Consider the following 57,671-nt stretch of genomic DNA (forward strand, 5'->3'; position numbering starts at 1 on the left):
GGTCTTGTGAGTGCCCACACAGATTGTCTGATTAATTGTTAAAGAGCAGGCTGAATTAAAATTTCATATTCTCGTTCAGCCGGGCTGCGTATACTACGCTTTTCGCCCGCAGAGTCAAGCGCTTATTGCCGCTTTCCCTGCCTGACCTCACAATGTTTATCAGCGTTGTGTCGGTCAGTGGTGGCGCATTATAGGGAGTTCTTTGACGCTGGCAATAATTATTTTGAAAAAAGTTAACGACCGATGATTATTCCATCAAATTTAACTTAAGTTATCAGTTTTTCCAGTTTTGAGAATCCATATTCCTGCAAAACGGGGATTAATGCATCAGTATCAGTATTCACTTTCATACAATAAGCAAGACTATCTGCTGAAGTACAAACAAAATTATTCTGATGTTTAACCAACCAAGCTGTTCTTCGAGCAATAGCGGCACCAGAATCAATTAAGTGTGTGCCATTAGGTAGTATCTGAACTAATTCTTCTGCTAATAGTGGAAAATGAGTACAACCCAATACTACTGTGTCAGGTGGTTCTTTCATTCCGAGCCACGGTTTCAGTATCTTTTTTAAAATGTCGGAAGAGACCTTACCACCATGCAGTTTAGCTTCAGCTAATTCTACCAATTCAGCAGAGCCTATAGATTCAATCCTGCAACCTGTAGCAAACTTTTCGATAAGTTCTTTTGTATAGGAACGATTAACTGTTGCTCTAGTCGCTAATAATCCAACGACACCATTACGAGTTAACTTTGCTGCGGGTTTTATCGCTGGAACCACACCAACAACCGGAAAGCTGAACCGTTTACGCAGGGCTGGCAAACTGACTGTACTTGCCGTGTTACATGCAATAACCACTATTGTCAGAGGGTGTTTTTGCTGAACAGCATCGACAATTCGCACAACTCGTTCAACAATAAATTCTTCCGATTTTTCACCATAAGGAAATGCTTCGTTATCAAAAACATATATATAGTGGAGATCTGGCAATAACTGCCGGATCTCTTGGTAAATAGATAAGCCGCCTACCCCAGAATCAAACACTAAAACTGTCGGGCGTTCGACTTTATTTAAATCAGAAGTTATAGCTCCCAGTGAGGTAGTATTCACGTCCTGGAATGCGATAGCCATAAACTGTCTCATAATCTTTATCAAGCAGGTTGGCTATTCTAGCACGGATTGTCAGATAAGAAGTGATTGGATATGAAACCGTTAAGTCCCAAAAGCTGACGCCACCTAATTTTACACGCTTAGCCGGGAATGTACTGAAATCGTTGTCATAACGCCGTCCTAGATATTGATAAGTTAACCCCCAATCAAAATCATATATCTGCCAGTCAAGTTGATATTTGACTTGCTGCTTCGCACGACGAACTAAAATTTCATTAGTTTCACTATTACGAGGGTCGATATATTGTACCGTCAATTGATGCTGAAATATGCCTGTGTCCACTGAGCCAGTCCACTCAACACCTTTAATTTTTGCTTTACCAATATTGTAGTAACGACTATTTGCATAATCGATCAATTGCTCAATCTCATTGCGATATACAGTCAGACGCCAATTTAACTGGCCTGTGACGCCTTCAATACCACCTTCCCATTGTTTACTTTCTTCTGGTTTCAAATCATGATTACCACCAAAACCATACATCTGGCTAAGCGTCGGAGCCTTAAATGCCGTACCATAAGAAGTGATCAAACGATAATTTTTAATAAACTCCCAACCTAAACTAGCTTGCCATGTAGTATTCCAGCCAGCTTCTGAATGTTTATCCGAACGAATTGCACCTTCTAAAATAAAATCTTTCAGTTGTTGCTGTGCTGTCAGATACATTCCTGTATTACGTACCGTTTCACTCTTCGGAATATAACTGGTTCCAGCTTCTATCGATTGTTTTTGGAAATCCACACCTGTACTGACCATACCCTGATATAGCTGAAACGTATTTCCCCATTGCAGGTTATATTGTTCAGAATCATTAAGGCTAGCAGACTTGTCATAGCGCCCATATTTAGGGTCAAAGTTATAGTCTTTTATATGACTATAACTTGCAACTAATTGGGATGAGTAGATCCCTTGGTTAAATCTGATCCCCATGTCATAGTGGCGGCTATAAAGTTCTCGGGTATCCGGTCTGGCATATGGATAACTCCAATTAATATCCGCATCATAAGATGTTCTATTGCTATAGCCATAAGCTCGAACAAATCCACTGACTTGCTCACTAAATTTTTGATCAACTCCCAACCAAAGCATTTTGCTCATAAAACCGTCACGGTCAGGCTGTCTAAAACCACCGGTATTACCATCAGCAACAACATCGTATCCTTTAGTATAGGTATAGTTAGCTGCCGCTGTCAGGACTGTATTTTCAGCTAATTTTTGTTGAGTTGCACCATCATAAGTCTGATAACCATGTGAGCCGATACCTACATTAAGGTTAGTTCCTAGTTTCTCTCTGGTAGTAATGATATTAATAACACCACCAATAGCATCAGAACCATAAACAGCGGAACGTGGTCCACGGATATATTCAATTTTTTGAACCAATGATACAGGTATCTGGCTTAAATCAGAGGAGCCACTGATACCCGATTGATTCAAACGTATTCCATCCATCAACACCAATACATGACGAGGATGAGTTCCGCGAATAAATAGAGAACTTAACTGCCCAATACCACCATGATGAGCAATATCAACACCGGGTAGACGACGTAAAATATCGGCAACACTATTTGACTGCCAACGCTCAATTTCATCTCGTGTTACAACAGTATAAGGAGCCAGTATGCTTGACACTGGCTGTTTAAAACGACTCGCCGTCACAACCAATGTATCCTGTGACTCCACTATAGCGGAAGCTTGATTCCAACTAGAAATCGCCACGATTGAAACAATAGATAATAAAAACCGATTTTTATTTATCATGAGAAAACATCCCACAATTTATTGTCAGAAGGACACGCTACGATGGAGCGTGAAACTTACTCATAATAGTAAGCATAGACAGGATTGAGTAATAAGAAAACTGGACATCCTTTGCTCTTTCTCTACAATTTCGCACGAAAATTTTTCTTACTACAGATACAGATATAAGAGAACAAACATAATGCAAAATCCCCTGCCAACGGAAAGCTACGAGCAGCAACTGACGGAGAAAGTCAGCCGCTTAAAAAACATGATGGCATCTTTCCAGCCCCCGGAGCCAGAGGTTTTCCGCTCACCACAATCTCATTACAGAATGCGAGCAGAATTTCGAATCTGGCATGAGCAGGATGATTTGTACCATATTATGTTCGATCAACAGACGAAACAGCGTATTCGTCTTGTTCAATTCCCTGTCGCTAGTAAGTTAATCAACAAAATGATGGTAGAATTAATTGACTCCATTAGATCTGAACAGATCTTGCGTCATAAGCTATTTCAAATTGATTATCTGTCCACTTGCAGTAATAAAATCCTTGTTTCTCTGCTTTATCACAAAAAATTGAGTGATGAATGGACACAACAGGCACTAAAACTGCGTGAAGTGTTAAGAAATAAAGGGTTTGACGTTGAGTTAATTGGCAGAGCCGCTAAAACCAAAATCACATTGAATCATGATTATATTGATGAGGTTTTACCTGTTGCAGGCCGAAAAATGATTTATCGCCAGGTGGAAAACAGCTTTACCCAACCAAATGCTAGCATCAATATTCATATGCTTGAATGGGCAATTAATATTACCAAGGATTCAAAAGGTGATTTACTTGAGCTTTATTGCGGTAATGGCAATTTCTCTCTGGCATTAGCTCAAAACTTTGAACGAGTATTGGCAACAGAAATTGCCAAGCCATCCGTTGCTGCCGCTCAATATAATATTGCAGCCAACGGGATTGATAATGTACAAATTATTCGCATGTCAGCTGAGGAATTCACCCAAGCAATGAATGGTGAACGCGAATTTAATCGCCTTCAAGGAATCAATTTAAAAAGCTATCAATGTGAAACTATTTTTGTCGATCCGCCACGTAGCGGCCTTGATGAAAAAACGCTTGAGATGGTCCAGACATATCCACGGATTCTTTATATTTCCTGTAACCCGGAAACCCTTTGTCATAATCTGGAAACATTAACCCAAACGCATCAAATCAGCCATCTGGCTCTATTTGATCAGTTTCCTTATACACACCATATGGAATGTGGCGTACTTCTGGAAAAATCAAACTGATACTTAACGAACATATAAAACAGAAACGCCGGCAGATAGTTATCTCGCCGGCGTTTTTCATCAATTAATGACCATTTTCTGTAATTGCCTGGTTTTTACGAATTTTTACCTTCCTGTAAATCCAGAATACCAATACGGTACCTATTACTGCGGGTAGAAAATTAGAGCCAATTTCAGGGTATTCAACCCGGATAATCGCACTATAACTAAATAATCCTAAGAGAAAACAAGCAACAACTAACTTAGGCATCCCATCTGGCATTGAGTAATTCAAATAGCGCTGATGGATACAATAAATTGACAAAATCAGTGTTATCAATGGGAAGACTGAAAAAGAAACAACTGAACTAAAAACTGCTGAAAACGTTCCATTCGTTGCTAGTCCGACAATAAAAGCGAGTAACAATGTACTTTTATCCTGGCGATATTGTTCCATCATTTCGTTCTCCTCCTTCATAGTTATTTAAGTTTAGGGTTCGGTGGATTCATTTCTTTGCGATACCAATAATATGCACCTTTAGCAATCATCCGTAGCTGCAAGACTAAACGCTCTTCTAAACGCTGTCTTTTCTCCAAATCAATATCCAGCGCTTCTGCACCTGCACTGAATACTATTGTCACCATTGCCTCTGCCTGCACTTCAGTAAAATGCCTCGGCATACAGCTTTCCTGTTCTAAATAGTCTGCCAGCTCAGCAATAAAATGTTGGATTTCCCGTGCGACAGCAGCACGAAATTCAGCAGAGGTCCCTGAACGTTCACGTAATAATAATCGGAATGCATTTGGATTATTACCGATAAATTCCATAAAAGTTGAAACAGACGTGCGGATGACGCTGCCACCTTTAGCAATACGTTGCCGTGCTTGCCTCATTAACTGACGTAACATCAAACCACTTTCATCCACCATAGTCAGCCCAAGCTCATCAACATCGCGGAAATGACGATAAAATGAAGTGGGTGCAATACCTGCTTCGCGGGCGACTTCACGCAAGCTAAGGCTGGTAAAACTCCTTTCGGCACTCAACTGGCTGAAAGCAGCTTCAATCAGTGAACGACGAGTTTTTTCTTTCTGTTTCGCTCTGATGCCGATAACGTTACTCACACGAATCCTGACTCTTTATCTGAACTACATGTTAGGAAATATACCAAATTTTAACGCGTTTGCCGTAATGATGTGCTTATCATGTCATTTATAATGATCAATGTCATTTTCTCAGCACATTTTCTTATTAGATATTAGGATGATAAAGGTGACGACACGTAGTTAGAAAATCATCAAGGAGAGCACCTTTCCTGTGTTAATTCAATTCAGTCGTTAGATAATTATTTATTTTCCAAAAGCTTCATGGTCTTGCGCCAGATTAACGTAACGGGTAAAACTATGTTCAGTTTACCCTACACGATGACATAAAATCCTTATGACGATTGGGTTATTAAGTCAACCAATGTTAATATAGCGTTGTAATTTTGTGTAAAAACAGGTCTTTCCTCATATGCAACATATTCATTTTGACGCCATTGTCATTGGTTCTGGTCCCGGTGGAGAAGGAGCAGCAATGGGATTGGTGAAGCAGGGTAAAAGCGTTGCTGTTATCGAACGCTATAATAATGTTGGCGGTGGTTGTACTCATTGGGGCACCATCCCGTCCAAAGCCCTCCGCCACGCCGTCAGCCGTATTATCGAATTTAACCAAAACCCTCTGTACAGTGATAATTCCCGCATTCTTCGCTCTTCATTTGCTGAAATCTTACGTCGTGCTGAAATGGTGATTAATCAGCAAACTAGAATGCGTCAAGGATTTTACGAACGTAATGGGTGTCGTATGTTTTCCGGGGAAGCCACATTCATCGATGATCACCGGGTGAGTGTGCGCTATGCCGACGATAACTACGATATTTTAAGCGCAGATAAAATTATTATCGCAACCGGTTCTCGCCCATATTGTCCACCAGATGTTGATTTCACCCATTCCCGTATTTATAACAGCGATTCCATTCTGAAACTGGATCATGAACCACGGCATGTCATTATTTATGGCGCCGGAGTGATTGGTTGCGAATATGCTTCAATTTTCCGTGGATTAGGCGTAAAAGTTGATTTGATCAACACGCGTAATCACTTATTGGCTTTCCTTGATCAAGAGATGTCAGACGCACTTTCTTACCATTTCTGGAATAGCGGTATAGTTATCCGCCACAATGAAGAATATTCTAAAATTGAAGGTGTCGATGATGGCGTTATCGTTCATCTCAAATCCGGTAAAAAAGTCAAAGCTGACTGCCTGCTTTATGCTAATGGTCGAACAGGTAATACCGATACTTTAGGGTTGAAAAACGTTGGTCTGGAAGCAGATAGCCGCGGCTTACTGAAAGTTAATAAGATCTATCAAACCAGCAATGAAAACATCTACGCTGTAGGAGATGTTATCGGCTATCCAAGCCTAGCCTCTGCTGCTTATGATCAAGGCCGAATTGCCGCCCAAGCGATGGCGAAAGGAAACGCCGAAGTTCATCTGATTGAAGATATTCCAACAGGTATCTATACCATTCCTGAAATCAGCTCTGTAGGTAAAACCGAACAACAATTGACAGCAATGAAAGTGCCTTATGAAGTTGGGCGTGCACAATTTAAACATCTTGCACGCGCACAAATCGCAGGGATGAACGTAGGAAGCCTGAAGATACTGTTCCATAGAGAAACAAAAGAGATTCTTGGTATTCATTGTTTCGGAGAACGTGCGGCTGAAATCATTCATATCGGCCAGGCGATTATGGAACAGAAAGGTGAAAGTAATACCATCGAATATTTCGTCAATACTACTTTCAATTATCCGACTATGGCTGAAGCTTATCGTGTCGCAGCTCTAAATGGCCTGAACCGACTATTTTGATTGCCCATAATAAGCGCCCATTTTAGCTCTAATAGCCTCTGCCAGTTGCTCATAGCGGCCACGCAGAGGTGAACCAGGGCGATAAATCAAAATAACCGATCGCTTAGGTTCAGGGTTGCTACACTCAAGATAACAGACACCATCACGTTTTTTCTCCTGTGGCACTGCCAGATCAGGTAATAAGGTTATTCCACTACCGGCAGCCACCATATTACGCAGAGTTTCCAAACTAGTTGCGCGAAAATGGGTATCTTCCTTTGCGCCAGCCTGAAAACAGAATCCCATAGCCTGATCTCGCAAGCAATGACCATCTTCTAGCATCAGTAATTTTTCACCTGCTAATTCATCCATAGCAATTTTTTCTCGCTCTGCCCAAGGATGACCGTCATAGATAGCGAGTTTCATGGGTTCTTCAAACAATGGCACTTCAATGAAGGCTCTTGTCTCCTTAACCATTGCCAGAATCGCACAGTCCAATTTGCCACTATCCAACTGGGCTAGCAGACTTTGCGTCTGGGCTTCATACAGATACATTTCCAACTTAGGAAACAAGCTATGAAGCCCAGGAATAATATGAGGCAACAGATATGGCCCAATCGTAGGAATCAAACCAATATGCAGAGGACCAGACATGTTTTCCCCTTGAAGTGACGCCATCTCCTGCAAAATTCTAACCTCACGGAGAACCGTTCTGGCCTGTTCTACTAATAGCATCCCTTGTTGAGTGAACAAAACTTTACGGCTGGTGCGTTCCAATAACATTACACCCAGATCATCCTCAAGCTTACGAATTTGCCCGCTCAATGTGGGCTGGCTGACATGGCAAGAATCCGCAGCATGGCGAAAGTGCCGATGCTCCGCAAGCGCCACAAGATATTCCAGATCGCGGATATTCATTCCCACCTCAACATATTTAATATAAATGATAGAAACTACCAATAGATAATTATATCAATGTGAGGAAAAGGCTATCAGATAATCATTAAAAACTTATATATAAAGATCGCATTTATTTTACAGGGGATAGATTAATCCCCTCTGTTGATAATGACTAACTTAATTTTAGCCTCTGTTTAGCCTCTGCAATCGCTTTCATGACCTGTTTTTGCGATACGCCACCCCTTGCAAGGCGTTTGTCCAGACAAGATTGCAGAGACAAAATATCATATACATCTTCAGTAATTGCCCTGCTGAACTTCTGCAACTCTGCCAATGACAACGCTTCCAGAGCCTTACCCTGGGCAAGCGCCATAATCACAATTTCCCCAACAATATGGTGAGCCTCTCGGAATGGAACACCTTTTGCAACCAAATAATCAGCTAATTCGGTCGCGTTAGCATAACCCTGTTTAGCTGCTTCCGCACAACGTGAACGCCTGACCTGAATACCATCTAACACCAACGCGGACATATGCAAACAGTCTAGCCAAGTGTCCAGCGCATCAAACAACCCTTCTTTATCCTCCTGCATGTCTTTATTATAGGCCAACGGCAGACCTTTTAAGGTTATCATCATGCCGGTCAATGCCCCCTGCACCCGGCCACATTTCCCACGAATTAACTCCAGCGCATCCGGGTTTTTTTTCTGTGGCATCAGAGAAGAACCGGAAGTGACTCGATCTGACAGTTCAATAAACCCTGCTTCACCGCTATTAAAGAAAATGAGGTCTTCCGCAAAACGGGAAAGATGGATCATACTGATGCTGGCATTAGATAGCAGTTCCAATACATGGTCACGATCTGAAACGCTATCCAAGCTGTTACGCGTCGCTGAAGCAAAACCTAGCCATGATGCTAGTTGTTCGCGGTCAATATCATAAGCGGTTCCAGCCAATGCGCCACACCCAAGCGGGCTGGTATCCAGCCGTTTTAAAGTATCCTGTAACCGACTTTCATCACGGACCAACATTTCTACATATGCCAAGCACCAGTGAGCAAATGTAATAGGCTGCGCTCTTTGCAAATGGGTATAGCCCGGCATCACTGCATCCTGATTATTCTCCGCAGTAATCACCAATGCCTGCTGTAGCTCCACAATTGCCTGATGGAGATGTGAAATGTATTCTTTACACCACAGTTTAAGATCTGTTGCCACCTGATCGTTACGGCTACGGCCAGTATGGAGCTTCTTACCTAGATCGCCAACTTTACTGATTAGCTGCCCCTCTACCCAACTATGGATATCTTCTGCATCACTTTGCAAGATGACTTGTGAATTAGCCTGAACCTCATTCAGCAATTCATTTAATGCCAACTCCAGTTTTTGTTGTTCCTCAACGGTCAACACACCAACCGTTACCAGCGCCTTCGACCATGCAACTGAACCGGTAATATCCTGTTCCGCCAACCGATAATCAAAGCGAAGTGAATCGTTAAATTGTTTGAACCGTTGATCTGCTTTCTGACTGAAACGCCCGCCCCAGAGTGCCATATTTTCGTTCCTGATTATCTGATGTCTGAGTGATTGATGACCCTTCATAAACAGCAATTTCATTTGCAATATGGAGATAATAGACAAGAGAAATCAAATACAAGGATGAATTTACGATCTGGTCATTATCTCCATAACTACGAACAATGAAATTACTCTTTACTATTTAACGCCCGAATACGCGAAGAGAGAGAATACAGACGGATAAATCCTGCTGCATGGCTGTGATCGTAAACCTCATCTTCACCAAACGTTGCAAACGCTTCAGAATAAAGGCTATTTGTTGATCTCTTCTGGATCGCTGTCACCTGGCCTTTATAGAGTTTGAGCACGACTTCACCGCTGACATCCGCAGCCAGTATCTCAGCGGCTGCCTGAATAGACTGACGTAACGGGGCAAACCAGCGTCCGTCATAAACGACATAAGACATTTCCAGGCCAAGCTGCTGACGCCATTTAAAGCTATCGCGGTCCAGAACCAGTTGCTCAACACCACGCAACGCGGCCATCATAATGGTTCCTCCCGGTGTTTCGTAACAACCACGAGATTTCATTCCCACCAGCCGGTTTTCCACGATATCGATCCGACCGATACCATGTTTTGCTCCCAGAACATTCAGCACTTCAAGGCACTGATATGGCGACATCACCTTGCCGTTAACCCCAACAACCTCGCCTTGCTCAATGGTGACACTGACCAATTCAGCTTCATCTGGCGCCTCTTCTAGGGAGGCTGTCCACACCCAACAATCTTTATTGGATGCATTCCAAGTGCTTTCGAGTACACCGCCTTCGGTAGAGATATGCCACGCATTCTCATCACGGCTGTAAATTTTCTCCAATGTTGCAGTAGTTGGAATATCCCGCGCTTTCAGATAATCCAACAACGCTTCACGGGAACGCAAATCCCATTCTCTCCACGGCGCGACAACTTTTAGCTGAGGCGCTAATGCGGTATAAGTGCTTTCAAACCGAACCTGATCGTTACCCTTACCTGTTGCACCATGAGCAAGTGCATCTGCCCCTACTTTCAGTGCCAATTCAACCTGTGCTTTAGCAATAATTGGTCGTGCCATTGAAGTTCCCAACAAATAGCTACCTTCATACAGAGCACCGGTTTTCAGTACCGGATAAACATAATCTTTAATGAATTCCTCACGTAGATCCACAACGTGACATTCTGATGCTCCAGATCGTAAAGCTTTCTGCTCTATTCCCTCCAGATCTTCACGGCTTTGCCCCACATCGGCGACAAACGCAACAACTTCACAATTGTCATAATGCTCTTTCAGCCAAGGAATAATGGCAGAAGTATCCAGACCACCAGAATAGGCAAGAACGATCTTTTTAATATCTTTAGTATGCATGAAGTTACCCTTTAAAATTCCGTTGTTATTTATCAGCAAAACTTTGCCGAAAATTAATCAAACTTAATTTAAGCCAGAATACGAGTACCGACGGGAACACCGTTAAACAAGTCGGTTAGTTGATCTGCATGACGCCAACTAGCAATATCTACCGGGCGACCTAATGTCCTAGCTGCATCTAGAGCTGCATCCACCTTCACAATCATGCCGTCAGTAATGATGCCATGTGCAATAAGTTGTTCTGCTTTCTCCGCATTTATGTCAGGGATTTTCTGGCCTTTACCATCCAAAATACCGCTAACATCAGAGAGCAATACCAAATCAGCGCCTAGTGTCTGAGCTATCGCTGTTGCCGCCTGATCAGCATTCACATTCATCAACTCTCCTTTATCTGTTACCCCAATCGAGCTGATAATGGGTATGTAACCTGCATCCAGTAGTGTTTTCAGCAACTTAGCATCGCCCGGCATCGCTTTCCCCACATGCCCCAACTCTTCATCCAGTTGGGAAACCCTGACCACATTACCATCTCCTAAATATAATCCAACTGATGCAAGTTGATATTTAGTCGCCCACGACAACAAGGTTTTATTGGCTATACCCGCTAATGCTCCTGTGATAATCCCAATTTGATCAGCGGGTGTTACCCGCAATCCTTGTTTCTTCTCTATCGGTAGCTGCAACTTCTGCATCAACTCATCCACCAGGCAGCCACCACCATGAACAATAACCAACTGGCGTTCGTGTGTTTGCCGATATTCCTGCAATGTAGTAAACAAGCGTTCCAATGCTTCTTCATTGTCCAGTAACACGCCACCTAGCTTTATGACTAAAGGTTCCATCTGCTCTACTCCTTCACGTCAATAATTAAAGTAATGCCTGAGTTTCTTCAAACCCAAAACGTATATTCATACACTGAACCGCCTGAGCTGCCGCGCCTTTCAAAAGGTTATCCTCCGTACCTACAACAATCAGGTGGTCCCCCTGTACAACAAAACCGATATCACAGAACGGCAACCCAACAACGGATTTCAATGCCGGCACTCCTTTGCTGTAGAGCCTCACCAATGGTTTATCTTTGTATGCTTGCTGATAAACTTCATTTATCTGTTCTGCGGTAACACCCGGCTTCAATTTACAGGTAATTGTGGCAAGAATACCCCGTGAGAAATTGCCAAGATGTGGAGTAAAAATCACTCTGGTTCCCAGATGTTCCTCAATTTCCGGTTGATGGCGATGGGTAAATATTCCATAAGGTTGTAAACTGATTTCGCAGAAACTGTTGGTCATACTGGCTTTCCGACCTGCACCACTCACGCCACTGATAGCATTAATCACTGGCCGATGGCTGGTATCTAGCAAATTATTTTCCAACAGTGGCTTCAGAGAGAGTTGAGAAACTGTTGGGTAACATCCCGGTACAGCAACCAATTGAGCCTGTTTGATCTTTTCAGCCTGCCATTCGGCAAGTCCATATACTGCTTGTGATAACCATTCAGTATGCTTATGTTTGAATCCGTAGTATTGTTGATAAATCTGAGCGTTTTGTACGCGATAGGCACCGGAAAGATCGAATACCGTGCAACCTGCCGCCAGAAATAGCGGCACAATGTCATGACTGACTTCATGGGCGGTAGCGAGGAAAACCACATCAATCCCTTTGGCAACGTTAATAATATCTGTCATTGGTTGCAGCGGTAGATCAACAATGCCTTTATACTGTGGATGTAAGTCTGAGAAGCATTTATCTGCATCAACGCTCTGAGCAGAAACCATGAGTCTAATCAGATTCGTATATGGATGACGATGCAGATATGCTGCCAGTTCTGCTCCAGTGTAACCACTTGCACCAACAACCAGCGTATTCAACATAGGATATCTTACCTTGTGCTCAGTATTTAAACAGGATAATGTATTTTTATTCAAAAAAAATGCATGAATATTGATACTATCATGAATAAAGGCTGTCAACAGTGAATATTAAATTACCTCCATTTATTGAGTTATTTCGGCAACTAATCGCGACGCCATCTATCAGCGCCACCGATGCTAGTATTGACCAGAGTAATGAATCTCTTATCAACCTATTGGCAAGTTGGTTAAAGGAAATTGGTTTCGAGATTGAGATACAACCCGTCCCCGAAGCCCACAGAAAATACAATCTACTGGCGACGCTGGGGAGTGGCCCAGGTGGATTACTCTTATGTGGACACACTGATACTGTCCCCTTTGATGAAGGGCTCTGGACTAAAAATCCCTTTACCCTGACAGAACGAGATAACAAACTCTACGGTTTAGGTACAGCAGATATGAAAGGCTTTTTCGCCTTTATTATTGATGCGTTGCGGGACATTGATGTCAGTAAAATAACCCATCCGCTGTACATCCTGGCAACCGCAGATGAAGAGACAACAATGGCGGGAGCTCGCTATTTTGCCGCAAGTACTACTCTCCGACCAGATTTCGCTATTATCGGCGAACCAACTTCATTGCATCCCATCTGCGCACATAAAGGGCATTTATCAAATGCTATCCGCATTGTTGGCCAATCCGGGCATTCCAGTGATCCAGACCGTGGTATAAACGCCATTGATTTGATGCACGAATCTACTGGTCACTTGATTGAACTACGCAATACGCTAAAAGAGCGTTATAACAACCCGGCATTTGCTATTCCATATCCAACTATGAATTTCGGCTATATTCACGGAGGTGACGCAGTAAACCGTATTTGTGCCCATTGTGAATTGCATATGGATATTCGCCCATTACCAGGACTAACGTTACAGGATCTAAACGGGCTGCTAAATGAAGCACTGGAACCAGTGAAGCAACGTTGGCCTGGCCGCTTAACTATCGATGAATTACATGCCCCCATTCCTGGTTATGCATGTCCAACCGATCACAAGATGGTTGATGTGATAGAGAAACTGCTAGGCCGCAAGGCTGAAACGGTCAACTACTGTACCGAAGCTCCATTCATTCAGGAATTATGCCCAACATTAGTCCTTGGCCCAGGTTCTATTGAACAGGCACATCAACCGAATGAGTTCATTGATATGTCATTTATTGAACCCACCAGAAAGATAATTTCCCAGTTAATAGATCATTTTTGTCTAAGCAATAGTTAATCTTTTCATTCGTCCCCCAGAAATCAAGGGGGACTCAAACATCATAACAAACCACAAAAGTACCTTCCCCAAGCCTTATGCGTATAAGTAATACTTATGGAACGTAACCTGCCATTAAATTTTAGAAATTTCGCCAAAACTGATGATTTTCTGATATGAATATGAAAGTTTAGGGTAAATGCAACACTGTGGCGACACAAAAAAACAACTTTCCATCACTTAAATGAAATTTTTCTACAGGAACAGAATCAACATTCTGCCAGCAATAAAGGCTAAGAGTCATATGAACCAACAATATTCCGCAATGCGTAGTAATGTCAGCATGCTAGGTAAGCTGCTCGGAGACACAATCAAAGAAGCATTAGGAGAAGATATTCTCGATAAAGTCGAGACTATCCGCAAATTATCCAAATCATCCCGCGCTGGCAATGAAACACATCGCCAACAACTATTATCTACCTTGCAAAACCTATCTAATGATGAATTATTGCCAGTTGCCCGCGCTTTCAATCAATTTCTCAACCTGACAAACGTCGCCGAACAGTATCACAGTATCTCCCCACATGGTGAAGCCGCCAGTAACCCCGTTGCATTAGCAAAATTATTCACCCGCTTAAAAGAAGAAAATTTCAGTAACGACGATCTAAAAAAAGCAGTGAATGAGCTGTCTATTGAACTGGTTCTCACCGCTCACCCCACTGAAATCGCTCGTCGTACATTGATTCACAAATTGGTAGCAGTTAACACCTGTCTATCGCAACTCGATCACGATGATCTGGCAGATTATGAGCGTAACAACATTATGCGCCGTCTGCGTCAGTTAGTTGCCCAGTCATGGCATACCGATGAAATCCGCAAAATCCGTCCGACCCCAATTGATGAAGCTAAATGGGGGTTTGCTATGGTGGAAAACAGCTTATGGGAAGGTGTGCCGGCATTCCTGCGTGAATTTAATGAACAACTGGAAGAGTCCATCGATTACAGCCTGCCGGTCGAAGCGGTGCCCATCCGTTTTACTTCCTGGATGGGCGGAGACCGAGACGGTAATCCAAATGTAACGGCTGAAGTGACTCGTCATGTATTACTGCTTAGTCGCTGGAAAGCAGCCGATCTATTCCTGAAAGATATTCAAGTTCTGGTTTCTGAACTATCCATGTCTGAATGTACACCAGAAGTTCGTAAACTAGCAGGCGGTGATGAAATTCTGGAACCTTATCGAGAAATTGCTAAAAAATTGCGGGCACAACTCAGCAACACATTGACCTATTTGGAGAAACAACTGAAAGGGGAGCAAGTTCTGCCACCAACTGATCTGCTGATGGATAATGAACAGCTCTGGCAGCCACTTTACGCCTGTTATCAATCACTAAAAACTTGCGGGATGGAAATTATTGCCAATGGTCAACTATTAGATATCTTACGCCGTATCCGCTGCTTTGGCCTGTCGCTGGTACGTATTGATGTACGCCAAGAAAGTACCCGCCATACAACCGCCATTTCTGAATTAACGCAATATCTGGAATTAGGTAACTACGCCAGTTGGTCAGAAGAAGAAAAACAGGCTTTCCTACTGCATGAACTACATTCAAAACGTCCATTGATCCCACATAACTGGCAACCAAGCGCTGAAACGCAAGAAGTTTTCACAACCTGTAAAGTCATTGCAGAGTCACCGCAAGACGCTATCGCCGCTTACGTTATCTCAATGGCTAAAGTACCTTCTGATGTATTAGCGGTTCACTTACTACTGAAAGAAGCGGGTTGTCCGTTCACCTTACCCGTTGCCCCGCTATTCGAAACCCTTGATGACCTGAATAATGCTGAAAATGTCATTCAGCAATTAATGAATATTAAATGGTATCGCACTCTGATTCAGGACAAACAGATGGTGATGATTGGCTACTCTGACTCGGCAAAAGATGCCGGAGTGATGGCTGCGGGATGGGCGCAATACCGCGCACAAGATGCACTAATCAAAGCTTGTGAAAAAGAAGGCGTCACGCTGACCTTGTTCCACGGTCGCGGCGGTACTATCGGCCGTGGCGGCGCACCAGCACATGCTGCTCTGCTTTCACAACCACCGGGAAGTCTGAAAGGTGGTCTGCGCGTGACTGAGCAGGGTGAAATGATCCGCTTTAAATTCGGTCTGCCACAGGTCACTATCAGTAGCTTAGCCTTGTATACCAGTGCAATTCTGGAAGCAAACCTACTACCACCGCCGGAGCCTAAACTGGAATGGCATCAGGTGATGGATACCCTGTCTGATGCCTCCTGCAAGATGTATCGCGATTATGTACGTGAACAACCCGATTTTGTACCTTATTTCCGCGCTGCAACACCAGAACAGGAATTAGCTAAACTGCCTTTAGGTTCTCGTCCAGCCAAACGCCATCCAGCGGGTGGAGTGGAAAGTTTACGCGCTATCCCGTGGATTTTCGCCTGGACACAAAATCGTCTAATGTTGCCAGCCTGGTTAGGTGCAGGCGCTGCGCTACAAAAAGTTATCAATGATGGGAAACAGGATTTACTAGCAGAAATGTGCCGTGATTGGCCTTTCTTTACCACTCGCATTGGGATGTTAGAAATGGTTTTCGCTAAAGCCGACTTGTGGCTGGCGGAATATTATGACCATCGTCTAGTAGATAAGAACTTATGGCCGTTAGGCCAGAAACTACGCGAGCAACTTTCCGCAGATATTAAGACGGTATTAACCATTTCTAAAGATGAACACCTGATGGCAGATCTACCGTGGATCGCAGAATCAATCGCCCTACGTAATGTTTACACTGATCCACTAAACGTCTTACAGGCAGAACTATTACTGCGTTCCCGTCAGCAGCAACATCCCGATCCTCAGGTTGAACAAGCGTTGATGGTAACAATTGCCGGTATCGCAGCAGGAATGCGAAATACAGGTTAATTGCTGTCAAGAGGAGACAACCTCCGCGCGATTATAGTGATATTATTGAGCACAGTACTGGAATCTTTCCCAAACAACCCAGCACAAAATGTGCTCAATAGACAACGAAAAAGAGGTTATCTCCCACCAAGTGAAGCTTAATTAAAGAAAAATTCCTTATCATTTATCCACCTTTGTTCTGAAGTGAGATAAGCAAGCAAACAATCACCCCCGCAAAAATTTCGATCATTACATAAATAAAATTTAATAATGTGATTTTCGCTCACTTCCCTAGAATTGGATTTTTCGATTTCTAAGAGGATTCAATCATGAAGAAAAATAAACTTGCTATGCTGCTATCTCTTGCTTCCTTATTTGGCGTTAATGCCTATGCCCAAACAGAACAACCGAAGGAGGTCTCTACTGCTCAAAATGCTCTGGCAGCGCAATCCCAGCTACTGCCTAACCCTGAGAGCCCCATCCGAGCTGAAGAGAAGGAGCTCAACACTAAGTCTGAGGTAGCTTACGTCGCCGCGCCTCCGCTAACCAATATGTGGGTCTATGCCGTTGGCTCAACGAATTGCGGATGGGAATACACTTCCAACTTGCCAGTGACAAACTGCAATCACGGAGGATACCAGCTCCGCGCCGCCGTTCTGGAAATAGGCTACGGGTACAATTCCTTTGCTTGGATGAACGGCAGTATACTGCCATACTCACTGTACTCTTCTACACCAGTTTGCATTACAAACGGGCAATACAATTGGCCATGTGCTGCGGGCCAAATTGTGGTTGGCTTCCTGAAAGAATACAGCCTCGATGGCTACCAGAATGGTATCTTCAGCTACCAGAACACTTCTGCTAATTGGCCTCGAAATACCATGTCAACGCAGATCAGCATTCTTTGACCTGCTGAAACCCATTTAAGAGTCTATTAAGAGGGGCGGGAAACTGCCCTTGTTCATTTTTACGCACAGGTATCGACGCCGATGGTTTAGCCTCGTAATTAGGCAATTATATAAAATTAATTTAAAAGTTTACCTTGGTGAATTTCTCACAAATTATTTCCGTTAGGCTCTCCCTGTAGGAGAGCCTTTACCCAGTAATAAAATCATTAATCAACGAATGCACAAAATAATATCGCTCGTGGCTTGCAATAACACACCTGATTAATCTCTTAAAGTTTTTCGCCTAAACTTTGTGCCACGAACTCCCTTGAATACTGAACGTCGGCCATTCTTGGCTTTCAGTGATAGGGGCCGTAACTGTAAGGTTCCTGGCTTGTTGTAACATCCGCTCGACCAAGTTGACCAACAGCTCAGCATCCAGTCTCTCCAACCATTCACGGCTCCAGAGCAGAGTCTCACCCTCACCGCTACGGCTCAGTTGCAATGATGGCCAATCGGCCAGTGTGGCCAACGAACAAGGTTCGATATCACCTAGCGGAATAAACAAAGTTACCAACTCATCGCGCTGGCGGATATGCAAACTAAAAGGGCCGAGCGGCAGATCGAGTCCCTCCGAATGTAGAGATTCTTCGGTCTGCCCAAGGCGTCGGCACAGTTCTGATAATAAGGAATTGAACATGGTTACTCTTTATGGTTGTCAAACACAGATTCAGTCGGCGGCCACAGGTTAGCGATCGGAGGATTACTCGGCGTACCTTGCAGTTCACCACCTATGGTCGCAGCCCAAGGATCGATGACGTGTGCTTGCTTACCCCAAGTTTCGGGTTTGCTGAGTTCACTGTTGGGATCGCGACCGACCACTACAAAGCAGTGGGTCTCGCTATGCCCCTTGGAGCCACGATGAGCGACTACCTCAATGCGCTGCTGGTTATCTTGATTGTGCTTCATCAGTTCGGCTGCAGCGGAGTAGGCAAAAGTCGTGCAGCAACCAGCCTGGGCTTGAGCGACACGGGCGGCGATAGATTGTAGTTGGTTGAGACTAACGTTGCCTTGTCTAGCGGCGATAGCCGCCATGTTGGACATCATGTTGGCTTGGCTGTTACTCCTCAGACGATCTGGGTTATTCTCGTATAAACTCAATCTTCCCATGATTTGTTGATAATGGGGATTCTGCTCTCTGACGAAAGTGCGGGCATCAGTACATGCATAGGTTCCCATCTCCTTTAAGGCTGGCATAGCCTGCTTTAATATGGCCTGAGAACCAGTCGTCGTCACCTTTGGCTGGAGGGTGCGCACCACCGCGCCTTGTTCTGCCAGAGCCTGTTTAAGCTCGGCAAGACGGGAACTACGAGCCGCCACCTCTTTAGGGTGATGGCTCTCCCAATGCTGGATAGCATCCTGCACCCGTTGGGCTTGCGCACTGTTGGGAGCACTCTGCAACTGGCGCAATTCGGTGATCAAATGCTTGAGATCCGAGCTCTGGAAGTGCAGAGGGCCACGTCGGACAGACTGTTCAAACAAGCGGTTGCCCTGTTCAAGTAGGGGAGAAGCTGCTGCGCGCTGAGGAACTTGCGTTTGGCTAAACAGCGTATGGCCGCTGATGGATGAAATTGGCATAACCTTTTCCAACATAAATTGAATTAATTAAGGTCATCTTAGTATTTTTCCTACCCTACTTATGTAAAAAAGTGACCCGATTTTTATCTGTTTTAGGTGTCAGAAAAGAAGGATTATCTTGGGATAGGTGCCCAGGATTATTGAAGCATAACAGTTTATACTGGACGAAGGCTTATAGTGGGCTTTACTTATTAAACCAAGATGATCTAACAATGGCAATGTAGTGCGGGAATACAAACTCAATATTAAAACTTGCTTACTCAATTTTTATGCAGCAAAATGCCGTATACGTTAATTTTCCGTATTTAAAGAGGAATGATAATGACTGCTATCGCTCGATTTGATTTAAAGATGGACACAGATGAAAAGGAAGTTATTTCTCGCGCCGCGGCTTTAATGGGCACAACAATGGCTGCATTCGTGCGCACAGCAGCTAAAGAGAAAGCTCGTGAGCTATTAGATAGAGACTCTCGCATAACAATGACAGTCCAGGATTTTCAGGCATTCACAACCGCTTTGAATGATGCTTTCACTCCCAATGCTGCTTTACAAAACGCAATAAATGCTGCACGCAAGGTGAAACGTGTTTGAAGAGCAATTCCTAGATCCAAGCTACCATCAACGCAAGGCTTTCACCTCTGGTGTGAACGAACTTGACGATTACCTTCAGCGCTTTGCCGTCCAACAAAGCAAAAAAGACATTGCCGTTGTGCGGGTACTGGTCGATACCGACGCCCCTAGTACCATACTAGGTTATTATAGCTTAAGCGCTGCGCAGATCGATATTGTCCAGTTAGATGAACGTATCCAGCATAAATTACCACGCTATCCGGTACCTTGTTTTCGAATGGGACGGTTAGCGGTGCATTCGGATCACCACGGACGAGGGCTAGGGCGACTCCTGATAGGATGCGCAGTTGAGCGTTGCTTTGAGGCCAAGAAACATGTCGCCGCGTATGCCCTCATGGTCGATGCAAAGGGAGAAAAGGCCAAAAGTTTCTACGAACATTACGGATTTATTTCATGTCGCGATAACCCAATGACACTCTACCTACCATTTGGTACATAACCGATGATTGAGAAGGCCTACCCAGTCCCCCGGATAGTTCCCTCTTAAAAACTAGGCTTATGGAACTACATTATCCAACCCCTGATAATTTGGCACTCCATACTTATTAAGCAAATAAGCAAATAAGCAAATAAGCAAATAAGCAAATAAGCAAATAAGCAAATAAGCAAATAAGCAAATAAGCAAATAAGTAAATAAGTAAATAAGTAAATAAGTAAATAAGTAAATAAGTAAATAAGTAAATAAGTAAATAAGTAAATAAGTAAATAAGTAAATAAGTAAATAAGTAAATAAGTAAATAAGTAAATAAGTAAATAAGTAAATAAGTAAATAAGTAAATAAGTAAATAAGTAAATATAAACCAAAAATCATGTAAATTAAACTTAAATAATATAGAAAAACTCAGATTAATTTAAAAATTCACCTTCTATAAATATCTCATAAATTGCTTCTATCAAGCTCTCCTAAAGGAGAGCCTGTATTATATAATCGCTAAATTAATTAGCGAATTGTATAACGAATATGCAAAATAATATCGCTCATGGTTTGCAATATTACTTTCTGCTTGTCAGTAGCATTCGGGAATTGAATATTCAGTGTACCTTGATCATCAAGAGCAATACCTTCAAATGGCAGGTATTTGCCGTCATTGAAATCCAACTGGAACTGACCGCTATCATTAGTACCATGAGATACAGCCAATGCTGAGCAGCCTTTCGGCAACTGAGTACTGCCACCATAACTGAGCATAGCCTGAACATCCTGATAAGGCCCTACCAATGCAGGTAGCGAAACACTGATTTGCTTGATACGACGAACCTTATTGCTACCAACGATACTGTCTGGATAATCTGTTCCCAGTTTCAAGTCGGACAATTTGACCGAAGCTGATAGAATAGCGTCAATCAATGACAACCCATTATCTTTGGTTCCTGCTGTTCCATTCCCCTTATCCAGTAATGCAGGTATTTGTTCTGCCAGATTAAAACGATCACTCCCCGCCAGTGAATCATAAACGGCCGCCAATGAAACAGTGCGTTCCACTTCTAAAGCACGAGATTCCCATTTCAGATATGCCTCTTCCATCTGTGCCAGATTTTGGATCAAAGCTTCTCCACACAATAAGCCAGCGTAAGTTCCTTGCCATACCCCCGGTTTAACAAAGCTAATGGAATTATCATTCGCTTCCCATTGATAGGATTGCTCTGCCATCAGGCAACGTGATACGGCCAAGTCATAGAACTGGAAATAAATACCTGATAAACGCCCTCGTAACCAACTATATAACGCTTGATTACTGAATTTGCTTTGCAAGAAGGTGAGTTGTGCCTGTGCCTGAGTTTGTTGGGTTTTCAGGTACTCTTTTTGCATTTCAGCGGCCTCACGACGAATAGACAGTGACTCCAGCTGCGCGTTTAACTGATTAATCTCCGCCTGTGAGTTGTCACGCTGAATTTTCCATTCTTGACGGCGACGGCGATATATCTCCGACTGAGCAACTTTCTCCGCATCAACCATCTTGGCAGAAGCACTCAACTCAATACCGTCAGCGATAGCATAGGCAATAGCGCCATAATGCATGCCGCCATCAGCCAAGCCGAAGATATTCGGCGCCATATCGACACCCGCGCCAGCCATACGGGAAATCTGCGCTCCCTGAGATTCAATAGCAGATTCTGAACGTAACACCAGCGCCCGTTGCTCACCTGCGTTGATGTTTTCCTCGTACAATTGGTTATAGCTGTCAAACCGTTGTTGTGCTCCAACTAAAGAGACTTGCAAAGCGGTTTTTTCCGAATCCAATTCTGCCAATTGGTTGTCCTGCATACGAATACTGGTCAGTATCAATTCACTGGCCTGGGTTTGCAGTAGTTGGCTCATGGCTTCCGCATCCTGGCGCTCACTATACCCCAGTAGTGAACTACCAAACTGCATAAGCTGGTTAACCAAGCTCCGTGCCCCTTCTAGCATTTGTGGGAAACGGTGAATAGTCAGCGGCGCCTTCGGTAAGTCAGCTCCCCCTTGAGAAGCAGAAACCGCTGCACTCAGTAAAGCTTTTGGATCAGCCGGTTTAGCATACAGCGGCAAAGAGAGCGGCTGGCCGTCAATTGACAGATTATGACGTAAATTAAACATGCGCTGCGCCAGTGTTCGCCAGTAACCTTTGAGCTTGCTATTTTCCTGCGGCAGGAACAAGGCAGTCAGTGTGTTGGCTGTTCCCAACAACGGGGTTTTTACCGTGCTATTCAGACGCAATTTAGTAAGTACTTGATGACGAATCTGCTGTGTGGTTTTTGAAGCAGCATTGCCCAATGTTGGATTAAACCAAGTCGTACTCAATGCCACTTGTGGCTCGTCACCCAACAAGTTAAGAGCCTGTATATACCACATTTTAGCCTCAGCTAACGTATCACGTTCTAACTGACGATAAGCCGCATCACCACGGGCTATTAGCAGATCCAAAGTCGCCATAAAGGTAGCCACTTTGTAGTGCATCGGATCATCCTGAGCAACAGCATCCGGATCGGTGGAATCCAGTTGTTGTGCATTCCAACTGGTGTCTTCTTCCAACGGTCGCACGTTCCAGTAGTAAGGAGCAATTTTACCATTAACGATATAACCGGACGGACTCCAGACATAACGGAACCAGTGGTTCGCTGCATCAAAATTCTGTTCCTGCAACAAACGATGAGCCATCATCATCGGCGTGTAATAGAACAGTTCCCAGAAGTAGAGAGCATTAGCGCCAGAGAAATCCATCGGCTCGCTATCGTTCTTTAATGCCTGTGCGGAAGAGAGGCCACTAAAGGTCTTATGATCGTTGCTGAGAGACCAACCGTGTGGATCTTTCTCATTAGTACGATCAAATAAGATCTTATCAGTCGTTCCCTTTTGGTATCTGGCACGTACCCACAAGTGGTTCTTATTTCCATACGCTTCTATAAAATAGGGGAGAAAAACTTCCACAGTGGTTTGGCTAGTTTCACTTAATTCTCCCTGATAAATAACAAAATTATCGCCATCTTTAAATATATCAGTGTATTCGATAGCGAAGCTTTTATTAGTACCATGAATGGCCTCATCATATTTATCCAGAACAAGCTTCACATATGTGCCAGCCCCTAATTGCGGTTCCTGAATATTCTGAGTGTCTATACTGAGTACTGCATCAATGCCACGATTAGCACGGCTAACCAACTGTTGAGCGAATAAGGTATTCAAACGGGTACGATATGCGCCAATTTGCATATATTGAACACCGTTATTTTCGCTATATAACGTAATCACATTCTCAATACCGAGAACTTTTTTAGTTACCGGGATAATAAAAGTTTCTGAACCCAAAGATCGACCATCTTGTGCCGTAGCGGTGAAATCAATTTCAATATGAGCCTGATTATCGATGAAATTTAAATTCTTACAATCTATTGTGAGATTATTAAACTGATAAATCATCTCTTCAAAACTGGGTGCCGGCTGCTGAGGAACATAAGTACCATTATCAGCAGTAAAAATTTGATCGTCACCACCCGCTTTTACGGTGATTTTTACTTTAGCACTGTCAATACCCGTATTTATCTTAATCGGATTGGATATTTTATAACTTGACCAATATCCACCAGTAGAAGCACTAATTACATCAATCTCCTGGAGATTATAATAAAAATCTTTGTTACTGGTTCCTGCATCTATACATTGAGTTCCACCATTATAATCCGCTGTTTTATTGTCATCTTTTGAAGAAAAATACCATTTCTTATCTTCGGAGGAAGAGTTTTCATTATATATACAAATACTGTCATCTGAATTCTCGTCTTTTCCAAATTTAAACAATGGCACCAAATTAAAACGATTTGCATAATTAAATGATGAATCATAAATTATAAATTTATCACCTAATACAGCGTATTGCTTCATAAGATTACATTGTATTCGACGAGTTCCCTCATATCCATTATGAATAATACTCAATGCCATATTGGTAGATAATTTTAAATCCTCCGCGGCAGATTTAAAGGTAATATTAGGAACACTACCACCATAGAGCATAGTCAAACTGTAATCTCCCCACGAATAACTGCTATTACTTGTCACAGAGGAAGGAATGTCATAATCCTCAGCATAACGGTTATTAACTCTTCTGGTTATAATTTTCTTATTGTCGCTATCAGAATCTACCATCACAGTATCAAATTGCGGATAACTGTTATTCCAATAGTTAGTTGCTTGTGCATTCGTCATATTGTCTGATGACATATCAGCGAAAATATATAGTCCAGTGACCGGCGCATTATTATCGGTATAGGAACTATAACTATTCTGCACTGAATAAAACATAACCAACAGAGTGTCTTCTCCCTGATAACCAGTACAATACAACCCTAAAGATTCAGCAGCATCAGTACTCGATGTGTAATTTTTTACCTTTTCTGTCACATCAAAGGTAAATGGTGTATTCCAACTACCGTCGTAACGAATATGAGCCAGTTTTAAGTTATATTGATAAATCGTGTCTTTACCATCATCACTTTTCTTTGCTTGCTGCTCTAGCCATAGTAAATACAGACGAGACATATAAACGACCGGCCGGATAATATTTTTCCAGGGATTGACAGCACAGGTAATTTTATTCCACTCACCCCAAGCATTAGCGGCAAACTTGCCATTTTCACATTTGCTGTGATCGACACTACGCCAGTAATACGTACCCGGAGCGGCTTGGTCAATACCGATAAAATAAGTTAATCCTTGATCCACATTCACATTATCGTGGTAAGCACTAATTACTTTTAGATTTGCCACCTGCTCAAAGCTGGTCAAATAAGTTTTGAAAGCATCTTCCACCGTATCCGCATTTAGCTGGCTCTGATTGATAGATTGCAACAACATATCCATCATTTTGGTTTGCCCAATACGCTGAGTGGGATCAACATAGTTTTCTGGATAATAAACTAGTTCAGAGACACCAGCCCAGGTGCTGTAACGTTTATTGTAGCGCTCCCAGTCGGTGAAGAATTGGCGGGTACTAACGTCCGATGCAAGCTGGCCTTCATCCCGATTTAAAGCTCGATTAACGTACAGTTGAATACCGGCGATAGCCTCAGCGATACGTGAGGTCATCACATCGGCAGAAACCTGATTATCAATCAACAAATAAGTATATAACCCGTCACGGTCGCGTACTCCAGCAGCACTATCTATAACAGCGTTAATATAATAGTTACATAGTGCCTTACTGAACGTCTCATCCAGTCTTTTCTGCGCCTGATTAGCATGATCAGCCATCAGTGCAGCCGCCGCAGCTTGCCAGACAGCATAGTTATGATCTATTCCATATTTCAGGGCCATCATCCCTGCCAGATCCAGTGGCGAAACAGCTAAGACCGAAGACATCTGTAGCCATTGCAGAATCGCGCCAATCTGTGTCCAACTGGTCAGTTTTGTTAGCCCCTCCTCCACCTGATTAGCTGCCATTTGCAGGAGAGATGCCTCCTTATTCATGGCTTGTGCTACATCAGCAACCGTCAAGGTTCCATCTTTCAACGCCGCCAATATCAAAGAGGCATGTTGCCCTAACCCATTCACCCAGGTATGAAAACCTTCCAGCGCCATCATGGTTAACAGGCCGTGATCCAGTACGCTTTTGCCTGCTACTAGCAAGGAAGATTGAGTCACGATCAATGACAGTTCCGTTTCACTTAACCCAATACGACGATAGATCAGGCTCAATTGTGCTAACGCCTGAGCAAAAGTAATCACCTTCGAGCTGGTTGGTGCTGTTTGCACTTCTTTCCAAAACCCATCAACAGTTATTTGTGCCGGTTGAATCTGGTCTATCCACAACAGCAGGTCATACGCAACTTCCTGAGAAGTCAAATGCAAAGCCGAAGTGAAGCAAGGCGCCATTGCTCTTTTCAACCCCTCCCCAGTCAAGCCCTCTTTGCCATGTAGGGTTGAAGACAAGGTAGCCGTCAGGTTGCTAATTTCTGGCGTTAAAGTAGTGCTGTAAGTGGCCGTGGTCATTAGAAACAGGTCGGTAACTGTCCATTTTTGGACCTGTAACCATTGCGTGATCCACGACAATGTTTCTACTATTTTGGCCAGATTATCGTCGGTAATCTGATAAATGTTGGTGTCGCCATAGCCACAAATCACCAACAGAGTATTCAACTCGTCAATAGTCAGGTTATGAATCTCTGCCAACAAACTAACCAAATACAGATCAGACAAATTCTCCAAGTTATTTTTGATAACACCATTTTCTTTACGATCAGTGATCAACAACATCTGATACAACTCACTGGCGTTAACCTGAAACGCGCGTTTTAAAACAGCCTTGCGCTGATCATCACCTGTACTGTCTGGTTTAAGATTCAGATCAGGATTAGGAAGATGTTTGGAGTTGTCTTCACTGATTTCATAACGAATACCATTGAGCGGAGGGTTATTAAATAGTTGCTCAAATTGGCTAAGCTGATTAACAACAGCTTGCTGAGAGATATTAATATTAGCCAAAATAGCGGCAATATCTTCACTGATGCCATAACGATCAATGTAGAATTTTACCCGATAAACCTTGTTTAATACCTCAACCGTGATTGATTTGGTGTTATTAACACTATCAACAATACGCTCCAGAGTAGCAAAAGAGAGGCCGGTAGCTTTGAGCAACCGAATAGCCTTATTCATCTTAAGCAGGAAAGCTTTCGGAGAGTATTGGTCAATTTTAAAATTGGCGGCGGCAAAATGATAACCATCTGTAGGACCTCTTTGCAGTCCTATACTGAGTATATTACCAGAGTCGCTACGTTTGATTGTCGCTTGTGATTCATACTCCTGATTTATGACCATATCAGGGTGGGGATTATGGACAATCTCTGTCCAACCAGCGGAGCCATCTTTATATTGCAGATAAAAATCATCTAAACCAAAACTATCGCTGAGATTATATTTAATCAGATAATTGTCACCACCCTGTGGATACAGCTCAATATAATTCGTCTGACTGGTATAATTATCCGATGGTGTTCGGGTAACACGAACCACTTCCATCTTACCCGCACCATCGACCAATGGAATAACCAGAATATCACTGCTATATCCAACATGTGATAATGAAGTAGTAACATAGGCAATATCTTCCGGTGAGACGCCATAATACCGGGCCAGATAACTTGGGAACATTAACTGAGCAGTGGTAATATCGCCAAAGTTTGTTTTATAAAGCGCATCAAGCTTGGCTTCATCTTTTTCCGGGATCTCCTCAATCAGCAAGTTATACAGTTCTGGCGAAATATGGGAGCTGATACCCAATAAAGTCACTGAATCAAGCTTCGCAGCAACAATGGGTGCCTGTGATAAATGACGAAATCCTGGATCACGTTCATGAACGATTTCACGAACAGTTTCATAAGCGTGATGATAAGGTGTCTCTCCACTTAAACGATAAGTTGACAACATATCCATCACTTCATCTTGTGATTTTCCTGTTTTTGTTTCGATCCCGGCAAGGCACAATTCATTAGAGAGAGCCAGCGTTGAAATTTCTTCATCCATATTTTTCTGGCTGAGCATTAAGCTTGCTAAATCCGGGCGACGTTTATCCAGGTAGTAAATTGAACTGCTGTCATGCAAATTTTTAGCTTCACGGTATAATTCCGTCAAATAAGCCGCCGGTGAGAACATCGATGCAACCGAGCCTGGCGCAGCATAGTTATCAGCACGATTACCAAACAGATCACTATAACCTTGTGTAAAACCCAATGTTTGCCGAGCACCCAACCGAATAGCATTTTTCAGCAGCGGATTAGCATAGGCAAAAATACGTTTTTCATAAAGTAGGTTTCTATCCTGTTCCGCTTGCGCAGTTTCATAAACCCGTTTTGCTTCGCCCCAATTAACCATTCCCCGAGTTTTTTCCCGGAAAGTCTCAAAAGGATACAAAGCAATTTCCGCCGGACAAGTTAATTGCAGTTTCTGACAAATAGTATCGATAGTGCTTGATAGTGAGTTTTGCATAATTGTTTCTCATTGATAGTGTTATTGCAGCAGGCAAACAGAGCCGACTGCAAATGTGCAGTATGAACAGGTTAGGGATCAAAAACACAGACGAATATTATTGAAATAATATCGCCAGAAAACACCCATAGGGCTGATTCATCCTCTAATTTGGTTGGTATGAAATAGTGAATACGACAAAATGCCACATAATGATATCAGGCATAGGAAATATATTTATCAGCCCAGAAGGTAAAGCCACAAACATATTTTTTTACGTTGGAATGTTAAAAAATGATATGGTAATTGTTGATTTTTACCAAGATGCAGTATTTTATACGAGATGATAAATCTGACGGTTATAATTAGTTAATTTTATTTCTAATAAAGAAATTGAGAAAGTGATAATCATGTAAAAGATATTATAAAGACGTTATGACCAGAGTCATTATTTACTACAATTTATATTTAATAGTTTAATTAATAACAAAGTTTTATTTATTGCTATTCTAATCCCTCCATTCCTTCAACTTTATAAAATAAAATATCAAAAATAAATTAACCTCAATTATCCAGATGGAAAATAAAAATTTATACTTTGTAAGAATGCAACAGATAAAAAAACACGCTCTTACCAAGGCATTTCCTTAGTAAGAGCCAACGATTAAGGACGAACACCCAAAGTATGACAAATTGCATAACTCAGTTCCGCGCGATTTAAGGTATAAAAATGAAAATCCTTCACACCTTCGCGGCTTAAAATCTTCACCATATCCATTGCAATAGAAGCACCAACCAAATTAGCGCTTTCAGGATCATCATCCAACCCATCAAACATTCTGGTCATCCAGCTAGGAATACGCACATTGGTCATTACAGCAAAACGTTTAAGCTGACGGAAATTGGATACCGGCAAAATTCCCGGTACGATTTCTACATCAATCCCAGCAGCCACACAGCGGTCACGAAAACGCAGGTAACTTTCCACATCAAAGAAGAATTGGGTAATAGCCCGGTTCGCACCCGCATCAATTTTTCGTTTTAAACTAATCAGATCAGCCTGAGAACTTTTTGCTTCTGGATGAACCTCAGGGTAAGCAGCAACGGAAATATCAAAATCAGCTTCTTTCTTAAGTAATTCAACCAGATCAGCCCCATACATTTTGGGTTTTTCACCGTTTTCCGGTAAATCACCCCGCAAAGCCACAATATGGCGAATACCATTTTTCCAATAATCACGGGCAATTTCGCATAACTCATCACGGCTAGCATCAATACAGGTAAGGTGCGGAGCCGCTTCAAGGCCAGTTTTCTCTTTTATTCCCTTGATTATGCTATGGGTACGATCACGCTCGCCAGAGTTAGCGCCATAAGTAACGGAAACAAATTTAGGCTTGAGGGTGCTCAGGCGATTAATGGATTTCCACAAGGTTTTTTCCATCTCGGCTGTACGCGGTGGAAAGAATTCAAATGAAACCCGGATCTGTCCTTCCAGTTCAGCCAGATTCTGATTCAGCGCCTCTCGCTGATTTGCGTGAAAAAAACTCATACCCTGCACCTCGTTAACAAGCGGAATAATTTCCCATCTCAATAATTTGCCAGTTATTCTTTTTTACACTTCTAAACACCTATACGTTTAGACGTCTAAATAAGATGAGGGATCGGCATTTTTTAGTCAACAACAAAGTTGAGTTAAATCGGTGAGGAATATTCACCCTGAATCGGAAAAAAATTCATCGAGCAATCTTTGGCTTTGTTCATATCGGCTTAGCCGCTCGATACCTAAAGCAGCAATGAGGAAAGATGCCCTGTTCAGGACATCAACCCTCTCGTACCTCAAATATCAAGCGAAGGAAATTACATTTGATCAATCAGTGAAGGTTAGAAAAATCCGCTGTAAACCCCGCCAAATGCGAGGCTGTCGCAAAGTTTAAAGCCGTTGTGACAAACGGTTAAGATCAGACTGAATCGCTCCTGCTGTCACATCACGACCCGCCCCCGGCCCGCGGATCACCAACGGATTATCGCGATACCAACGGCTCTCAATCGCAAACACGTTGTCGCATGGTAGCAAAGAAGCCAATGGGTGATCAGGACGTACCGCCTCAACACCCACTTTCGCCTTACCATTCGCATTAAAACGAGCAACATAACGCAACACCATGCCCATTTCCTGCGCTGCGGCTAATCGTTGCACCATTTGCTCATTGATCGCACCGCTATTATCAAAGAACTGTTCAATAGTACCTGATGCTGCTTCTTTCGGGACCAGTGACTCAACACGCACCTGCTCTGGCTCAATCTCATACCCTGCTTCACGGGCAAGGATAATCAATTTACGCATCACATCCTGACCAGACAGATCAATACGCGGATCAGGTTCTGTCAATCCCTGTTGCCATGCCTGTTCGACTAAATCACTAAATGGTACTGAACCATCAAATTGCAGAAACAACCAAGATAATGTACCGGAGAAAATGCCGCTAATAGACAAAATGGTATCACCACTCTCCCGTAAGTCCCTCACGGTATGATTGATAGGTAAGCCAGCGCCGACTGTTGCATTGTAAAACCAATGGCGACCTGTTTTGGCAAATGCGTCGCGAATGAGACGATAGTCACTGCTACTGGAAGCACCCGCAATTTTATTGGCACTGATAACATGGAAACCATAGCTGGCGAAATCTCTGTAACATCGAGCAAGTTCTTCACTGGCGGTCACATCCAAGATCACCAGATCGTCATAAGGGTGCGCTCGCATCCACAGAAATAATGCATCAACATCATATTCTATCGCTTCATCATCAAAAAAAGCTAATGCTCGACTAGCATCAATCCCTTGATAGTCAAGTAAGCTCCGACGACTATCCACCACACCAGCTAGAATAAATTCAAAATCACTGCGAGCCGAAATATTTTTCTGCTCACGAGCGAATAATTCCAACCAACGGGAGCCGATATTCCCTTTACCAAACAAAATCAGGCCAATCCGCTTTTCAGCACGGAACAAACTCTGATGCAGCCCCTGAATCACATGTTCAGTCTGATTGGTTCTCAGCACAGCGACAAGGCTAATACCATCCTCCGCATGCCAGATAAACTCTACCGGCTGATCTTTAAGTTGCTGATAAAAACGGTGGCAATGTAATGGGTTCTTGCATACACCAGCCCCAACCAATGCCACCAGCGCCAGACCTTCTTTCAGGGAAAGTCTCCCCGGAAGCGCAGCATCTTCTAACACACCCAGCGCACTATTCACCACTTCGGAAGTGTAACAGAGCTGAATCAAATTACAGTCTAGATGGATACCTGTTGCCAACGGACGAATTTGTTCTCGTTTTAACAACAGATCAATGTCTTTGTATATCTGTTTAAAATCATGATGAGCGGCTACATACAACTCAATCAAGCAAACATCATCATGGCTAGTAACAATTTTTGCGCCAGTTCCAGAAGCTAAAACTCTTTCAATACGCGTTGAACCCTGCTCCGGCTGGTAACTGCAACGTAATAGCAAATCAATATCACTGATGGAAACAGGCTGTAAGGTACGGGCATGCAGCACAGGTGCGGCAAGACGGGCAAGTTCGCTGGCTTCATCCAAACGCAATAGCGGTAACAAACAGGCATCTTTAACTTTTCTCGGATCAGCACTGTAAACACCAGCAACATCACTCCAGATAGTTACCCGTCTCGCCCCTGCCAAAGCCCCGACTTGAGTTGCAGAATAGTCACTACCATTCCGCCCCAATAAAACCGTTTCTCCATCATGATTACTGGAAATAAAACCGGTCACAACCAGTCGCTTATTTGGGTTTTGCGCTATTAATTGATTTAGTAATGGTTGAGAAAGTGCAACATCAATTTGCGGTTGAGCCGCTCGCTCTGCGCGTAAAAACTGGCGAGCATCCACCCAAGAGCTAGGAATACCCTGATCTTCAAGCACGGCTGACATCAAACGTGCGGACCAGATCTCTCCGTGTCCCACCACTTCTGCGTAAGTCACATCACTAACCGGTTTATCCAGTAATGCGCTTAATTTTTCAAGATCGGCAATAAAACGCTTCACCAACTCTTCAGCAACAGTTTCAGGTAGCAAACCTCTAATCAAATCCTGCTGATAACGGCGCAGAACCTGCTGTACCTGGTGGGCAGAAATACGGTCGTTCTGGCTAAGTTTAAGCCAGTTAATTAACTGGTTAGTCGTGCTGCCTGCCGCGGATACCACCATTAAATCACCGGGTTGGCTGTAATTAGCCATAATCTTGGCTACCCGTTGATAACACTTCACATCCGCGAGACTGCTTCCACCAAACTTATGTAATTGGCGGCCATTTTCCGCCGTTGCAACTGCCAGTGCACTCATGGTCACTCCTTTACTACTGCTTGAAATGCATTTTCCAAATCAGCGATTAAATCCTGACTATCTTCAATACCCACAGAAACACGCAATAGTGAATCCGTAATCCCCGCTTCCGCCCTTGCCTGTGCTGACATTCCAGCATGAGTCATCGTAGCCGTATGGGAAATTAAGGTTTCCACTCCGCCCAATGATTCCGCCAAAGTAAATAACTTTAACTCAGACAAAAAACAGCGTATCGCCTGTTCATTACCCTCTAACTCAAAGCTTATCATTGCTCCAAAACCAAATTGTTGTTTACAAGCAATTTCATGCCCTGGATGATCTTTCAAAGCCGGATAAAAAAGTTTTTTCACTAACGGTTGATGTTGAAGATAATCGACAATCTCCAATGCATTCTTTTGCTGTAACAAGACCCGTGGCGATAAAGTACGCATACCACGCAATAGCAGGTAACTATCAAACGCGGCACCGGTTACACCAATATTATTCGCCCACCAAGCGAGTTCCGTCGCAACCTCTTCATCCTTTGCAATAATGGCCCCGGCAATCACATCAGAATGTCCGTTAAGATATTTAGTACAGGAATGCACAACCAGATCTGCCCCCAACGCCAAAGGCTTCTGTAATACAGGGCTCAGGAAAGTGTTATCAACCACAACTGTCGCACCTACCTCATGGGAAAGCTGGCATATATGGGCGATATCGACAATACGTAATAAAGGATTACTGGGCGTTTCAATTAATACCAACTTTGGTTTTTTGGACAAGACTTGCTTTAATGCCTGTTCATCACTCTGATCGACAAAAGCCACGTCATAGGCACCGCGTTGACTCAGGCTATCAAACAAGCGGTAGCTACCGCCATAACAGTCATGAGGAGCAACCAACAGATCGCCGGGCCTAAGGAAAACCGTGCATAACAGGTGAATAGCTGACATTCCACTGCTGGTCATGATAGCACCCGCCCCCCCTTCCAACTCAGCTAGCGCCCGTTGCACCATATCACGGCCTGGATTACTCCTGCGGGAATAATCATGCGTCCTTGGCTGATTAAAATCTGTAAAATTATATGTGCTGGAAAGATAAATAGGCGGAACAACACAGCCGTACTGTTCATCAGTATTCAGCCCATTGCGAACTGCTATTGTTGCCGGTTTGCGTGTCATATCAGCTACCACTGTCTGTTATAAATTAAGTCAGGGAAGAATATCCGCTACCACAATAGACGTCAACACATCTAGACATCTAAACCTCTTTACGGTTAGATTAAGCAATGGGATAATTATTCATCATAACTAATGCTACTTTATCTATTAATAGCCATTAGTTTATCGCATATACTATAACTGTATAATTGATAAGGAAATCACGATAAAATGGCAATATGCCACAACGAAAGCTAGTGCTGTTATCTGGCTTAATTTTATGATTTTACGACTATTTAAGGTACCCCATGGCTGAGTGGAACGGTGAATATGTCAGCCCTTATGCTGAACATGGCAAAAAAAGCGAACAGGTGAAGAAAATCACAGTTTCAATTCCTTTAAAAGTGTTGAGGATCCTTACTGACGAACGTACCCGTCGCCAGGTAAACAACCTGCGTCACGCGACCAACAGTGAGTTGCTGTGTGAAGCATTCCTGCACGCATTTACTGGGCAACCACTGCCCGATGATGCTGATTTACGCAAAGAGCGTAATGATGAAATCCCAGAGGCTGCCAAAAAGATCATGCGGGAATTAGGTATTGATCCTGATACCTGGGAATATTGATAGTGGCATAACGAAACCTCCTGCAAAATTCAGGGGGTTTTTTATATGGCTACAATGCAAAACGCCCGATGTAAAACACCGGGCGTTAGTATCAATTGGCCTGTTATTACGGACAGGCGCAATTTTGCAATTACTTGCTGACACCTGGAACGTTGAAACGTTTCTTGAAGCGATCAACACGACCACCAGTAGCAACATCACGTTGTTTACCCGTATAGAATGGGTGGCATTGGCCGCACACGTCTAGGTTCAGAGCGTGACCAACGGTAGATCTGATTTGTATTACATTACCGCAAGAACAAGTTGCAGTAACTTCTTCATATTTAGGATGAATACCTTTTTTCATGGGATAACCTCTGTTAAGGCCGTGTCGCTATCCAGCCCTGTTGCCGCCAGACACCACACGTCGTGTTGATAAAATGAGTTTGGTATCTTCCATACCAAAGGCGGCGGATCATACAGAAGATCTGCCTATCTCGCAATGAAATCCGTTTATTGTCTATGATACCCTATAGACAACTTTTGCTTTATTTATTGATCGTTCGGAATAATTTTATGGTTGTCGTTCAGGTTGCTCTGCCTGTCCCTCTTACCCGCTCTTTTGACTATCTGTTGCCCGCAGAGAGTCAATTACCCGTTGCAGGGATGAGAGTAACAGTCCCTTTTGGTAAACGTAAAGCTATTGGTATCGTTACCGGGATAGCTGACAACAGCGATATTCCAGCAGAACAACTGAAAACCATAGAATCTATTCTCGATATTCACTCCTTATTTCCAGAAAATCTTTGGCAACTATTACTCTGGGCATCCAGCTATTATCATTACCCCATCGGTGAAGTCCTGTTCCATGCATTGCCGGTACTACTTCGTCAGGGAAAACCCGCAGAATCAACCCCGCTATGGCAATGGCAAATTACTCCAACCGGTGCTGAATTACCGCTGGCTCAACTGAAACGCTCACCAAAACAACAGCAGGTACTGGCAACCCTACGCCGTAAAGCCATATATCGCCACCAGATTACAGAACTAGAACTGAGCGAAAGCGCTTTCCAGTCGCTCAAAAAGAAGTCACTTATCGATTTATACCCTGTGCGACCTGAATCTGAGAACTGGCGAAATCACTTCCAAGTCACCGGCGAACGCCTGAAATTGAATACCGAACAAGCCACAGCAGTTGGTGCTATCCGTGCAGAAGACCAGCAATTTTCTCCCTGGCTACTGGCGGGCATCACCGGATCAGGTAAAACAGAAGTTTATCTCAGTGTGCTGGAGAATATTTTGGCACAAGGTAAACAAGCGCTGATACTTGTACCAGAAATTGGCCTGACACCACAAACCATCCGTCGTTTCCGTGAACGTTTCAACGCACCGGTTGATGTTCTTCATTCAGCTCTGAATGACAGTGAACGCCTTGCTGTATGGCTACGGGCGCAACAGGGTGAGAACGCAATTGTCATTGGTACACGTTCAGCCCTATTTACCCCTTTCGCCTGTCTTGGCATCATCATTATTGATGAAGAGCATGATAATTCTTATAAGCAACAAGAGGGCTGGCGTTATCATGCCCGTGATTTAGCGGTATTTAGAGCAAAAAAAGAGAATATCCCGGTGATCATGGGTTCTGCAACTCCAGCACTGGAAACACTTTACAATGTGCAACAAGGCAAATACCGCCCACTAACATTATCTAAACGAGCAGGCCATGCACAACCAGCGACTCAACATCTGTTGGACTTAAAAGGTTTACCACTCAAAGTCGGGTTATCTCAACCACTCATAAAGCGTATTGAAGAACATCTACAAGCCAATAATCAGGTCATACTTTTCCTTAACCGCCGCGGTTACTCGCCTGCGCTACTCTGCCATGAATGTGGCTGGATTGCAGAATGTCAACGCTGTGACCATTATTACACGTTGCATCAATACCATCGTCAGTTACGTTGCCATTATTGTGACAGCCAGCGCCCCGTTCCCCGCCAATGCCCGCAATGCGGTTCTACCCATCTTCAACCTGTTGGCCTTGGCACAGAACAGCTTGAAGACGGTATTTCAGCCCTGTTTCCTGATGTACCCATTACCCGCATTGACAGAGATACCACCAGCCGCAAAGGAACACTGGAACAACAACTGGCTGACATTCACACCGGAAATGCCCGTATATTGATTGGCACCCAAATGCTGGCAAAAGGTCATCATTTTCCTGATGTCACACTGGTCGCTTTACTCGATGTTGATGGCGCCCTGTTTTCAGCAGATTTTCGGGCAGCGGAACGTTTCGCACAACTTTACACACAGGTTTCTGGTCGGGCTGGTCGAGCGGGTAAACGAGGAGAAGTGGTTCTCCAAACTCATCATCCTGACCATCCACTACTGCAAATTTTGCTCAATAAAGGTTATGATGCTTTCGCTATTCAAGCTATGGATGAGCGTAAAAGTGTGTTGTTGCCGCCATTTACCAGCCATATTATCTTACGGTCAGAAGATCACGATAATCAGCAAGCATCTGCTTTTTTACAGCAATCGCGCCTGCTTTTTGAACACCATCCTTTACGGGATGATAATTTATGGATCATGGGTCCGGTTCCTGCGTTACAGTCAAAAAGAGGTGGTCGTTATCGTTGGCAACTATTAATTCAACATCCATCCAGAACTTTTTTACAAAAAATCATGGCGATGGTTTATCCACAAATAACAACTTTGCCACAAACTCGAAAAGTGAAATGGAATATTGATGTTGATCCAACAGACAGTTAGTGATTAATTGCCTCTATTTTAAAACACATAACCTGAGCAGATTAAACATACTCTTATTTACTATTTCAAAAATCACATCTGACAATCAGTAATCAATGAAAAATTATTCACTAATTTGCGAGCCATATCGAATAAATGATTTATATCACACTTTTTTACAAACTAAGGAATAAACGAATTTGCCAAACTGTTTAGAATGATCCCTTAATAACATTGTCATAACCTTAAACCGCATGTCATTACTTTTCTTAAAGTCACTGACGGTTTCCCGGCAACCAGAAAATGACAATCATTTAACTAACCCGTCAGGAAATGAGGAGTGAGTTTTGGAGCAGAAAAAGAATGGCACCTCCGCAACAATGAAAGATGTCGCTGAAGTGGCTGGCGTTTCTACCGCTACAGTATCAAGAACACTCATGAATCCAGAAAAGGTTTCTTCCCAAACCCGACAAAAAGTGGAACAAGCTGTATTGGCTGTGGGTTATTACCCAAGTAACTTATCCCGTAATCTTAAACGCGGTGAGTCAAAAACTATTTTAGTGATAGTACCAAATATCAGCGATCCCTTTTTCACTGATGTGATTTGCGGCATTGAAGAGACAGCAGCACAACATGGCTATCTGGTTTTAATCGGTGATTGCCAACATCAGCAAAAACAGGAACACGCGTTTCTCAACCTGATTGTCACCAAACAAATTGATGGTCTGTTGTTACTGGGTTCTAATATCCCGTTTGATGCCAGCAAAGAAGAACAAAAAAACTTACCACCTATGGTAATGGCAAACGAATTTGCACCAGAGCTAGAGCTGCCGACTATTCACATTGATAATCTGACCGCCGCATTCAATGCGACTCATTATCTGCAAACATTAGGGCATAAACGCATTGCCTGCCTCTCTGGTCCGGAAAATATACCGATTTGTCGCTATCGTCTCCAGGGATATATCCAAGCACTGCGTCGCTCTGGCGGTACAATTCGTGAAGATTATATTGTCCAAGGTAATTTTACCCATGAAAGCGGCGCAAAGTTGACCGAACAGCTCCTCTCTCTGCTAGATCCTCCTACCGCCATCTTCTGCCATAGCGATGTTATGGCGATTGGCGTGATGTGGCAGGCTAAAAGAATGGGCTTAAAAATACCGGAAGATTTATCCATCATTGGGTTTGATAACTTAAGTCTCGCCATGTACAGCGATCCGCCATTAACAACCGTTGGCCAACCCCGTTATCAAATTGGCCATAAGGCAATGTTACTGTTGCTAGATCAAATTCAGGGCCATGCAACATCTGGCGGTTCTCAGTTACTGGAATCGGAATTAATTATTCGGCAAAGCACCTGTTCGCCTAAAAGCTAGGCAAATAACCGCAGGTTAAGTAACATATCGTTTATTTTCTTTTACTTAAATTACTCAGCGAATTAGACAGTGGCACAACGAGATTATGTGAGTCGCGGGCGTTCAAACACCCGCCGTAAAAATACTGATAAGAAAAAATACCAAGCCCAGGGGCTGCCAAAAGCAACGCTAGCCGTCGCAGTAGCATTAGTCGTTATCTTTATTGGCGGCCTTTACTTTATTACCCACAACAAACAGAAAAGCGAACCAGAAGTAGTGCCAAAACATTCTCAACAAAACAGTGGATTACCGCCAAAACCAGAAGAACGCTGGCGCTATATCAAAGAATTGGAAAATCGTCCCGTTGGCATCGAGACACCACGAGATCCCTCATCTGGGGGGCAAATCAATTCACAAACTCAGCTAACCGCCGAGCAACGGCAGTTACTTGAACAAATGCAGGCAGATATGCGCCAACCGGCAACTTCGCTGCCAGAAGTGCCATACAATGGCGTTCAAGTGCCACGTTCACAAGTGATCATCAAGCCATCAGAGGAGACACAACAACCGCAGGAAACAAGACCACAACCACAGCCTCAACAAACGTTACCACAACAACCAATGCAGACTCAGCCAGTTCAGCCACAAACTCTACCACCGGCTGAAACCAGTAAACCTAAACCTGTAGAAAAGGCACAGCGTATGATTTTGCAATGTGGTTCATTCCGTAATATGGACCAAGCTGAATCAGTACGTGCCAATCTGGCATTTGCGGGCATTGAAAGCCAGATCACGACGGGAGACGGCTGGCACCGTGTTGTTCTTGGTCCCTACAGTAAAAATACCGCAGAAAAAATGCGGGAACGTCTGAAAGGTGTTGGTGTATCAGGTTGCATTCTCCGTGTTACTGGGGGTTGAAAAATTATAATTCTCCCCCATCTACTGCTAAGCACCGTGCACACGGTATTTTCGATAGCCGTATACACTGTCGAAAGTACCGTGCGTCACATTTATCTATTTTTGTAACCAAGGGCTTACTCGTGACTACAATCGTAAGTGTTCGCCGTAATGGCCAAGTCGTAATCGGTGGTGATGGACAGGCAACGATGGGTAATACCGTCATGAAAGGCAATGTCCGTAAAGTTCGCCGCCTCTATAATGACAAAGTAATCGCGGGTTTTGCCGGCGGTACAGCAGACGCGTTTACTCTGTTTGAACTGTTTGAACGTAAACTTGAAATGCACCAAGGGCATCTAACCAAAGCCGCGGTTGAGCTTGCTAAAGACTGGCGCACTGATCGCATGCTACGCAAACTGGAAGCACTGCTGGCAGTCGCAGATGAAAATACCTCCCTGATCATTACAGGTAACGGCGATGTCATTCAGCCAGAAAATGACCTGATTGCCATTGGTTCCGGCGGTCCGTTCGCCCAATCCGCCGCACGGGCAATGCTGGAAAATACCGATCTCAGCGCCAGACAAATTGCAGAAAAAGCGCTAACAATTGCCGGTGATATCTGTATTTACACCAACCATAATCACAACTTCGAAGAACTTCCTTCAAAAGCGTAAGGGTAGATAGTATGTCTGAAATGACTCCACGCGAAATTGTCAGCGAACTTGACAAACACATTATTGGTCAGGACAAAGCGAAACGCGCTGTAGCTATCGCACTCCGTAACCGCTGGCGTCGTATGCAGCTAGATGAAACGCTGCGCTACGAAGTCACGCCTAAAAATATCCTGATGATTGGTCCGACTGGGGTAGGTAAAACCGAAATCGCCCGTCGCCTGGCAAAACTGGCAAATGCGCCATTTATCAAAGTCGAAGCGACCAAATTCACCGAAGTTGGCTATGTTGGTAAAGAAGTCGACTCTATCATCCGTGATCTGACCGATGCCGCGGTTAAAATGGTTCGCCTGCAATCCATTGAACAAAACCGTTATCGGGCAGAAGAACTGGCAGAAGAGCGTATTCTTGATGTCCTGATCCCACCAGCAAAAAATAACTGGGGACAAACGGAGACGCAAGTCGAACCATCGGCCGCACGCCAGGCATTCCGTAAGAAACTACGTGAAGGTCAACTTGATGATAAAGAAATTGAGATTGATGTTGCTACCACACCTGTAGGTGTCGAGATCATGGCGCCTCCGGGCATGGAAGAGATGACGAATCAGTTGCAATCTATGTTCCAGAACCTTGCTGGTCAGAAACACAAATCTCGTAAGCTAAAAATCAAAGATGCTTTCAAGCTACTGGTCGAAGAAGAAGCTGCTAAACTGGTTAACCCAGAAGAATTGAAACAACAGGCCATTGATGCCGTTGAACAACACGGCATTGTCTTCATTGATGAAATCGACAAAATCTGTAAACGCGGTCAAACATCAGGCCCTGATGTTTCTCGTGAAGGCGTTCAGCGTGACCTGTTGCCACTAGTGGAAGGTTGTACGGTATCCACTAAACACGGCATGGTAAAAACAGATCACATCCTGTTTATCGCCTCAGGTGCATTCCAGGTTGCTAGCCCTTCCGATTTGATCCCTGAATTACAAGGGCGTTTGCCAATCCGCGTGGAACTACAAGCATTAACCACAGAAGATTTTGAGCGTATTCTGACTGAACCAAGCGCATCTCTGACAGAACAATATAAAGCTCTTATGGCAACAGAAGGAATGAACATCAGTTTCACAACTGATGGCATTAGCAAAATCGCTGAATCAGCATGGCAGGTAAATGAATCAACCGAAAATATCGGTGCTCGTCGCCTGCATACTGTGCTTGAACGGCTGATGGAAGATATCTCCTTCGACGCCAGCGAACGCCAAGGCCAGTCAGTTAACATTGATGCCGACTATGTTAAACAGCATCTAGATGAACTGGTTGCAGATGAAGATCTGAGCCGCTTTATCCTATAATCGGTGTATACGATTCCTGATCCACTATAATTTATAATTAATGATGGGAGGCTTGCCTCCCATTCGTTTTTTATAAACCTACAGGAGTAAGTGAACGCAGAAATGAACTCATCAACTTCTATTAGTCAAACTCAAGCATGGCTAGAAAGTTTGCGTCCTAAAACGCTACCACTCGCCCTTGCAGCCATTATTACTGGTTCAGCCCTCGCTGCCTGGACAGGGCATTTCAAGCTACCGGTTGCCTTACTAGCGCTATTAACAGCAGCCATACTGCAAATCCTATCCAATCTCGCCAATGATTACGGTGATGTTATTAAAGGCAGTGATACTGAAAAACGTATCGGGCCACTGCGCGGTATGCAAAAAGGCATCATTACCACCTCACAGATGAAAAAAGTATTGAAGATTATTGTCCTGCTAGCTTGTCTGTCTGGCAGTGCCTTGATTGCGGTTGCCTGTGAAGAACCCGGTGATATATTCGGTTTTCTGGTACTTGGCCTACTAGCAATTATTGCCGCAATTACCTATACAGTTGGCGCAAAGCCTTATGGCTATATGGGGCTTGGTGATATTTCAGTACTGATTTTCTTTGGTTGGTTAAGTGTTGCCGGTACCTATTATCTTCAAGCAGGTTTTTTTGACTCGGTTGTCATGCTTCCGGCTACAGCCTGTGGGCTTCTCTCTACTGCCGTATTAAATATCAATAACTTGCGTGATATTGAAGATGACAAACGGCATGGCAAAAATACCCTGGCTGTCCGCCTCGGCCCTAAAAAAGCTCGTTACTATCACGGTGGTTTAATAATTACAGCAATACTTTGCTTGGTATTATTCACCGCACAATACCTATCAGGCTGGTCAGGTTGGCTGTTCCTGCTCGCTCTACCTTGGTTGTTCAAACATATATGGTATGTACTTAATGAACCGACACCGGAGGGAATGCGTCCAATGTTGGGACAGATGGTTAAAGCGGTATTACTGACTAATATTCTATTTTCAGTTGGTCTTATTTTTAATTAAACCGCATTTGTGTTGTTTTTCCGGGAGGTGTTGTAACTTAATCATCGTGGATACCTGTTAACAATATCAATTTAATAATTGATGATTTTGCTAACATCGGCCTGAAAGGGATATACTTACTGTTCCATACCTTAACCAGACGTAAATCCTATGAAATATGATACTTCCGAGCTTTGTGACATCTATCAAGAAGAAGTAAATGTGGTAGAACCTATGTTCTCCAATTTTGGCGGGCGTACTTCATTTGGTGGTCAAATCATCACGGTTAAATGCTTTGAAGACAACGGGTTAATTTACGACCTGCTTGAAGACAATGGTCATGGACGCATTTTACTGGTAGATGGTGGTGGTTCTGTACGCCAAGCATTAATTGACGCTGAGCTGGCACAACTCGCTGTGCAAAATGGATGGGAGGGCATTGTTGTTTACGGTGCTGTACGTCAGGTTGACCAGCTAGCCGAGTTCGACCTCGGTATTCAAGCTATAGCCGCTATTCCTGCTGGCTGTCGTGATGAAGGGACCGGCGCAAGCGATATCCGGGTGAATTTCGGGGGCGTCACCTTCTTCTCTGGCGATTATTTGTATGCCGACAACACCGGTATCATTTTGTCCGAAGAGCCGCTGGGACTCGATGATGGCGAAGAAGATGAGATCATCTGATGGCAACGTATAATAGAATTAAGGGCGATTTTTTAGATCGCCCTTTTTGTCTGTTGGAAATTTGTAATTACTGAACATCTTCCATTTTGCCCAACAAGGCACGCAAACGTTCTTGCCATACTTGTTGCTCTTGTTTTAATTGCTCGTTCTCATGAACCAGAGACTCACGGCTGCTGGTGGCATTCTGAATTTCCTGAGACAAAGATCGATTTTTTTCTTTTAATTCTTCAATTTCCATTTGTAGCAGGGTAATAGTATCAATCGCCTGCTGAACCTTGGCTTCCAGCTTTTCAAAAACTTCAAATGACATTCTCGGTTCCCCCTTATAAGCAATTGTCTGATTGTATGTAGCCAATGCGCCCCTGTCTAGCAACATCCCCAACACATGAAAAATAACTCCAAATAAAAACCCCAAAGTGTCTCACACTTTAATTTTTAACAAAATAGCGGATAAATGCGGATTCGCTCATTTTGTTGACACAACACACACATTTCAATTTCGCTATTTCTCGTTTCCGCTCATTAACGATAAATTTACATAACCCTCCTTTCAATGCTGGAAGGCGAATAATAACTACCCCTCTAAAATCTTCTTCGTAGGATAGAATATATGAGCCAAACCACTAGCACGACATTAACCGGACAATGTATCGCTGAGCTTCTTGGTACCGCACTATTGGTTTTCCTTGGCGTAGGTTGTGTTGCCGCTGCACGTATTGCCGGCGCACAATTAGGTTTATGGGAAATCAGTATTATTTGGGGTATGAGCGTTGCGTTGGCTGTTTATCTCACCGCAGGTGTTTCCGGTGCTCACCTTAACCCGGCGGTGACGATTGCTTTATGGCTGTTTGCCCGTTTTGATGGCAAAAAAGTTATCCCTTTTATTATTGCGCAAATGATTGGCGGCTTTATCGCGGCCGCTCTCATTTACATGATGTACTACAGCGTATTCCTTGATTACGAACAGGTACATAATATCGTTCGAGGTACTCCTGAAAGCCTGTTTACAGCAGGTGTATTCTCTACTTATCCAATGGCGTCACTGTCCATTTCTCAGGCTTTTATGATAGAAGTTATCATTGCCGCTATTCTGCTCTGTCTAATTCTATCGCTAACTGACGATGGCAATGGTATCCCTCGTGGTCCTCTGGCTCCGTTACTAATTGGTATTGTAATTGCCGTTATCGGCGGTGCATTCGGCCCATTAACCGGTTTTGCTCTGAACCCGGCCCGTGACTTTGGTCCCAAATTAATTGCTTATCTGGCGGGTTGGGGAGATATTGCCCTGACAGGTGGACGCGAAATTCCTTACTGTCTGGTTACTCTGACCGCACCCATTATCGGCGGTATTGTGGGAGCATTTGGCTACCGCAAACTTATTGGTCGCCATTTACCATCTGATGTTCATAAAACTGAAGACCAGAAGAAAAAGAAAGCCTAGAGCATTACCAGAACAGGTTATTATCATGACAACAGAAAATATGATTGAGAAAAAGTATATTGTTGCCCTTGATCAAGGAACTACCAGCTCCCGAGCGATAATTCTTGATCACGACGCCAATATTATCTCAATTTCCCAAAGAGAATTTGCGCAAATTTATCCTAAACCGGGTTGGGTAGAACACGATCCAATGGAAATCTGGGCAACCCAAAGCTCAACTTTGGTAGAAGTATTGGCGAAAGCGGATATTAGTTCTGATCAGATTGCCGGTATTGGGATTACCAACCAACGTGAAACAACAATTATTTGGGAAAAAGAAACCGGTAAACCTATTTACAATGCCATCGTTTGGCAATGTCGCCGTACCGCAGACGCGTGTACTAAACTCAAACAAAAAGAGGGATTAGAAGAATATATTCGCCAGAATACAGGGCTGGTAGTGGACCCTTATTTCTCCGGCACCAAAATAAAATGGATCTTAGATAACGTCCCGGGTGCCCGTGAACGGGCTGAAAAAGGTGAGCTACTGTTTGGTACTGTGGATACCTGGCTGGTATGGAAAATGACCCAAGGCCGAGTCCACGTTACCGATTTCACAAACGCCTCTCGAACAATGTTGTTCAACATTCATAATCTGGAATGGGATCAGCATATTCTTGATGAGTTACAAATCCCGCGCTCCCTACTGCCTACCGTTCATTCATCTTCTGAGATTTATGGTCAGACCAACATAGGCGGTAAAGGCGGCACCCGAATTCCTATCGCAGGTATCGCAGGGGACCAGCAAGCTGCTCTATATGGTCAACTTTGCGTCCAACCGGGTATGGCGAAAAACACCTACGGGACAGGCTGTTTCCTGTTGATGAACACAGGTACAGATGCCGTGCGCTCCAATCATGGATTACTGACAACCATTGCCTGCGGTCCCCGTGGTGAAGTGAACTATGCGCTTGAAGGTGCGGTTTTCGTTGGTGGCGCTTCTATCCAGTGGCTACGTGATGAACTGAAACTTATTGCCGATGCCGCTGATTCCGAATACTTTGCCACTAAAGTTAAAAACAGTAACGGCGTGTATGTGGTTCCCGCTTTTACCGGCCTTGGCGCCCCCTACTGGGACCCCTACGCCCGCGGTTCAATCTTTGGCCTGACCCGAGGAACCAACAGCAATCACATTATTCGTGCAACATTGGAATCCATCGCTTATCAGACCCGAGATGTACTGGACGCTATGCAAGCTGATGCTGGCACCCGACTGCAAGCACTGCGGGTAGATGGCGGTGCTGTTGCCAATAACTTCCTGATGCAATTCCAATCAGATATCCTTGGCACTCGTGTAGAACGCCCAGTGGTGCGTGAAAGCACTGCATTGGGCGCAGCATTCCTCGCGGGATTGGCGGTTGGTTACTGGAAAGACCTTGATGAAGTAAAAAGCAAAGCCACCATTGAAAAAGAGTTCCGTCCGGGCATTGAAACCACCGAACGAAATTACAAATATAATGGCTGGAAAAAGGCGGTTGCCCGCGCACAGGACTGGGAAGATAAAAGCTAGGATTTGCTGAAAATAAAGAAAGGGGGGAATGAATACCCCCTTTCTTTAACTGCTTGATTAAACGACATGTCCGTGACGCTGCATCCTATGCGCCAATGGTAGCCAACAAATCAGGATCAAAACTGACGTAAAGAACATCAGCATACCCACGCTGAATTGATTATTTTGCGGCAACATTGCGGATAACCAAGTTGCCAAACCAGAGCCAACATTCTGCAAACCGCCGACCAACGCCCCTGCTGCACCTGCCAGATAAGGAAATGGCTCCATTGCCCCGGTTGTTGCCAGAGGAAATAACATCCCTGCACCAAAGAAAAAGAGCGCGGCAGGCACCAATAGCGTCCAAATATTCATGACGCCGAACCATCCAGGCAACCACATCAACACACCGGCCAATAAACAGCAAACCACCGAATGCCACATCAAATTATAAAAAGTTCTTCCTTCTCGCCCGGCATACCACGCGCCAAAGAAAGCTGCGGGAATTGGCAAAATAAACAAGATACTGACGGTAATACTGTTTAACCCAAGCACTCCACCCATCAGCACACCACTACAGGCTTCAAAGACCGCAATCCCTGACAGACCACCAATTAACATCACCAAATAAGCAGTAAACGAGCTATTTGATAACAGTTGATGGAAAGAAGTGAGCATTTTTCGTTTTTCGGTTTGCTGTGGCCGGGTTTCCGGCAACTTGCAAAATACGTAATAAACGACACCAATACACAAAAGTAACAAAAACAGATAACAGGAACGCCAACCAAAGAAATGCGCGACCACACCGCCAATCATCGGCGCAAGTAACGGGCTAACTAAAATTCCCATATTCAACAAACTATTAGCATAACGCAGGGCAGTGCCAGTATATAAATCCCTTGGCATCGTTCTGGACATCACACCTGCAACCCCCGTTCCTAACCCCTGCAAAGCACTGGCAACCACCAACACATCCAAATTAGGAGATAATAAAGCACAGACAGTCGCAAACAGGAAAATTATCATACCGGTCAGGATAACCGGGCGCCGACCAATCTGGTCTGAAAGAGGGCCGTAAAAAAGCTGTGAAAGCCCATAAGAAAACAAATATGCAGCCATCACACGTTGTACAGAACCTATTGGTACATTAAAATCTTTAGCAATATCTGCAATAACAGGCACATAGATTGTCTGTGTCATCTGCCCTACAGCAGCCAGAGCGATCAATATCAGCAATAAATAAAAGTTTTCTAATTTTCTCATCGCATTCACAACAAGTTTATACAATTCATAAAGTCACAAGAAACCCCAGGCTATTAGGAAATGGCCTGTATTCTCTTACTCCACTAATGTGACTAACTTAACAAATTTAAAATATTTTGCGAGATAGTGCACAATTTTCTTTGCAGAAAAAATAACAGTTAATTACGCCATATTTGGCAACAAATATGTACATATAAAACTAAGTATTAATAAAATTGCGGTCAATTTTTCTATGACACAGAATCGATAATGGTATTTATCTCTATAGACTAAAATAATGACGTAAAAACAAACGGTTCGGGGATTTCTTTCAGGATAGGAGATAAGTTCTAATGGCAAACTGGGTTGCAGGAAAAGTCACACAAGTTATTCACTGGACGAATACCTTATTCAGCATCAAGATGCATGCACCGGTTGAAGAATTCACCGCAGGTCAGTTTGCAAAACTGGCGATGGAAATAGATGATGAACGGGTGCAACGGGCCTACTCTTACGTTAACGCCCCGACAGATAATAATCTTGAATTTTATTTAGTGACGGTTCCTGACGGCAAACTCAGCCCGCGATTAGCAGCGTTGCAACCTGGGGATAATCTATTAGTGACAGAACAAGCCGCAGGCTTTTTTATTCTTGATGAAATACCTGATTGCAAAACATTATGGATGCTTTCAACGGGAACAGCCATTGGTCCCTATCTGTCAATTCTTCAACAAGGGGACTACCTGGAAAGATTTGAGAACATCGTATTGGTGCATGCAGTCAGACTAACACAAGATTTAAGCTATCTGCCCTTAATGCAGCAATTAGTTGAACGTCTCAATGGCAAGCTACGAATTCAAACTATTGTCAGCCGTGAACAAAACCCCGGCTCATTGACTGGCCGTATCCCGACACTGATCGAGAACGGCGAACTTGAGGCGGCTGTCGGGCTTACGATGAACAGTGACAACAGCCATATTATGTTATGTGGTAATCCTCAAATGGTGAAAGATACCCAACAACTACTAAAAGAGCAGCGTGGAATGACAAAACACTTACGCCGCAAACCGGGACATATCACCAGTGAGCAATATTGGTAATTTCAGTCATCTTTGGCAGAAATAAAATCCACTTTCTCTGTTGTTTCACCAAACCGGTTTGGCCCATCCGTACCACGGAATACACCGCAATCAAGCACCATCATTACAATGATCAATGTGGGGATAAAACGGCCAATCCCCCATTGCCAGAACGGCGCCATGCCACCCCAGTCAACAGCAATTAACAACCCTGCCAGTAATAAAAGCAGCGACCACCCTCCCCGCTTATTTCGATCATGCAGACGCTTAACCATCATTGCTGCTGCGGGATACATCACCAAGACAAGTGCAAAAACAGCATAGTGCATGATTAAAGAATTCATCCCCTGAATAGTCAAGATAACAAACATCAAAGCCAGGCAAACACCAATGCCAATCCAAAATTCACGCCGCCCAATTCGCCCTTTGAATGAAAAACCCCATTGTTGTAATGTCATCTATTCCTTTCCAATCGTGTATTCTATTTCTCAGCGCAGTTTAACCTAAGCGAGCGGCAACATGAAAATGGACGTTAATAAATTTCTAGTCATAATATTAGCGGCAAGCAGCATCGGTTTGCCGTTGGTAGCCAATGCGGATAAATACACAGCCACAGAACCCACAGTACAAGCAACCTATCTTCTACCGAATGCTCCCTCTTTCGATGAAACCATACCGCGATTTCGCGAAAAATATAACCGCCGCAACCCAACATTGCCACTACGCGAGTATCGGGTAATCATCAGTAAAAACATTTATCTGCCACTGACACGAGCTGCCAGCAGAATCAATGAAAAACTTTATTCTTCCGCCGTACTTGAACGAGGAAGCGAAAAAATCAAAAGCTTGCAACTGACATTATTACCATCAGAAAGCGAAACAGAAACACAGAAAAACCATATTCTGGCAGAACAATACATGATAGCCCTGATGCGCCACTTTAACCCGACTATTTCACAGGAACAAAGCAAAGAGAATATTGATAACTTGCTCAGAAACAGCAAAAAATCGTCATTTTACAGCCACAACATCGGCGCCATTCGCTATATTGTGGTAAATAGTAGCGAAAAAACGCTTACTTTCGCCATTGAACCGATTAAGCTATGGTTATCTGAACCTGATGACTAATCAAATTTAGTAATAAAAAAAAGCTATTGTTTGCAATGATCACTATACTGTGGAGCATTGATCTACCGTAATTGGTCCTAAATTCAGCTCACTACTTAAACTTCTCTGGTTGGAGGAAAAAACATGCGACATCCATTGGTGATGGGTAACTGGAAATTGAATGGCAGTACCCATATGGTAAACGAACTTATCACTGGCCTGCGTAAAGAATTAAGCAGTATTACCGGCTGTGACGTCGCTATCGCGCCACCAGCACTTTATCTCTCTCAGGCTAAACAAGCGCTGGCTGGCAGCCGTATTGCTCTGGGCGCACAGGATGTTGACGTTAACCTATCTGGTGCATTTACCGGTGAAACTTCCGCCGCAATGTTGAAAGACGTTGGCGCAGAATACATTATCATCGGCCACTCCGAACGCCGTACTTACCACCAAGAAAATGACGAATTCATTGCGAAAAAATTTGCCATTCTTAAACAACAAGGTCTAATCCCTGTTTTATGCATCGGCGAAACTGAACAGGAAAATGAAGCTGGCCAGACTGAAACCGTATGCGCAAGACAAATTGATGCAGTTTTGAACACATTGGGCGCAGAAGCATTCCAAGGTGCGGTCATTGCTTATGAACCTGTTTGGGCAATTGGTACAGGCAAATCAGCAACACCAGCACAAGCTCAGGCTGTACATAAATTCATTCGTGATCATATCGCGCAGAGAGATGCAGCAATCGCACAACAGGTCATTATCCAGTACGGTGGCTCTGTAAACGCAGATAATGCCGCTGAACTCTTTGCTCAGCCAGACATTGACGGTGCATTAGTAGGTGGTGCATCTCTAAAAGCTGATGCTTTCACTGTTATCGTAAAAGCCGCTGCTGCTGCGAAAAAAGCATAATTCATATTTCAACGATAATTGACCGCCGTATACCTACGGCGGCTATTCATTTTCAGCGCTGAATAATCTCATCAAACACACCACCCGTCACAAAATGTACTTTTTGCGCTTTTCCCCAACCACCGAATACCTTATCGACAGTAAATAATTCTAACGCAGGAAAAGAAGATCGGTACTTATCGGCAACTGTTTTATCACGTGGTCGATAATAGTTTTTAGCCGCTATCTCCTGTCCAACGGGAGAGTAAAGGTATTGCAGATATTCTGTTGCTAACTCACGGCTATGACGTTTATCAACGACCTTATCAACGACAGAAACCGTCGGCTCAGCCAAAATTGAAAGGCTAGGTGTCACAATTTCAAATTTATCTTTATCGAGCGCATTAATCGCCAATAATGCCTCATTCTCCCAGGCAATTAATACATCACCGATTCCACGCTCAACAAAAGTATTGGTAGCCCCTCTTGCGCCAGAATCGAGCACTTCAACATTCTGGTAAAGGGCTTTAACAAACGCTTTCGCTTTGCCCTGATCCTGATTGTTATGAATCAATCCATAACCCCATGCAGCCAGATAATTCCAACGTGCACCGCCCGATGTTTTTGGATTAGGCGTCACAACAGATACACCTGGGCGAATTAAATCTGACCAGTCTTTAATCTGTTTTGGATTACCTTTCCGCACTAAAAAAACAATGGTTGAAGTATAAGGGGCTGAATTCTCTGGCAAACGCTTGATCCATGCCTTCGCTATCCGGCCACGTTCCGCAATGGCATCCACATCATAGGCCAAAGCCAATGTCACCACATCCGCCTCAAGGCCATTAATAACAGAAGTTGCCTGTTTACCCGAGCCACCATGAGATTGCCGGATTATCACTTTATCTCCGGTCTTCTGCTGCCAATAATCACTAAAAGCCTGATTATATTGCTGATATAACTCGCGGGTTGGATCATAGGAAACATTAAGAAGTTGAAGATCTTTTGCCCATACGCTGCTACTGGTAATCAATAGTAACGCCAATGCTACACGCCATCTGACTCTCACTTGAATCTCTCCACAAACTGTTTTTAACGGTTATGAAATTCAAGGCTGACAGAAAGCGTTATTACTCAGAAATAATTAAAAGCATTTATTTATATGTGTTAGGAATATCTAAAGATAAATTACAGCCTCCAACGAGGCTGCAACAGATTTAGATTTGCCGGTATTGACATGATCAATATAGCTTTTTCGCGGTTTCCAACCAATCCTGTTTAAACACGCGTTTCATATTCTGCACGGCATCAATGATGTCATGATGAACAAGTTTCTCGTTCTGAATACCAACACAACGACCACCATAACCTTCCAACAATAATTGAATGGAATATGCCCCCATACGGGAAGCCAGAATACGATCATAGGCAACCGGGGAACCACCACGCTGAACATGGCCTAAGACTGTGGCACGGGTTTCATGATGCGTCTCTTTTTCGATATGTCTCGCCAGCTCATAGACATCACAAACATGTTCGGTAATTGCAACGATGGCATGGCGTTTACCTTTATCGATCCCGGCTTTAATTTCAGCCACGAGCTCATCACAACTAAATGAGACTTCCGGCAGAACAATAAACTCACAACCGCCTGCAATGGCGGCCGACAACGTGAGATCACCGCAATAGCGCCCCATTACTTCAACAATGGAAATACGTTTGTGGGAAGTCGAAGTATCACGCAGACGGTCAATCGCCTCAACCACTGTTTCCAGCGCAGTGAAATAGCCGATAGTATAGTCGGTCCCTGCCACATCATTATCAATAGTGCCCGGCAGACCAATGCAGGGGAAACCCGCTTCTGTCAGTTTTTTCGCGCCAAGATAGGAACCGTCACCGCCAATAACGACCAGAGCATCAAGACCGTTTTTTCTCATGTTCTCAATAGCGATAGCACGAACCTTCTCATCTCTGAATTCAGGAAAACGGGCTGAACCTAGAAAAGTGCCACCACGGTTAATCATGTCGGATACACTAAAGCGGTCAAGTTTCTTCATGCGGTTTTCATACAAGCCAAGATAGCCATCATAAATACCGAAAACTTCCAACCCTTCGGTTAATCCCGCACGAACCACACCACGAATAGCTGCATTCATACCCGGCGCATCACCGCCACTCGTTAAGACACCGATTCTTTTGATCCCATTGCTCATGATGACCTCTGACTTGTAGATGTAATAATTGCAAACCCGCTAACGGCAGACTCCGTATGCAATCACTTTGCCTGAGAAATCTGCCTTTTTAACCTGTTACCACTTTAACCTGTTACCACCTAGCGTACTGAAACAATCAAGCTGAATTGATTCAACTTTCATATCATACGGTAAAAAACCAAGTCTGCATTCACATAAGTCTCTTTTTTGAGATCAAATTGGCTAAAAAGCCATTTAATTATGCTGCCATAGCTCTTAAGATCATCAATCAACTTCAGAGAAATCCTATCCTTAATATTCCCGTTCACACTGGACAAGGGTTACAGCATTTTTTGCTAATGCAGCGAGGTTGACGTATAAAATGAGGCGCACTTTACCGCTACTTCAACAATGGAAATACGTTTGTGAGAAGTCGAAGTATCACGCAGACGGTCAATCGCCTCAACCACTGTTTCCAGCGCAGTGAAATAGCCGATAGTATAGTCGGTCCCTGCCACATCATTTTACATGATTCACCATCACATTGACTGCTCCTCCTAATTACTAAAGGCAGTCATCAACAACACAGAAACCAGCACCGCAGCAATCCATACCACAGTGCTGATTCAGCATAATCTTTATTCATTACGTTGGTGTCTTTCCATCAGGTATAGAAATAACGTGTCAGGTGGAAAAATACCGGTGCCGCAAAGCATAAAGAGTCGATTCTGTCTAACATACCACCATGTCCTTCAATCATTTCACCGAAGTCTTTAATGCCGCTATCACGTTTTATCGCCGACATACACAAGCCACCAATAAAGCCCATCAACGTAATTGCTAACGACATCAAACCTGCCTGCCACGGAGAAAATGGCGTTACCCAGTAAAGTGACATTCCTAACAAAACGGAAGCCAAGATGCCACCGGCAAAACCTTCAACTGTTTTATTCGGACTCAACTTAGGCACAATCGGATGTTTGCCAAATAATTTACCGAATACGTACTGCAAAACATCCGACATCTGCACCACAATCATTAAAAACAGCAATAATTCGACATTCTCCCCTTCATAACCTGGAATATCCAACATCAATAAAGCGGGCGCATGGCTAATACAGAATACAGCAACTAACATTCCCCACTGTATTTTGGCTGTCCGTTCCAGAAAGTTCGTTGTATCTCCAGCTAATGCAATACGAGCAGGTAAAAACAGGAAAACATAAACAGGAATGAAAATAGAAAACACGCCATACCACTCAATACCAACGGCAACGTATTGCAATGGCATGAAAATAAAAAAACACCAGAACATCGCCTCATGGTCACTTCGTCGTGTTGGCGTCAAAGTGAAAAATTCCCGTAAAGCGAAAAATGACATACTCGCAAATAGTAACACTGAACCGATTGGCCCAATAATCACCGACAACACACAAATAATACACATCCCCCACCAACCACGAATGCGGGCATTCAGATTATCGATTGTCGCATTACTGTTATCCCTTGAATATTTTGAGGAGAGTATTGCACCAACAATACTGGCAATAATTAACGGCACGAACATACCCCCCAACAATAAGAGTAGTTTATTATTAAGCATAGTCATAATATTAACGCCTCCAATGCCTGACGAGCTCGCTGTAAAAAATCAGCTTTTTCCTCTTTTGCACCTAATTTTTCCAAAGGTTGCCCAAATGTTGCTGAACAAATAACAGGAACAACAAGCGCCGAACCTTTTGGCAAAACCCTGTTTAAATTTTCCAGATAAACTGGAATAAGCTCAACATCAGGATATTTCTTCGCTAAATAATATAAACCACCTTTAAATTTATTAATTTGTTCCCCACTTCCTCGCGTCCCCTCTGGGAATAAAATTAAAGATTCCCCTCGTTTTAATACATCCTCCATTGGCGTCAGGGTATTTCCCTTTAAACAATCCTCTCCTTTACGATCAATAAGCACAGCCCGAAAAACTTTATTAATAAAATATCTACGCAGATAAGTTTTACTCCAATAATCACGAGCAGCAACTGGATGCACCCGAGAACGTAATACCCGGGGAAACCCAGCCCAGATAACTAACCCATCCAGGTGGCTGGAATGATTAGCATAATAAATTCGGGAAGCTACCGATGGCTTACACCCAATCCAACGAATTCTCACTCCTGTTAACAAACGGCAAAGCCCAGATAGAAACGAACCCATACCTTTACTTACCAGTGTCACCTCTTGTGGTCTATTCATTACAAGCATCCTTCTCTTGTAATTCATTCAATATGACTCTGGTTCGCCGAACACATGTCCAGAGACAACCCAATGTGATAACGACTAATACTGCCAATAAAAGATACTGGCCCCATAGCTGAGGTAAAAAAGCGGCAACAATGGAACTAACGGTAATTAATGCCATCCGATGCTGTTTCGCCATCGGACCGAGGAAACGCTGAGGTAAACCACAAGTCCCACCTAACAAACGAATATAAGCGGTCAAAACAGCTAATAATGCGGCAATACAACCAAGAGAAATCGCAAATGGAAAAAGTGTTAAACCATACCCTACCCCAATCAGAATAAAAGAATCAGCAATACGATCAGGAAGATCATTAAAAACAGTACCGGTAGCCGTCTTCAATCCCCCTTCAACAGCAACCATACCATCCAATAAATTACACATTAGCCGACCTTGAATAAGCAAGGCGCCAATAATCAACAAAACTGAAGTCAACCAAAAAGACTCGACTAAAAAACACACGGCAAAACACACGCCAGCTAATACAGCAAAAACAACGCTGGCAACAGATATGCCATTTGGTGTCGCCCCTTTACATTGCAACCATTTAGCCATTTTACTGGCCCACACTGCATTGCGTGTCTTGATCGGACGCCGATCTCTTACCTCGTTACCAGACATATCTTTTCCCTTTTGAGCACAAATGAACAATCAAATCTACTTAAGTTAAATGAAATAAGATAAACAGGATTGGTTAGAATAACAACAATAAAAAAACCTGCCGGTGGAAGGAGGTAAAAACGGAGGTGACGTCAATCTTTCCTTGTTGATTAATTTGAAATAACAGAATTTATTTCAACAAACGCCCACATATTGACCACCAGAAAGCAGGGGGAAAGATAGAGATAACGTTCGTTTTCACAACTCAACACTATGTAATAAAAGGATTTAAAAATAAAAATGTCCACACCGTGACCACATCGATATACAAAAAAACCCTTCACATACCGAGGGGATTTTTTATAACTCAGTTTATTGTCAGACAAAAAAATGCTCCCAGTTATCTGGCTGGAATATTTTTTAAATTCACCTCAAAGTCTTTTACTTAAAAAAGCCCGGTTATTCTTCTGGAAGTGTGCAATATTCTGAGAATTTTTATATTTTCTATATCCTCATCGTAACGATAAAGCATGATGAAAGGAAAATGAGGGACAACGAGTTTTCTATAACGCTCATCTGGACTGTTACGAGCCTTTATGCCTATGCCTGCATATGGGATAACTTTCAGAAGTTCAGCCAGTTCCGAAAATTTCGTATCAATTTTATCAGCCAATAACAGCCCAGCCTGTTCAAAGAAGTAGAGATAAATTTTTTCCCAGTCAGTTTAGGCAGTTTCTTCCCATGAAATACGTATCACTTTATCCCCTACTTAGCTTATTACGCGGCAAAGCCATCCGGTGATAACTTTCAGAATCATCAATAAAATGAGCCAAGTCGTTTTCACATCGGTCAATTGCTTTCTCAATTTCCGCTTCTAACTAGTGAGCATGGGTATTTTTTTGATACTCACGTTCTTCATTCGCCAACTCTTCGGCTTTTTGTCTCATTAACTTTGTTAAATCTGTCTGATGGCGTTTGGCAGCTAGCATGGCTAAACGCTTAGTTTCTTCATCAATACGAAAACGAATCGTCTCCATTCATCCTCCTTAGTTCACTATTGCCTCAATAGCATGTTGTCACAACAGCAAAATAACCTATAACAACAATATTGTTTTCAGAGAAAACAATCAGGTTATTAACAAAATACTGGTTTTTTATCCGGTATTTTGCCAAATTTAAAGTGGATCGGACTGACATATGGACAATTACTGTCAAAGTTAACTCGCGCATCACATTCGAATTTAAAAATGGTGATGCTTACATTTCATTAAATCCTCTTAAGAGTGGGATAGAAGTAGAATAAAGCTAGAGGGTGTAGCGAGCGTCCACACTCAAAAACTCTCGTATACTTTCTAACCCCTTTATACTTTTTTATGTTGTTGTTTTACAAAGAAATGTGTTGTAAGTGACTGAAAAAAAAGCCCTAAAAAGGGCCTGAAAGACGGGATGGTGTTTGTTTTTCAAACATAACACATTGTAATAAAAGGATTTATTTAAGTAAGTGTCCACACCTTGACCACATCGACATAAGCCCCGATTTTTTTCGGGGCTTCAGGACATTGGTAATGCAGCCTCATTTGCTGCACACTTGATGTATTAACTATTAATACATTGGTGAAATATGAGAAAAATTACTACTGTCAGTATGAGCGAACAGCTTGACGGGTTCGTACAGCGCATGATTGAAAGTGGCCGTTATGGAAATGCCAGTGAAGTTATACGTTCGGCGCTGCGTTTGCTGGAGCAACAAGAAGCTTACGATGAGATTGTACGTAAGGCGGTTATTGCTGGCTTGGAAAGTGGGGAAAGCTCGCTGACCCTACGGGATATAGCGGAACAACGGAAACACAGACATAATGTATAAGCTCACGAATCAGGCTGCTGAAGATTTTGCTGGGATTTATGATTATACAGGTGAAGCTCAGGCTGACCATTATACGGAGGCACTGGAAG

General features: G+C 43.4%; 47 protein-coding genes and 2 pseudogenes (1 of these 49 running past the window's edge). 22 read left to right on the forward strand and 27 right to left on the reverse strand.

Going from position 1 to position 57,671, the window contains the following annotated elements; translation table 11 throughout:
* Nucleotides 1-266: 266 nt before the first annotated feature.
* Nucleotides 267-1,130 (reverse strand): glutamate racemase, encoded by an 864-nt coding sequence (murI, locus tag EAE90_RS05890; protein WP_214052710.1) that lies wholly within the window; start codon nt 1,128-1,130, stop codon nt 267-269.
* Nucleotides 1,075-2,934 carry a TonB-dependent vitamin B12 receptor BtuB gene (btuB, locus tag EAE90_RS05895; protein WP_214052711.1) on the reverse strand — a complete coding sequence of 620 codons (1,860 nt, stop codon included), beginning with the start codon at nt 2,932-2,934 and terminating at the stop codon, nt 1,075-1,077. Before btuB ends, murI begins: the two co-directional genes overlap by 56 nt.
* A gap of 181 nt (nt 2,935-3,115) precedes the next feature.
* On the opposite strand from btuB, the gene trmA reads away from it, so the two are divergent.
* The gene (gene trmA, locus EAE90_RS05900; protein WP_214052712.1) at nt 3,116-4,216 is read left to right on the forward strand and encodes a tRNA (uridine(54)-C5)-methyltransferase TrmA; all 1,101 of its coding nucleotides are present in this window, start codon (nt 3,116-3,118) and stop codon (nt 4,214-4,216) included.
* A 64-nt stretch (nt 4,217-4,280) separates the two neighbouring features.
* Here the strand turns inward: trmA and EAE90_RS05905 are convergent, their stop codons facing one another.
* Nucleotides 4,281-4,652, reverse strand: coding sequence for a YijD family membrane protein (locus EAE90_RS05905; protein ID WP_214052855.1), 372 nt, complete (start codon nt 4,650-4,652; stop codon nt 4,281-4,283).
* Between the two features lie 23 nt (nt 4,653-4,675).
* A complete protein-coding gene (fabR, locus tag EAE90_RS05910) occupies nt 4,676-5,320 on the reverse strand; it encodes an HTH-type transcriptional repressor FabR (protein ID WP_049584869.1) in 645 nt (214 codons plus the stop codon).
* Between the two features lie 391 nt (nt 5,321-5,711).
* On the opposite strand from fabR, the gene sthA reads away from it, so the two are divergent.
* A complete protein-coding gene (gene sthA / locus EAE90_RS05915) occupies nt 5,712-7,109 on the forward strand; it encodes a Si-specific NAD(P)(+) transhydrogenase (RefSeq protein WP_036782578.1) in 1,398 nt (465 codons plus the stop codon).
* On the opposite strand, the gene oxyR is transcribed toward sthA, so the two are convergent.
* The 5 genes from oxyR to argC form a co-directional block, all read right to left on the reverse strand.
* A complete protein-coding gene (gene oxyR, locus EAE90_RS05920) occupies nt 7,101-8,006 on the reverse strand; it encodes a DNA-binding transcriptional regulator OxyR (RefSeq protein ID WP_214052713.1) in 906 nt (301 codons plus the stop codon). The two genes, sthA and oxyR, sit on opposite strands and share 9 nt — an antisense overlap.
* Nucleotides 8,007-8,160: 154 nt before the next feature.
* Nucleotides 8,161-9,540 (reverse strand): argininosuccinate lyase, encoded by a 1,380-nt coding sequence (gene argH / locus EAE90_RS05925; RefSeq protein WP_214052714.1) that lies wholly within the window; start codon nt 9,538-9,540, stop codon nt 8,161-8,163.
* Between the two features lie 152 nt (nt 9,541-9,692).
* Nucleotides 9,693-10,907 (reverse strand): argininosuccinate synthase, encoded by a 1,215-nt coding sequence (locus EAE90_RS05930; protein WP_214052715.1) that lies wholly within the window; start codon nt 10,905-10,907, stop codon nt 9,693-9,695.
* Between the two features lie 68 nt (nt 10,908-10,975).
* Nucleotides 10,976-11,749 (reverse strand): acetylglutamate kinase, encoded by a 774-nt coding sequence (gene argB / locus EAE90_RS05935; protein WP_214052716.1) that lies wholly within the window; start codon nt 11,747-11,749, stop codon nt 10,976-10,978.
* Between the two features lie 25 nt (nt 11,750-11,774).
* A complete protein-coding gene (gene argC / locus EAE90_RS05940; protein WP_214052717.1) occupies nt 11,775-12,779 on the reverse strand; it encodes an N-acetyl-gamma-glutamyl-phosphate reductase in 1,005 nt (334 codons plus the stop codon).
* Nucleotides 12,780-12,880: 101 nt separating this feature from the next.
* On the opposite strand from argC, the gene argE reads away from it, so the two are divergent.
* The 3 genes from argE (at nt 12,881) to EAE90_RS05955 (ending at nt 17,845) form a co-directional block, all read left to right on the forward strand.
* Nucleotides 12,881-14,038 carry an acetylornithine deacetylase gene (gene argE, locus EAE90_RS05945; RefSeq protein WP_214052718.1) on the forward strand — a complete coding sequence of 386 codons (1,158 nt, stop codon included), beginning with the start codon at nt 12,881-12,883 and terminating at the stop codon, nt 14,036-14,038.
* Nucleotides 14,039-14,321: 283 nt separating this feature from the next.
* Nucleotides 14,322-16,958 (forward strand): phosphoenolpyruvate carboxylase, encoded by a 2,637-nt coding sequence (gene ppc, locus EAE90_RS05950; protein ID WP_214052719.1) that lies wholly within the window; start codon nt 14,322-14,324, stop codon nt 16,956-16,958.
* Nucleotides 16,959-17,266: 308 nt separating this feature from the next.
* On the forward strand, nt 17,267-17,845 hold the full coding sequence (locus EAE90_RS05955; protein ID WP_214052720.1) for a YolA family protein: 579 nt from the start codon (nt 17,267-17,269) through the stop codon (nt 17,843-17,845).
* A gap of 283 nt (nt 17,846-18,128) precedes the next feature.
* On the opposite strand, the gene EAE90_RS05960 is transcribed toward EAE90_RS05955, so the two are convergent.
* Both EAE90_RS05960 and EAE90_RS05965 read right to left on the reverse strand, forming a co-directional pair.
* Nucleotides 18,129-18,524, reverse strand: a complete 396-nt coding sequence (locus tag EAE90_RS05960; protein ID WP_214052721.1) for a type III secretion system chaperone — start codon at nt 18,522-18,524, stop codon at nt 18,129-18,131.
* 2 nt (nt 18,525-18,526) lie between these two features.
* Nucleotides 18,527-19,294: a hypothetical protein gene (locus EAE90_RS05965; protein WP_246550404.1), complete on the reverse strand. Its 768-nt coding sequence runs from the start codon at nt 19,292-19,294 to the stop codon at nt 18,527-18,529.
* A gap of 489 nt (nt 19,295-19,783) precedes the next feature.
* Here EAE90_RS05965 and EAE90_RS05970 point away from each other — a divergent pair, with 489 nt between their 5' ends.
* Both EAE90_RS05970 and EAE90_RS05975 read left to right on the forward strand, forming a co-directional pair.
* On the forward strand, nt 19,784-20,053 hold the full coding sequence (locus tag EAE90_RS05970) for a type II toxin-antitoxin system TacA family antitoxin (protein WP_214052723.1): 270 nt from the start codon (nt 19,784-19,786) through the stop codon (nt 20,051-20,053).
* Between the two features lie 118 nt (nt 20,054-20,171).
* A complete protein-coding gene (locus tag EAE90_RS05975; protein WP_214052724.1) occupies nt 20,172-20,531 on the forward strand; it encodes a GNAT family N-acetyltransferase in 360 nt (119 codons plus the stop codon).
* 501 nt (nt 20,532-21,032) lie between these two features.
* Here EAE90_RS05975 and tcbA read toward each other — a convergent pair.
* The 4 genes from tcbA to metB form a co-directional block, all read right to left on the reverse strand.
* Nucleotides 21,033-28,550: an insecticidal toxin complex protein TcbA gene (tcbA, locus tag EAE90_RS05980; RefSeq protein WP_214052725.1), complete on the reverse strand. Its 7,518-nt coding sequence runs from the start codon at nt 28,548-28,550 to the stop codon at nt 21,033-21,035.
* A 643-nt stretch (nt 28,551-29,193) separates the two neighbouring features.
* The gene (gene metF, locus EAE90_RS05985; protein ID WP_214052726.1) at nt 29,194-30,078 is read right to left on the reverse strand and encodes a methylenetetrahydrofolate reductase; all 885 of its coding nucleotides are present in this window, start codon (nt 30,076-30,078) and stop codon (nt 29,194-29,196) included.
* A 381-nt stretch (nt 30,079-30,459) separates the two neighbouring features.
* A complete protein-coding gene (locus EAE90_RS05990) occupies nt 30,460-32,895 on the reverse strand; it encodes a bifunctional aspartate kinase/homoserine dehydrogenase II (RefSeq protein WP_214052727.1) in 2,436 nt (811 codons plus the stop codon).
* 2 nt (nt 32,896-32,897) lie between these two features.
* Nucleotides 32,898-34,058, reverse strand: a complete 1,161-nt coding sequence (metB, locus tag EAE90_RS05995; protein ID WP_214052728.1) for a cystathionine gamma-synthase — start codon at nt 34,056-34,058, stop codon at nt 32,898-32,900.
* A 287-nt stretch (nt 34,059-34,345) separates the two neighbouring features.
* Here metB and metJ point away from each other — a divergent pair, with 287 nt between their 5' ends.
* On the forward strand, nt 34,346-34,663 hold the full coding sequence (metJ, locus tag EAE90_RS06000) for a met regulon transcriptional regulator MetJ (RefSeq protein WP_036780112.1): 318 nt from the start codon (nt 34,346-34,348) through the stop codon (nt 34,661-34,663).
* Between the two features lie 130 nt (nt 34,664-34,793).
* On the opposite strand, the gene rpmE is transcribed toward metJ, so the two are convergent.
* On the reverse strand, nt 34,794-35,009 hold the full coding sequence (gene rpmE, locus EAE90_RS06005; RefSeq protein WP_214052729.1) for a 50S ribosomal protein L31: 216 nt from the start codon (nt 35,007-35,009) through the stop codon (nt 34,794-34,796).
* Between the two features lie 209 nt (nt 35,010-35,218).
* Here rpmE and priA point away from each other — a divergent pair, with 209 nt between their 5' ends.
* From priA to rraA, 7 genes are all read left to right on the forward strand, one after another.
* On the forward strand, nt 35,219-37,417 hold the full coding sequence (gene priA, locus EAE90_RS06010) for a primosomal protein N' (RefSeq protein ID WP_214052730.1): 2,199 nt from the start codon (nt 35,219-35,221) through the stop codon (nt 37,415-37,417).
* A 326-nt stretch (nt 37,418-37,743) separates the two neighbouring features.
* Nucleotides 37,744-38,772 (forward strand): DNA-binding transcriptional regulator CytR, encoded by a 1,029-nt coding sequence (cytR, locus tag EAE90_RS06015; RefSeq protein ID WP_214052731.1) that lies wholly within the window; start codon nt 37,744-37,746, stop codon nt 38,770-38,772.
* 69 nt (nt 38,773-38,841) lie between these two features.
* Complete coding sequence (gene ftsN / locus EAE90_RS06020) at nt 38,842-39,669, forward strand: cell division protein FtsN (protein ID WP_214052732.1); 828 nt, start codon at nt 38,842-38,844, stop codon at nt 39,667-39,669.
* 122 nt (nt 39,670-39,791) lie between these two features.
* Nucleotides 39,792-40,322: an ATP-dependent protease subunit HslV gene (gene hslV / locus EAE90_RS06025; RefSeq protein ID WP_214052733.1), complete on the forward strand. Its 531-nt coding sequence runs from the start codon at nt 39,792-39,794 to the stop codon at nt 40,320-40,322.
* 11 nt (nt 40,323-40,333) lie between these two features.
* The gene (gene hslU / locus EAE90_RS06030) at nt 40,334-41,665 is read left to right on the forward strand and encodes an ATP-dependent protease ATPase subunit HslU (protein ID WP_214052734.1); all 1,332 of its coding nucleotides are present in this window, start codon (nt 40,334-40,336) and stop codon (nt 41,663-41,665) included.
* 102 nt (nt 41,666-41,767) lie between these two features.
* On the forward strand, nt 41,768-42,685 hold the full coding sequence (locus tag EAE90_RS06035; RefSeq protein ID WP_214052856.1) for a 1,4-dihydroxy-2-naphthoate polyprenyltransferase: 918 nt from the start codon (nt 41,768-41,770) through the stop codon (nt 42,683-42,685).
* Nucleotides 42,686-42,835: 150 nt separating this feature from the next.
* Nucleotides 42,836-43,345: a ribonuclease E activity regulator RraA gene (gene rraA, locus EAE90_RS06040; RefSeq protein WP_214052735.1), complete on the forward strand. Its 510-nt coding sequence runs from the start codon at nt 42,836-42,838 to the stop codon at nt 43,343-43,345.
* Between the two features lie 67 nt (nt 43,346-43,412).
* On the opposite strand, the gene zapB is transcribed toward rraA, so the two are convergent.
* Complete coding sequence (gene zapB / locus EAE90_RS06045; protein ID WP_214052736.1) at nt 43,413-43,655, reverse strand: cell division protein ZapB; 243 nt, start codon at nt 43,653-43,655, stop codon at nt 43,413-43,415.
* A 300-nt stretch (nt 43,656-43,955) separates the two neighbouring features.
* On the opposite strand from zapB, the gene EAE90_RS06050 reads away from it, so the two are divergent.
* Both EAE90_RS06050 and glpK read left to right on the forward strand, forming a co-directional pair.
* Nucleotides 43,956-44,786 carry an MIP/aquaporin family protein gene (locus EAE90_RS06050; RefSeq protein WP_214052737.1) on the forward strand — a complete coding sequence of 277 codons (831 nt, stop codon included), beginning with the start codon at nt 43,956-43,958 and terminating at the stop codon, nt 44,784-44,786.
* A 25-nt stretch (nt 44,787-44,811) separates the two neighbouring features.
* On the forward strand, nt 44,812-46,335 hold the full coding sequence (glpK, locus tag EAE90_RS06055) for a glycerol kinase GlpK (RefSeq protein WP_214052738.1): 1,524 nt from the start codon (nt 44,812-44,814) through the stop codon (nt 46,333-46,335).
* A 57-nt stretch (nt 46,336-46,392) separates the two neighbouring features.
* Here glpK and emrD read toward each other — a convergent pair whose 3' ends face one another.
* Nucleotides 46,393-47,577, reverse strand: a complete 1,185-nt coding sequence (gene emrD / locus EAE90_RS06060) for a multidrug efflux MFS transporter EmrD (protein ID WP_214052739.1) — start codon at nt 47,575-47,577, stop codon at nt 46,393-46,395.
* 332 nt (nt 47,578-47,909) lie between these two features.
* On the opposite strand from emrD, the gene fpr reads away from it, so the two are divergent.
* A complete protein-coding gene (gene fpr / locus EAE90_RS06065; RefSeq protein WP_214052740.1) occupies nt 47,910-48,656 on the forward strand; it encodes a ferredoxin--NADP(+) reductase in 747 nt (248 codons plus the stop codon).
* 2 nt (nt 48,657-48,658) lie between these two features.
* On the opposite strand, the gene EAE90_RS06070 is transcribed toward fpr, so the two are convergent.
* Nucleotides 48,659-49,093 (reverse strand): DUF805 domain-containing protein, encoded by a 435-nt coding sequence (locus tag EAE90_RS06070; protein ID WP_049584899.1) that lies wholly within the window; start codon nt 49,091-49,093, stop codon nt 48,659-48,661.
* Between the two features lie 61 nt (nt 49,094-49,154).
* Here EAE90_RS06070 and EAE90_RS06075 point away from each other — a divergent pair, with 61 nt between their 5' ends.
* Together EAE90_RS06075 and tpiA are read left to right on the forward strand one after the other, a co-directional pair.
* Entirely contained in the window at nt 49,155-49,763 is a 609-nt protein-coding gene (locus EAE90_RS06075; RefSeq protein ID WP_422615980.1) for a YiiQ family protein, read from the forward strand.
* A 123-nt stretch (nt 49,764-49,886) separates the two neighbouring features.
* Nucleotides 49,887-50,654, forward strand: a complete 768-nt coding sequence (gene tpiA, locus EAE90_RS06080; protein WP_214052742.1) for a triose-phosphate isomerase — start codon at nt 49,887-49,889, stop codon at nt 50,652-50,654.
* A gap of 52 nt (nt 50,655-50,706) precedes the next feature.
* Here the strand turns inward: tpiA and EAE90_RS06085 are convergent, their stop codons facing one another.
* The 8 genes and pseudogenes from EAE90_RS06085 to EAE90_RS24640 form a co-directional block, all read right to left on the reverse strand.
* Nucleotides 50,707-51,702 (reverse strand): sulfate ABC transporter substrate-binding protein, encoded by a 996-nt coding sequence (locus EAE90_RS06085; RefSeq protein WP_214052743.1) that lies wholly within the window; start codon nt 51,700-51,702, stop codon nt 50,707-50,709.
* 172 nt (nt 51,703-51,874) lie between these two features.
* Nucleotides 51,875-52,846 carry a 6-phosphofructokinase gene (pfkA, locus tag EAE90_RS06090; RefSeq protein WP_214052744.1) on the reverse strand — a complete coding sequence of 324 codons (972 nt, stop codon included), beginning with the start codon at nt 52,844-52,846 and terminating at the stop codon, nt 51,875-51,877.
* A 380-nt stretch (nt 52,847-53,226) separates the two neighbouring features.
* Nucleotides 53,227-53,349, reverse strand: a pseudogene (locus EAE90_RS06095) (6-phosphofructokinase); the annotation flags it as partial.
* A gap of 140 nt (nt 53,350-53,489) precedes the next feature.
* Complete coding sequence (locus EAE90_RS06100; RefSeq protein ID WP_214052745.1) at nt 53,490-54,434, reverse strand: phosphatidate cytidylyltransferase; 945 nt, start codon at nt 54,432-54,434, stop codon at nt 53,490-53,492.
* Nucleotides 54,431-55,072: a lysophospholipid acyltransferase family protein gene (locus tag EAE90_RS06105; RefSeq protein WP_214052746.1), complete on the reverse strand. Its 642-nt coding sequence runs from the start codon at nt 55,070-55,072 to the stop codon at nt 54,431-54,433. Before EAE90_RS06105 ends, EAE90_RS06100 begins: the two co-directional genes overlap by 4 nt.
* Entirely contained in the window at nt 55,065-55,739 is a 675-nt protein-coding gene (locus tag EAE90_RS06110; RefSeq protein WP_214052747.1) for a CDP-alcohol phosphatidyltransferase family protein, read from the reverse strand. Before EAE90_RS06110 ends, EAE90_RS06105 begins: the two co-directional genes overlap by 8 nt.
* A 424-nt stretch (nt 55,740-56,163) precedes the next feature.
* Nucleotides 56,164-56,427, reverse strand: coding sequence for a type II toxin-antitoxin system RelE/ParE family toxin (locus EAE90_RS06115; protein WP_214052857.1), 264 nt, complete (start codon nt 56,425-56,427; stop codon nt 56,164-56,166).
* A 49-nt stretch (nt 56,428-56,476) separates the two neighbouring features.
* A pseudogene (locus EAE90_RS24640) lies at nt 56,477-56,755 on the reverse strand (damage-inducible protein J).
* Nucleotides 56,756-57,339: 584 nt separating this feature from the next.
* Between EAE90_RS24640 and EAE90_RS06125 the strand changes: the two are divergent.
* A complete protein-coding gene (locus EAE90_RS06125) occupies nt 57,340-57,582 on the forward strand; it encodes a type II toxin-antitoxin system ParD family antitoxin (protein ID WP_214052748.1) in 243 nt (80 codons plus the stop codon).
* On the forward strand, nt 57,575-57,671 hold the beginning of the coding sequence (locus tag EAE90_RS06130) for a type II toxin-antitoxin system RelE/ParE family toxin (RefSeq protein ID WP_214052749.1). It continues 176 nt past the right edge of the window; only the first 97 of its 273 coding nucleotides appear in the window; the start codon lies at nt 57,575-57,577; its stop codon lies off the right edge, out of view. Before EAE90_RS06125 ends, EAE90_RS06130 begins: the two co-directional genes overlap by 8 nt.

This window comes from Photorhabdus caribbeanensis (assembly GCF_018448885.1).
GTDB classification, from domain to species: domain Bacteria; phylum Pseudomonadota; class Gammaproteobacteria; order Enterobacterales; family Enterobacteriaceae; genus Photorhabdus; species Photorhabdus caribbeanensis.

What these genes read in the sequence shown, in the direction of transcription:
- EAE90_RS06125 (WP_214052748.1), top strand. Translation starts at nt 57,340, where the DNA reads ATGAGAAAAATTACTACTGTCAGTATGAGCGAACAGCTTGACGGGTTC.
- EAE90_RS06050 (WP_214052737.1), top strand. Translation starts at nt 43,956, where the DNA reads ATGAGCCAAACCACTAGCACGACATTAACCGGACAATGTATCGCTGAG.
- EAE90_RS06070 (WP_049584899.1), bottom strand. Translation starts at nt 49,093, where the DNA reads ATGACATTACAACAATGGGGTTTTTCATTCAAAGGGCGAATTGGGCGG.
- trmA (WP_214052712.1), top strand. Translation starts at nt 3,116, where the DNA reads ATGCAAAATCCCCTGCCAACGGAAAGCTACGAGCAGCAACTGACGGAG.
- metB (WP_214052728.1), bottom strand. Translation starts at nt 34,058, where the DNA reads ATGACACGCAAACCGGCAACAATAGCAGTTCGCAATGGGCTGAATACT.
- priA (WP_214052730.1), top strand. Translation starts at nt 35,219, where the DNA reads ATGGTTGTCGTTCAGGTTGCTCTGCCTGTCCCTCTTACCCGCTCTTTT.
- hslU (WP_214052734.1), top strand. Translation starts at nt 40,334, where the DNA reads ATGTCTGAAATGACTCCACGCGAAATTGTCAGCGAACTTGACAAACAC.
- pfkA (WP_214052744.1), bottom strand. Translation starts at nt 52,846, where the DNA reads ATGAGCAATGGGATCAAAAGAATCGGTGTCTTAACGAGTGGCGGTGAT.
- tpiA (WP_214052742.1), top strand. Translation starts at nt 49,887, where the DNA reads ATGCGACATCCATTGGTGATGGGTAACTGGAAATTGAATGGCAGTACC.
- rraA (WP_214052735.1), top strand. Translation starts at nt 42,836, where the DNA reads ATGAAATATGATACTTCCGAGCTTTGTGACATCTATCAAGAAGAAGTA.
- EAE90_RS05930 (WP_214052715.1), bottom strand. Translation starts at nt 10,907, where the DNA reads ATGCATACTAAAGATATTAAAAAGATCGTTCTTGCCTATTCTGGTGGT.
- emrD (WP_214052739.1), bottom strand. Translation starts at nt 47,577, where the DNA reads ATGAGAAAATTAGAAAACTTTTATTTATTGCTGATATTGATCGCTCTG.
- sthA (WP_036782578.1), top strand. Translation starts at nt 5,712, where the DNA reads ATGCAACATATTCATTTTGACGCCATTGTCATTGGTTCTGGTCCCGGT.
- tcbA (WP_214052725.1), bottom strand. Translation starts at nt 28,550, where the DNA reads ATGCAAAACTCACTATCAAGCACTATCGATACTATTTGTCAGAAACTG.
- glpK (WP_214052738.1), top strand. Translation starts at nt 44,812, where the DNA reads ATGACAACAGAAAATATGATTGAGAAAAAGTATATTGTTGCCCTTGAT.
- EAE90_RS05970 (WP_214052723.1), top strand. Translation starts at nt 19,784, where the DNA reads ATGACTGCTATCGCTCGATTTGATTTAAAGATGGACACAGATGAAAAG.
- argB (WP_214052716.1), bottom strand. Translation starts at nt 11,749, where the DNA reads ATGGAACCTTTAGTCATAAAGCTAGGTGGCGTGTTACTGGACAATGAA.
- EAE90_RS05955 (WP_214052720.1), top strand. Translation starts at nt 17,267, where the DNA reads ATGAAGAAAAATAAACTTGCTATGCTGCTATCTCTTGCTTCCTTATTT.
- argC (WP_214052717.1), bottom strand. Translation starts at nt 12,779, where the DNA reads ATGTTGAATACGCTGGTTGTTGGTGCAAGTGGTTACACTGGAGCAGAA.
- rpmE (WP_214052729.1), bottom strand. Translation starts at nt 35,009, where the DNA reads ATGAAAAAAGGTATTCATCCTAAATATGAAGAAGTTACTGCAACTTGT.
- fpr (WP_214052740.1), top strand. Translation starts at nt 47,910, where the DNA reads ATGGCAAACTGGGTTGCAGGAAAAGTCACACAAGTTATTCACTGGACG.
- metJ (WP_036780112.1), top strand. Translation starts at nt 34,346, where the DNA reads ATGGCTGAGTGGAACGGTGAATATGTCAGCCCTTATGCTGAACATGGC.
- ppc (WP_214052719.1), top strand. Translation starts at nt 14,322, where the DNA reads ATGAACCAACAATATTCCGCAATGCGTAGTAATGTCAGCATGCTAGGT.
- oxyR (WP_214052713.1), bottom strand. Translation starts at nt 8,006, where the DNA reads ATGAATATCCGCGATCTGGAATATCTTGTGGCGCTTGCGGAGCATCGG.
- btuB (WP_214052711.1), bottom strand. Translation starts at nt 2,934, where the DNA reads ATGATAAATAAAAATCGGTTTTTATTATCTATTGTTTCAATCGTGGCG.
- EAE90_RS06105 (WP_214052746.1), bottom strand. Translation starts at nt 55,072, where the DNA reads ATGAATAGACCACAAGAGGTGACACTGGTAAGTAAAGGTATGGGTTCG.
- zapB (WP_214052736.1), bottom strand. Translation starts at nt 43,655, where the DNA reads ATGTCATTTGAAGTTTTTGAAAAGCTGGAAGCCAAGGTTCAGCAGGCG.
- argH (WP_214052714.1), bottom strand. Translation starts at nt 9,540, where the DNA reads ATGGCACTCTGGGGCGGGCGTTTCAGTCAGAAAGCAGATCAACGGTTC.
- metF (WP_214052726.1), bottom strand. Translation starts at nt 30,078, where the DNA reads ATGAGTTTTTTTCACGCAAATCAGCGAGAGGCGCTGAATCAGAATCTG.
- EAE90_RS06035 (WP_214052856.1), top strand. Translation starts at nt 41,768, where the DNA reads ATGAACTCATCAACTTCTATTAGTCAAACTCAAGCATGGCTAGAAAGT.
- EAE90_RS05990 (WP_214052727.1), bottom strand. Translation starts at nt 32,895, where the DNA reads ATGAGTGCACTGGCAGTTGCAACGGCGGAAAATGGCCGCCAATTACAT.
- EAE90_RS05905 (WP_214052855.1), bottom strand. Translation starts at nt 4,652, where the DNA reads ATGGAACAATATCGCCAGGATAAAAGTACATTGTTACTCGCTTTTATT.
- murI (WP_214052710.1), bottom strand. Translation starts at nt 1,130, where the DNA reads ATGGCTATCGCATTCCAGGACGTGAATACTACCTCACTGGGAGCTATA.
- EAE90_RS06075 (WP_422615980.1), top strand. Translation starts at nt 49,155, where the DNA reads ATGAAAATGGACGTTAATAAATTTCTAGTCATAATATTAGCGGCAAGC.
- EAE90_RS06110 (WP_214052747.1), bottom strand. Translation starts at nt 55,739, where the DNA reads ATGTCTGGTAACGAGGTAAGAGATCGGCGTCCGATCAAGACACGCAAT.
- EAE90_RS05960 (WP_214052721.1), bottom strand. Translation starts at nt 18,524, where the DNA reads ATGTTCAATTCCTTATTATCAGAACTGTGCCGACGCCTTGGGCAGACC.
- EAE90_RS06100 (WP_214052745.1), bottom strand. Translation starts at nt 54,434, where the DNA reads ATGACTATGCTTAATAATAAACTACTCTTATTGTTGGGGGGTATGTTC.